The sequence below is a fragment of the Leptothoe sp. EHU-05/26/07-4 genome, from assembly GCF_043421015.1.
In the GTDB taxonomy this organism is placed as follows: Bacteria; Cyanobacteriota; Cyanobacteriia; order Phormidesmidales; family Phormidesmidaceae; genus Leptothoe; species Leptothoe turfae.
This window is the reverse complement of sequence record NZ_JAXSQV010000009.1, coordinates 57,672-115,342: the sequence shown is the minus strand read 5'-3', so window position 1 is coordinate 115,342 and position 57,671 is coordinate 57,672. Positions and strand designations below refer to the sequence as shown.

Genomic DNA, 57,671 nt, shown 5'->3' with positions numbered 1-57,671 from the left:
TCCAGGATTGCTGGATGCTTGTTTCCAGGCATTGGTTGCCGTTGGCATCGCTGAAGGTGCGGAGGAAACTATGCAAGGAACGTGGGTGCCATTTCAGATGGAGCGATTCTCCTATTTTGCCCGTCCCCAGGGAGAGCGGTTATGGTGTCATGGTCAGTTGGATCCGGAAAAAGAGATATCGGCTGATCAGCAGGTCTGGAATTTGCAGCTGTTGGATACCAGTGGGCAGGTGGTGGCTCGCATCAACGGATTTGAGGTGAGGCAAGCCAGCCGAGAGGTGATTCTGGGGACGTTACAAGACAATCTTCAGGACTGGCTCTATGAAATCGACTGGCAACCGTCAAAGATAGAGGAGATTACTGTTGACCAAGAGTCAGGGACCTGGCTAATGTTTGTGCCTGCAGGAACCTGGGGAGAACAGTTGACCGCTGTGATGGCGCAACAGCAACAGCACTGTATTTGTGTTTCACCAGGAGACGATTTTCAGCAGTTAGCAACAGACCACTATCAGGTATGCCCAACCCAGGCTAAGTCATTTCAACAGTTACTAAGGACGATTGCCCAGGCTACCCCTAATCTCAAAGGGGTTGTCCACCTGTGGAGTTTAGAGAGTGATTTAGAAAACCTTGAGGATTCAGAAGATGTATTTGCGAGTCTACAGTTGAGTTGTGAAAGTGCGCTGTATCTGGTGCAGGCGCTAGCATCTGAATTGATAGATGAGCCGCCCCCACTATGGCTAGTGACTCAAAATGCTCAAAGTTTGGGCAATACCCATCAAGTTCAGCAGACTCCACTGTGGGGATTGGGACAGGTTGTGGCGTTAGAGCAGCCCGAGTTGCAGTGTCGACTGCTGAATTTAGAAACGGCTTCGTTAAAAGAAGGCAATTGGTCTGTGCTGATTCAGGAATTGTTAAATGCTGACTCCGAAAACCGCATTGCCTATCACCAGGGACAGCGCCATGGGGCAAGACTGAGGCAAGTAAACGCGAAATCGCCTGACAGCGCAGTTCAGATTGTTCAACCCCAAGCCAGTTACTTAATTACAGGAGGCTTGGGAGCTCTGGGGTTGCAAGTGGCCCAGTGGTTGGCACAGCAGGGGGCAGAGTCGCTGGTGCTGATGGGGCGACGGTCTCCATCGGAGATGGCTCAAGCGATGATTGAGGATTTGGAAAAAACTGGCATTAAAGTATCTATTGTGCAGGGAGATATTGCTCAGAAAGAGTCTCTTGCGAATATTCTGGGTGAGATTGATCAACAGCTGCCACCTTTACGAGGTATTGTTCATGCCGCTGGAGTTTTGGACGATGGCTTGCTACAGAATCAAACCTGGTCACGTTTTGAACAGGTGATGGCGGCCAAGGTGAAAGGCAGCTGGCATCTCCATTGTTTAACTCAAGATAAGCCGCTGGACTTTTTTATTCTGTTCTCTTCGGCGGCGTCCCTCTTGGGTGCCCCTGGTCAGGGAAATTATGCAGCGGCAAATGCCTTTATGGATGGGTTGGCCCATTATCGCCATGGTCAAGGATTGCCTGCCTTAAGCCTGAATTGGGGACCCTGGGCGACGGGGGGCATGGCACAGCATCTGGAAAAACCTCAACTAGACCGTTTACAGCATTTAGGATTCCAGTCCATTGATATTGATCGGGGCATGGGAGCCATGGCGATAGCCCTCCAGTTGAATCAGCCTCAAGTTGGGGTGATCTCTGTGAACTGGTCCCAATGGTTCGGCCAAACCTCAATGGGAGCAACAGTGGGAACAACAATGCCCGTGCTTAAGGATGTAGCCCCGCTTAAGTCTCCAGGTCTCCAGGAAGGGTGGTTGATTCGGCAGTTGGAAGCGTTGCCTCGGGCCCAGCGTCGTCAGTTTTTGATTGAACGGGTGCGATCGCAATTAGCCCAGGTCCTCGGTATATCAGATCCCACCCAAATCGAACCACAGGCCGGCCTGTTTGATTTAGGCATCGATTCACTCATGATTGCCGAACTCAGACAATGGCTACAGACAGGCTTAAGCTATCGACTGTCCGCAACAGCCCTGTTTAACTACAACAATATTGAAGATTTAGTCGAATACCTGACCCAACAGCTACCGGTATTGGCGAAGGATGAGATACCCGACGATCCACCACCTGCTGCAGCGGGGCCAGATGACTTAGACAACTATGCTGAGGCGCTGGATGATCTTTCAGAAGACGAACTGGCGGCCATGCTCGGCCAAACACTCAGCGAAATTCAAGCGGAGGTATAGGGGATGAACCAACAACAATCGACAAATGACCATCGCTCCTTGCTCAAGAATTCTCTGCTTGAGTTGAAACGGATGCAAACCAAGCTACAGGTGGCAGAGCAGGCCAGGATAGAACCCATTGCCATTGTTGGTGTCGGGTGTCGTTTTCCCAAAGCTCCTAATTTAGAAGCCTTTTGGCAGTTACTTGAACAGGGTGTTGATGCCGCCACCGAGGTACCTAAGGAGCGATGGGATATTGATCAATATTATGATCCAGAGCCCGGTGTAGCTGGAAAAATGTATACCCGCCATGGCAGCTTCATCACCGATGTGGATCAGTTTGATCCTGAGTTTTTCAGAATCTCTCCTCGGGAAGCTAAAAACTTGGATCCCCAGCATCGTCTGTTGCTTGAAGTCTGTTGGGAGAGTCTTGAGTATGCAGGGTTGTCGCCCCTGGCGCTAAAAGGAAGTCAAACCGGTGTATTCATCGGCATGATGACCCATGACTATCAACAGCTGGTGGCCCATTCTACTGATTTGCAATCTGCCTTTGGTACCGGTGCTCCCCTTGCAGCTGGACGCATTGCCTATACCTTAGGTTTAAATGGACCCACGTTAACCCTGGAAACAGCCTGTTCTTCTTCTCTTGTGGCCTGTCATTTGGCCTGCCAGAGCTTACGCAACCAGGAATGTAACCTGGCCCTGGTGGGTGGGGTGAATCTGATGCTGACGCCCCAGGTCAGTGTGTTTGAGGCGCAAACCCGCATGAACTCCGTCGATGGTCGTTGTAAAACCTTTGACCAATCGGCTGATGGCTATGGTCGGGGAGAAGGGTGTGGTGTGGTAGTACTCAAGCGGTTATCAGATGCCCAGGCCAATGACGACCAAATTCTTGCCATTATCCGAGGATCAGCCGTTAACCATGACGGGGCCAGTAGTGGGTTGACGGTGCCCAATGGATTGGCCCAGGAATCTGTTATTCGTCAGGCCCTAGGCAGCGGCAAGCTAGAGGCATCCCAGGTGGATTATATCGAGTGCCATGGCACCGGCACCCCCCTGGGCGATCCGATTGAGGTGGAGGCCCTGGCCAATGTCTATGGTTCCCAGCGTCCTCAAGATTCTCCCCTGATGATTGGCTCGGTTAAAACCAATATCGGCCATACCGAAGGAGCTGCCGGGATTGCTGGGTTAATCAAAGTAATTCTGTCGTTGCAACAGGAGACAATCCCTCCCCATCTCCATCTTAAGCAGCCTAATCCACGGGTTGACTGGGAAGAAATGCCGGTGACCGTTCCTACGTCAGTAACGCCCTGGGTACGGGGAGACAAGCCTCGGCTAGCAGGGGTGAGTTCCTTTGGAGTAAGTGGCACCAATGCCCATGTGATTGTGGCAGAAGCTCCGGCTGTCCCCATCTCTGATCAAACATCTAATCAGCCAGAGCGGCCCTGGCATGTGCTGACCTTGTCAGCCAAAACTAGAGGAGGGTTGCGATCGCTGATCACCCACTACAGAAAATTCTTAGATCACCATCCAGAGCTAGCCATTGCCAATATTTGCCACACCACCAACCAAGGGCGCACCCACTTCAACGAGCGTATTGCGCTTGTAGGTAGGTCAGTGGATGACTTCAGTCAAACGCTCTATCAACTAGAAAACAACGAGATAACAATTAGGGATATTGAAGCATCACGGGATTCCCTTAACCCACCTGCAATTGTCTTCCTGTTTACCGGCCAGGGAGCACAGTACAGAGACATGGGCCGAGAGCTATACGAAACCCAGCCACTATTCCGGCAAATCCTCGACCACTGTAACAATATTCTCCGCCCCTACCTAGATCTAGATATTCTCAATATTCTCTACCCAGATATTGCGGAAGAAGGGCAGGCACAAGGCCAGCCCCTACAGTCTGATTACACCTCACCCCTTGACCAAACTGCCTACACCCAACCCGCCCTATTTGCCCTCGAATACGCCCTTGCGCAACTCTGGCAATCCTGGGGCATTAAGCCATCCATTGTTATAGGCCACAGCATCGGTGAATATGTCGCCGCCTGTGTTGCTGGAGTCTTCAGCCTGGAAGATGGCCTGAAACTTATTGCCATGCGAGGCAAGCTAATGCAGCAGTTGCCTTCAGGGGGAGCTATGGTGTCAGTGATGGCCTCAGCTAAGCAAGTTAAGGCTGTAATTGCAGATCAGGCCGACGTCACCATTGCCGCCATCAATGGGCCTGAAAGCACTGTGATTTCAGGTGACGCAACCGCCGTTCAAACCATTGCCCAACAGCTTGAAGACCAGGGGATCAAAACCAAACAGTTACCGGTTTCCCATGCCTTTCATTCTCCCTTAATGCAGCCTATGCTGGCCGACTTCAAACAAGTCGCGCAGCAAATCTCCTACTCCATCCCCAAACTCAAACTAATTTCCAATGTCACCGGGCAGGTGATTAACGAAGAAATTGCCACACCAGACTATTGGTGTCGGCATATTCTCGCCCCTGTCAACCTTGTAGCAGGGATAGAGTCTCTTCATCAACAGTGCTTACGACAACAAGACGGTATCTTTTTAGAATGCGGTCCTAAGCCGGTTCTGATGGGCATGGCGCGACAATGTTTTCCCGACAATAAAAGTAACCTGTGGCTACCTAGTCTGAGACCCAATCAAACGGATTGGCAACAGATGCTAAGCAGCCTGAGTGATCTGTATATCAGGGGTGTCGATATTGATTGGGAACGGTTTGATCAAGACTATCCCCAGCGGCGTAAGGTGGCGTTGCCCACATACCCTTTCCAACGACAACGCTACTGGGTAGAAGAGACTACAGAACCAACTCCCCAGGCTAGTTCCGTCCTAACGTCACAGGTAACAGAGCTACTGCATCAAGGCGATGTGGCTCAGCTGACTCAGCTATTGGCTGGCCAGCCAGATTCAGATACCGGGATCTTGGAACGCCTGGTGCAGGTCCATCAACAACAGCTGGCGGCTCAATCTGTTCAGGATTTAATGTATGAATTACAGTGGGTTGTCAAAGATTTAAATAGCCAGGACTTGCCCAATGATGGAATCTCACCCCGTCATTGGATCATTGTTAGCGATTCAACAGAGTCAGGCGCTGCCTTAGTGGAGCAATTGCAAACCTTGGGTCAAACCTGTAGTCGGGTTGTTTTAGACCACACCATTGCAAACCAGGACAACAACTCAGTCTACACCTTGCAGCCTGAGAATCCTGCTGACTTCGAATCGCTCTGGGATCAGGTGAAACAGATAGATTCTCATCCCATTGCAGGGGTTATCTGGCTTGGGGATACAACGGGAGAGACCCCAAATCTTACTGCATTGGAATCGGCCATCAATTCTCTCTGTCAGCCCCTGCTATTTTTAATGCAGAGCCTGACGCAGCAACCGGCGTTATCCAATGCCAAGCTTTGGGTGATTACCCAAAATGCGGTTTCTCTGGGAACAGAATTACCCACATTGGCCCAAGGCCCTGTGCGAGGGATGAGCCGAATTTTTGGTCTGGAGCATCCTCAACAGTGGGGGGGGATGGTGGATCTGGATGGTTCTATGACTGTGGCAAAGCAGGCTGATATTCTGATCTCAGAAGTCTTAGGGAATCAAACAGAAGAACAGGTTGCCTATCGCAGTGGGACTCGTTATGTGGCTCGTTTGAGTCAGAGTATCCCCGAGAAAACGACGCAACTCTCAATTTCATCTGAGGGTAGCTACCTGATTACAGGCGGACTGGGGGGATTGGGTCTTGTTGTTGCCCAATGGTTAGTAGAGCAGGGTGCCCGACACCTGATCCTGCTGAGTCGGCGGGGGGCGGATACACCCCAAAAACAAGTGGCAGTGGCCCAGTTGCAGTCGTCCGGGGCAAACGTTGTCACGCCTATCGCAGATGTGGGAGATGAAGCGGCTCTCACTTTAGCGTTACAGAAACTGCCTGAGTTCTCTTCAATAAAGGGTGTGATTCATATTGCCGGTATCGGGGGCGGAGCCCATCCCATCGCTGAGCTGCAACCCACCACACTGCGACAAACATTGCGCCCCAAGGTAGCCGGTACCTGGAACCTGCACCAGCTAAGCTTGAAGTGGGATCTAGACTTTTTTGTTAACTTTAGTTCCATTGCTTCGGTGTGGGGCTCAGCTCAACAGGCCCATTATGGGGCCGCTAATGAGTTTCAGAATTTGTTGGCCCATTACCGTCGGGTGCAGGGTTTGCCGATTCTGACGGTGAACTGGTCTGCGATCGCAGGAGCAGGCATGTTAACAGATGTGGAAGACCAGCTTATCCAGCGACTATCCCAGTTAGGGGTCACCCCCTTAACACTGCCACAGATGACCGCTGCCTTATCAGTATTGCTGGGCAGTAGCGGCACTCAGCGGGTGGTAGCCGCTGTGGATTGGTCGAAATTTGATGCCGTATATCAAGTTGGGCGACCCCGAAAATTGCTAGAGCAGCTGGTGGCGAAACCGGTTGCACAAAGTACACCCCAATCCCGTACACATTTAATCCAACACCTACGGGCCTTACCTGCAGCCCAGCGCGATGAATCCCTACAACAAAACTTGGCAGAGGGCATTGCCCAGGTGCTGGGTTTGCCGGATGGCAAAAAGCTAAAGCCTACCCAGGATTTATTTGAACTGGGTATGGATTCATTAATGGCTGTAGAGCTAAGAAATCGGCTCCAGCAACAACTTGGGGTGGAGATTCCGGTTTCTAAATTTATGGGTGGGGTGAACCTGGCCACTTTAGAAGATGTTATTCGTCAGCAGTGGGAAGACCTTGATTTACTTGATTTAAATGTGGATACGGCAGGACCACAGCCTGAGTTGGCGATTGCGGCCCGATCTGATGCCTCTGGTGAGACATTGACATCTGATGCCCTTACCCAGAAACAGTATCCCCTATCCTTCAATCAACAGGCGCTCTGGTTTATCTGGAACCTGGCCCCCGACAGTTATGCCTATAACGTGTCTTTTCCAGTGCGGCTAATGGATGCCAATAACATTTCCAGCTGGCGCAGTGCATTTCAACAGTTTCTGGAGCGCCATGCCATTCTCCGTAGTTGTTTTCCCAGCTTAGATGACCAGCCCCAGCAACAGATACTGGATGCAAATACCCTGGACTTCCAGGTGATGGATGCCACGGGTTGGGATCAACTAGAGCTGCGGCAACAGGTGACTGCCGCCCATCGCACCCCATTTGATCTAAAGGCGGGTCCTCTGTTCCGAGTCAGGTGCTTTCAGTTGGCGGAGCAGGAAATCCTTCTGCTGATCTCCATGCACCATATTGTCTATGACGGCTGGTCCCTCAGTCTGTTGCTCGATGAGTTGCCCATTCTTTATCGAGTTCAACAAACTCAGCAATCGCTTTCTCTAACTCCCCCCAGTCATACCTATCAAGACTTTGTGCAGTGGCAGCAACAGCTACTGGTCAGTGCTAAGGGAGAACAACTGTGGCACTACTGGCAAACTCAACTTCAGGGGCAACTGTCGGTGCTACAGCTGCCGTTGGATCGGCCCCGACCGCCAGTGCAAACCTACCGTGGCGGCTCATGTCCATTGCACTTGTCCGCAGAACTAACGGGCCAGCTAAAGGCCCTGGCGGAGACCCGAAAAGTTTCCCTGTATACGTTGCTGCTAACGGCCTATCAAGTCTTTCTTCACCGCTATACTCAGCAGGAGGACATTATTGTGGGCTCCCCAGTGGCCGGGCGCACACGTTCAGACTTTACGCAGATCTTTGGCTATTTTCTCAATCTGTTGCCCATTCGGACGGTGCTACAGGGAACGGCCAGTTTTACGGAAATGTTAACCCAGACCCAACGCACATTGGGGCAGGCGTTAGACCATCAAGATTTTCCGTTTGCGTTGATGGTGGAGCGATTACAGCCCCAGCGAGATCCTAGTTATTCTCCTATTTTTCAAACGATTTTTATCTTGCAAAATTTCCCCCAGGGACATGTGCTGGCCGCCCTGGATGGCGATAGTCTCCAAAACTGGGGCGGGATTAATGTGCTTCCCTATGATCTGCCGCAGTTTGAGGGACAGTTTGATTTGTCCCTGGAAATGGTGGAAAGCAGTGCGGGGTTAACGGGGGCATTTAAGTACAACAGTGATTTGTTTGAGGAAGATACAATCACGCGCATGTTGGGACAGTTTCAAACTATGTTGGCGGCGATCGCTACCAATCCCCAGCAGCCCATTCACCAGCTCCCTCTACTGACTGAGGTAGAACAACATCAACTGTTGGTGCAGTGGAATGATACGGCGGTGGACTATGACCAGCATACGTGCATTCATCAGCTGTTTGAGGACCAGGTAGAACGTACACCGGATGCGATCGCACTCGTCGTTGGCCCAGAACAACTGAGCTATCGGGACTTAAATACCCGCGCCGATCAACTGGCCCATCACCTGCAACGGTTAGGGGTGGGGCCGGAGGTATTGGTGGGCATTTGCGTAGAACGCTCCCTGGAGATGATGGTGGGGCTGCTGGGGATCCTCAAAGCGGGTGGCGCTTACGTGCCGCTAGATCCTGAATATCCGCAGCAACGCCTTGCTTTTATGCTGGACGATGCGCAAATATCGGTGCTCTTAACCCAGGAACGGCTGCTGTCTGTGTTACCCAACCAGGGGGCGCAAAATCCTGAAACACAGGTAATTTGCTTAGATCGAGATTGGGATACTATTCGACAGGCGACGGTTAATGCAGAAAATTCTGATGCAGAAAATTCCCTGCATGGTTCCGAACTGTCTAAGGCAACACCGGTAACCGCCAACAATTTAGCCTATGTGATTTACACCTCAGGCTCTACGGGGAAACCCAAAGGAGTGATGATTGAACATCGCCAGGTGATTAATTTCTTCACAGCGATGGATGATCTGGTGGAGTCAGGCGATCGCAAGATCTGGCTGGCATTGACCACCATTTCCTTCGATATTTCGGTGCTAGAAATTTTCTGGACCTTGACGGCGGGCTTTCAGGTCATCCTGCAAACCGATTCTAAATATATCTCAGCTGCCGCTAGCCCGAGTCTTCCGTCCCAGCCCCTGGACTTTAGTCTGTTTTACTTTGCCAACAACAGTCAGACCATTAATGCTGCAGACCAGTATCGACTGTTGCTGGAAGGGGCCAAGTATGCCGATAACAATGGATTTACCGCTATTTGGACCCCAGAACGCCACTTCCATGAATTTGGCGGGACTTACCCTAATCCGGCGGTGACCAGTGCGGCGATTGCTACGGCCACCCAACAGATTCAAATCCGGGCCGGGAGCGTGGTGCTGCCTCTCCATGATCCGTTGCGGGTGGCGGAAGAGTGGGCCTTTGTGGATAACCTATCCAACGGTAGGGTCGGTCTTTCGGTGGCTAGCGGCTGGCATCCCAATGACTTTGTGCTGGCTCCGGAGAATTATTGCGATCGCAAAGCCATTATGGCCGAGAGTATCACCACTCTACGACAACTTTGGCAAGGGGAGGCGATCCCTCGCCCCAACGGCACCGATGACACCATTCAGGTTCGCACCTATCCCCGACCCATCCAGCCAGAACTCCCCCTCTGGATTACCGCAGCAGGCAATCCAGAAACATTTCGCCTGGCCGGGGAATTGGGCACAAATCTCTTGACCCATCTGCTGGGCCAAACCATTGAAGACCTGGCCGAGAACATTAAAATTTATCGTCAGGCTTGGCAACAGCAGGGACATTCAGGCATTGGCCAGGTCACCCTGATGCTTCACACCTTTATCGGAGAGGATCTCGACACCGTACGGGAGCAGGTGCGTCAGCCCCTATGCGCCTATCTAAACAGTTCTCTGGAACTCATGCTCAAAGTTTTGCCAGAGGCTGAAGTGACGGTCCAGGCTGACTCGTTTGACGAGGCAGATCGAGATGCGTTATTGTCCGCTGCCTTTGATCGCTATTTTGAGACCAGTGGTTTGCTGGGTACCCCAGAGAAATGCCTGGAGATGCTTGATCGGCTGCAGATGACTGGAGTGAATGAAGTGGCCTGCCTGATTGATTTTGGGGTGGATGTGGATCCGGTGCTTGCTAGCCTGGAATATCTCAAAACCCTGAAAGATCGGAGTAACTTAGCCCAGCAATCTCGACAACCGGAGCAAACCGTTCTCAATCAGATCCAGACCCATCAAGTGTCCCATCTACAATGTACTCCCTCCTGGCTGCGGATGCTGATGGCAACACCCGATGGTTTAAATCACCTGAGTGGTCTGCAGCATCTGTTGGTGGGGGGAGAAGCCCTGCCTCCACCATTAGCTCAGCAAATTCGAGGGGCAATGCAGGGCAAAATCAACAATATGTATGGCCCCACTGAAACCACCATTTGGTCCGCCAGTTTTGGTATTGAGGTGATTGAGCAGGAGGCTGGCTCAACAGCCCCAGCAACTGCCATTGGTCGCCCCATTGCCAATACCCAAATTTATATTCTAGACACCCATCTTCAGCCGGTACCCATGGGTCTGCCAGGGGAGCTACACATCGGTGGAGATGGTTTATCCAGGGGCTACCGGAATCGACAGGAACTCACGGCAGCAAAATTTATTGACAATCCCTTTGGGGCAGGACGTCTTTATAAAACAGGGGACTTAGCCCGCTGGCGACCGGACGGCAATCTGGAGTTTATGGGCCGGATCGACCATCAGGTCAAGCTCAACGGTTTCCGAATGGAGTTAGGAGATATTGAAACAGCCCTTAGTCACCACCCTGGTGTACAGGAAGCAGTAGTGATGGTGGCTGCCCAACAACAACTGGTGGCCTATTTTGTGCCATCGCCCACCTTGCCCAGGATGCAGTTGCCCAATGGTCTCACAGTGGCCCACTTTAGTGCCCATCAAACCCGCGCCATTTATGACGAGATTTTTGAGCAACAGATTTACCTGCGCCACGGCATTACGATTCAGCCGGGGGACTGTGTGTTTGATGTGGGGGCTAACATTGGTCTGTTTACCCTATTTGTTCAACAAACCTGTCCTGAAACGACAGTCTATGCCTTTGAACCGATTCCCCCCACATTCGAGCGCCTACAGGCCAATGTGCAACCCTATGGCGATCAGGTGACTGTCATCCCCCAGGGCCTTTCTAATCAGGCGGAGACACTGGAGTTCACCTTCTACCCTGAAATGTCGGGTGTTTCGGGACGGTTTGCGGATCCAGACCAGGATAAGCAGGTGGCTGAAGCCGTGCTGATGAACTATGACATTGATCACGTGCGTCAGTTTGTAGACGAGCGATATCGGTCTGAAACCTATGCCTGTCAGCTGACCACCTTATCAGACCTAATTCAACACTATGAGGTAGACCAAATTGATTTGCTCAAGGTCGATGTGGAAAAGAGTGAACTGTTGGTGCTGGAAGGAATCCAACCTCAAGACTGGCCGAAGATTAAGCAACTGACCCTGGAGGTGGAAGGGGCCGAAATGCTACAACAGGTCTGTCAACTACTAGAGTCCCATGGTTATGGTCTGGAGATTGACAACTATATTGTCTCCTCGGATACACAATCTCCCATGGCTGGTCGTTATTTCAGTGATGAAAATAGCCAGGAGGACAATGGGAGTCATTCCCTAACAACCTTACAAACAACGAAATCAGAATCTGATTTGGAGGTGTATATGGTATACGCGGTACATCCATCGCGATCCCATGCCGCCCCCTCCCCCTCCCACCCATCAAAGAAACCGAAACAACAAGCGATAACGGATACCGCTACCACACCTGACGCACTGCGGCAATTCCTAAAAGCTCAGTTGCCAGCCTATATGGTACCCAGCCACTTTGCCTGCCTGGAGAAATTTCCCCTTACCCCCAATGGCAAAATAGATCGCCGGGCCTTACTCGCCCTGGATCTAAACCAGGAACAGTCCGCCACATCCGCCTTCTTTGTTGCCCCTCAAACCGAGCGACAAACATTGATTGCCACCCTCTTTGCTGGGGTGCTCTCCTTACCTCTGGAAAAGATTGGTATTTACGACAGCTTCTTTGAGTTGGGTGGCCATTCTCTATTGGCAACTCAGCTGGTGGCCCGCCTGCGCCAAACTTTTGAGGTGGAACTTCCCCTCCAGGCAATGTTTGAAGCTCCCACGGTGGCTGGAGTAGATGCTGTTCTTAATCAGAACCTGACAACCCATGGGATCGCTGCCATCACTCCAAGGTTACAGGATCATGCCCCCATCCCCCTCTCCTATGCCCAAGAACGGCTGTGGTTTCTCACCCAGCTAGAGGGTCTGTCTACCGCCTACTATGCCCATACAGCCCTGCGCATTCAGGGGAATCTAAATCTTACTGCCCTGACGGAGGCGATCCGTGAAATCGTCCGACGGCATGAAGCCCTGCGCACCACCTTTCCTTGGAAAGATGGCATGGCGGTACAACAGATTAATCCCGTTCCCCCAACACCGTTGCAAATTGTTCAGGCCGATGACCTGGAATTGTCCTTATCTGATTGGTTGGTGAAAGAGGCCCAGCAGCCGTTTGACTGGGTTGCAGGGCCCCTATTTAGGATTAAGCTAATCTGTTTTGATTCAACAGATATCAACAGATTAGGGAAGGCGGAAGGCGGAAGACGGAAGGCGGAAGGCGGAAGGCGGAATTCTGAGCCGACTGCAGTTCTTTCTATTACTACCCATTACCTGATCAGCGATGGCTGGTCCATGGGGGTGCTGATGCAGGAGTTGGCGGCGCTCTATACTGCTTATGACCAGGGGCACCCTTCACCGTTAACCGAACCGACAATTCAGTATGCTGACTATGCCCTGTGGCAGCGGCAATGGCTCCAGGGAGAGGTGCTACAGTCTCAGCTCAGCTACTGGAAACGGCAGTTGGCTGATAGTCCAGCCCGTTTAGAGCTACCCACCGATTATCCTCGACCTGCCGTACAAACCTTCCAGGGGCAGCGTCATCGCCTCACTCTACCCCTGGCGTTAAGTCAGCAGCTAAACCAGCTAGGACAACAGCAAGGGGTAACCCTGTTTATGGTCTTATTGACGGCCTTTCAGCTGCTGTTATCTCGCTACAGTAACCAGTCCGATATCGTGGTGGGCACACCCATCGCTAACCGTCAACAGCCAGAGTTAGAACCGCTGATTGGATTCTTTGTCAATACCCTGGCCCTGCGTACCCAAATTCATCCGGAAGACACGGTGGCCACATTACTGCATCAGGTGAGACAGGTTGCTCTAGAAGCCTATGCCCACCAGGATGTGCCCTTTGAGCAAATTGTTGAAGCCCTACAGCCTGAACGAAGTTTGGCCCACTCCCCCATTTTCCAGGTACTGTTTTCTCTCCAAAATGTCCCCGTTGCCTCTACCCAAATACCTGGATTAACCTTCACCCCCATGGCCACGGAAACAGTTACGGCCAAATTTGACTTGACCCTTTCAGTGGAAGAAACAGAACAAGGATTGATTACGGATTGGGAGTACAACAGCAATCTGTTTGAGATGGCTACGATTGAACGAATGGCTAGCTATTTTGAGATTTTGTTGACCGGATTTGTGTTGGATGAGTCTCAACGGGTGGTCACCCTGCCGTTGCTGAGTGAGGCAGAGCGGCATCAGCTGGTGGTGGAGTGGAACGATACGGCGATGCCCTATCCCGAACACCAGTGCATCCATGACTTATTTGAGGCCCAGGTGGAGCGTACGCCAGATGCGGTGGCGGTGTCCTATTTAGATAACCAGCTGAGTTACCGGGAATTAAATACCAGGGCCAATCAGCTGGCCCATCATTTGAGAACGTTGGGGGTGGGACCTGAGGTTTTAGTTGGTCTCTGTGTGGAACGCTCCCTGGATATGATGGTGGGTCTGTTGGGGATTTTGAAGGCAGGGGCAGCCTATGTGCCGTTGGATCCTGGCTACCCGCAACAGCGGCTGCAGTTTATGGTGGACCATGCCCAAATTGCTCTCTTGGTGACCCAGGCCGATTGTTTTAAGGCGTTAGGGTTAGAGATTGCGCCGGAACAGGTGGTGTGTTTGGACCGAGATGGGGAGACTATCGCCCAGGCCAGTGTCGATAGCTGCCCCACGGACGTGACGGCGGAGAATTTGGCCTATGTTATTTACACATCTGGATCCACGGGGACTCCTAAAGGGGTGCAAATTCAACATCAGTCTGTGGTGAATTTCCTCACTACGATGCAGGATGCGCCTGGGGTGAGGGAATGCGATCGCTTGGCCGCCGTCACCACCCTGGCCTTTGATATTGCTGCCCTGGAGCTTTACCTACCGTTGACCATCGGCGCAGAGGTGGTCATTCTGCCCACAGCGGTAACTCGGGATGGTCAGCAATTACAGCGCCAATTACAGCCTCTAAACCCAGCCTCACATCAGGAATCTGACCAACCAGTGACCATCATGCAGGCCACTCCAGCCACCTGGCAACTGTTGTTAGCGGCGGGCTGGTCTGGGGAGTCAGCACCCATGACCATGCTCTGTGGCGGTGAAGGATTGCCGACAACTATAGCGCAACAGCTGTCAGCGTCAGGAGCAGACCTATGGAACCTGTACGGCCCGACGGAGGCGACGATTTGGTCCACTCGTTTTCGGGTGGAGACTTTTGATCAGGTCAAATCTAATGGAGGCAACTCTCTAGTCTCCATCGGTCGTCCCATTGGCAACACCCAGGTTTATATTTTGGATGACCATCTCCAGCCTGTTCCCATCGGTGTGCCAGGGGAGTTACACATCGGTGGTGCTGGGCTGGCTCGGGGCTATTTGCATCAGCCGGATTTAACGGCAGAGAAATTTATCTCTAATCCCTTTGGTGAAGGCCGTCTCTATAAAACTGGAGACCTGGCTCGCTATGGTGCAGACGGCAATCTGGAGTATTTAGGACGTCTCGATCATCAGACTAAGGTGCGTGGCTTCCGCATTGAGCTAGGAGAGATTGAGGCGGTGCTGCGTCACCATGGGCAAGTGCAGCAGGCGGTGGTGGTTGTCCATGGTGATACCCCCAGTGATAAGCGCCTGGTGGCCTATATTGTGGGTGATGCACCGGAACTAGCCCTGAGTGACTTAAAAGCCTATCTAAATCAGCGGCTGCCAGCCTACATGGTACCCAGTACCTTTGTCCCCTTGGAAAAATTACCCTTAACTCCCAATGGCAAGGTAGATCGTCGCGCCTTGCCTGCACCGGGGCAACTGCGGGTGAGCGATGTGCAGTACGTTAAGCCCGAAAGTGAGATGGAGAAAAAACTGGTGGTTATCTGGCAGTCGGTGTTATCGATGGAACGGGTGGGCATCCACGACAATTTCTTTGATGTGGGGGGGAATTCTCTGCTGCTGATTCAGGCATACCATGCTCTGCAGACAGATTTACAGCTTTCTGTTCCCCTGGTGGATCTATTTGCCTATCCCACCATCAAGACTCTGGGAGATTATCTGACGAATCTATCTCAGGGCCAGCTGTCACCTCCTGAACGATTAAATTCTGATCAGCGAGATCAGGTAAAGACGGCGACCCGGCAACGACGACAGGCCCGACGGCGACATCGAGAACGTTAGACATTCACGCTCTCTACATGTGGATTAATGCAAGCAGAACAGGGGAAAAACAATGGTGCAACAGAATCACGACAATTTTAATCCTGACGCCAGAGATATTAGTGCGGATATTGCCATTGTGTCCATGGCTGGCCAGTTCCCTGGAGCACCGGATGTGGCATCATTCTGGCAAAATCTGCAGGCAGGGGTGGAATCCATTTCCCAATTCTCAGATCAGGAACTGTTGCAGGCAGGGGTGGATCCAGCGCTATTGGCCGACCCAAACTATGTCAAGGCCAAGGCTGTTTTAGATGATGTGGCTGGGTTTGATGCTCCATTTTTTGATATCTCTCCTCGGGAAGCAGAAATTCTCGATCCCCAGCACCGGTTGTTTCTGGAATGTGCATGGACGGCGGTTGAAGCAGCGGGCTATGACCCTCAACGCTATCAGGGACTGATGGGTGTTTACGCTGGGGTGGGGGTGAATGGGTATTTGCTGCATCATCTGGCCCAGCGTCAAGACCTGTTGCGGACGGTGGGTCTGTATCCCCTCTTTATTGCCAATGACAAGGACTTTTTGCCCAGTCGGGTGGCCTACAAGCTCAATTTGACCGGGGCGGCGGTGGCGGTACAAACGGCCTGTTCCACATCCCTGGTGGCGGTCCATCTGGCCTGCCAAAGTCTCCTGAATGGAGAAACCGATATGGCCCTGGCGGGCGGGGTGTCTATTGCGATTCCCCAGGGTACGGGCTATCTCTATCAAGAGGGCATGATTCTGGCCCCCGATGGCCATTGTCGGGCCTTTGATGCCCAGGCCAAAGGAACCGTTGGCGGTAGCGGTGTAGGGGTGGTGCTGCTGAAACGGTTGGAAGATGCGATCGCAGACGGTGACCCTTGCCATGCGGTAATTCGTGGCTCAGCCATTAACAACGACGGTTCCCTGAAGGTGGGCTACACGGCCCCCAGTGTCGCCGGTCAAGCAGCGGTGATCAATGAAGCCCTGGCAGTGGCCAATGTGGACGCCGATACCATTGGCTATATAGAAGCCCACGGCACCGGCACAGAACTGGGAGATCCCATCGAAATTGCCGCCCTCAATCGGGTATTTCGTTGCCACCCTGAGCAACCTGAGAAACCCACCTGCGCCATCGGTTCCCTTAAGACCAATGTGGGCCATTTAGATACGGCAGCGGGTGTGGCAGGTCTAATCAAAACTGTCCTGGCCTTGAAGCACCAGGCCATTCCCCCCAGCCTTAATTTTGAAACCCCCAATCCCAATATTGATTTTGGTACGGGGCCTTTCTACGTCAACACCAAACTGCAGGACTGGCCCCATGCTGATTCGCTCCAGCCTCGACGGGCGGGGGTGAGTTCCTTTGGCATTGGTGGCACCAACGCCCATGTGATTCTCGAAGAAGCACCCCCATTAAAACTATCGGGTTCTGCGCGTCCCTGGCAGTTGTTGTTACTGTCGGCCAAAACCCCATCGGCCTTGGCTCAGATGACCACCAACCTGGCTGATTTCTTCCAGGAACAATCGGCAACTGAATTAAATCTGGCCGATGTTGCTTATACCCTGAGCTGTGGACGGCAGGCATTTAATTATCGCCGTATCCTGGTTTGTCAGGACATTGATCAGGCCATCCAGGCATTACGGGCAGTTGCAGAGAACGCTGAGGAGATGCTAGCTCTGCCAAGCGGGCCTCAGGTTGTTACTGGATCGGGTAAACCACAGGGGAAATCTTTGACCTTTCTCTTTCCAGGCCAGGGCTCCCAACATGTCAACATGGGTCGAGACCTCTATCAAACCGAACCCATTTTTCGGGAACAGATAGATCGCTGTGCTGACCTGTTACAACCCCTGTTAAAACTCGATCTGCGCCAGATTCTTTATCCAGCTCCAGAACAGGAGGCCACCGCTGCGGCCCAGCTGCAACAGACGGCAATTGCCCAACCAGCTCTCTTTGTGATCGAGTATGCTCTGGCCCAACTCTGGTTAGCCTGGGGATTAAAACCCACAGCAATGGTGGGCCACAGCATTGGAGAATATGTGGCGGCCTGCCTTGCCGGAGTGTTTAGTCTGGAGGCGGGACTGGCCCTGGTGGCTAAGCGGGGGCAACTGATGCAACAATTGTCGCCAGGGGCAATGGTGGCGGTACCTCTGGCAGCAGAGGCGGTGCAATCTCTGTTGGATAAAGATTCTAGGTTTAAAGAGATTGCGATCGCAGCCCTGAATGAACCCAACCGCTGCGTAGTATCAGGCCCCAAGACAGCCATATCAGCTTTTGAACAATACATTACCAGTCAGGACACCGAAGGCCGTCGTCTACACACCTCCCATGCCTTCCATTCCCCCATGATGGAGCCCATCCTGGATGCGTTTCGCCAGCAGTGCCAGCAGGTTGATTTCCAGCCTCCCCAACGCCCCTACCTGTCCAACCTCACCGGCACCTGGATCACCACCGCCCAAGCAACGGATCCCAACTACTGGGTCCAACATCTGCGCCAACCTGTCCAATTTTCCCAGGCCCTAACCCAGCTTTGTCAGGATGCGGACCCACCACATACCCTATTGGAAGTAGGCCCTAGTCGTGCCCTTAGTTCCCTGGTCCAGAGGCATCCAGCCGGTCAGGGTCAGGCAGTGATTGCCACCCTGCGCCACCCTCGGGAAGATAAATCCGATATGGCTACGTTGTTATCTGCCCTGGGAAAGCTTTGGCTGCAAGGGACGGAGATTGATTGGCTTGCCGTCTATGGTCATGAACGTCGCCACCGTCTGGCCCTACCCACCTATCCCTTTGAACACCAACGCTACTGGATCGAGGCGTCTGATGCGCCCATGGGGACCTCTGGTTCTCTGGCTGCCCAATCAAATCAGTCTCAAGGCTTACATCGAAGAGAGTTTAAAGATTGGTTTTATGTCCCCTCTTGGAGCCGTCGTCCCATTCCCCCAGTTAAGCGAGAAACCCAGACTGTTACAGATACGATTCTTGTCTTTGTTGATGATCTCAATGTGGCGACTCCCCTGATTAAGCAGCTAGGGAGAAATGATCGCACGATTATCCAAGTCCAAATTGGCGAAACGTTTCAATCTCTAGGAGAGAATCATTACAGCCTTAATCCCCAGCAGCGAGAGGACTATGACCATCTACTCCAGGCGTTGCAACGTTTGGAACAACAGCCCGATAAAATCCTCCATCTTTGGACGTTAGTTCCACAGGTATCTGAACCAGTTCAATCTACGGATCAGTCTCTGGTCCTGGGCTTCTACGGTCTTCTCTTCTTAGCTCAAGCTTGGAACAAGCAGGAGTTTGACCATTCCTGTGATCTCGTTGTGATTACTCAGCATCTCCAGAGGGTCACTGGAGAAGAACATCTGCTTCCCAACCAGGCCACCCTGTGGGGAGCCATCCGGACTATCCCTCAAGAAATCGCTGGGTTAACCTGTCGCTGTGTGGATATCCTGTTGCCTGATTCAGCATCCCAGCCTGACCTTGATTTAGAGCCATCATCAAACCTTATCCATCAACTAGTTACAGAGATGGAAGCACCAGCAGGAGAACCCGAAAACCAGGCAATTGCCTATCGGGGTCCCTATCGCTGGGTCCAACAATTTCAGTCTTTTCCGATGGAATTAGAAAACCAGGGAGAGACGCTGTTGCGACCAGAGGGTGTCTATCTGATCACGGGAGGTTTAGGCGGGTTAGGACTGACCATAGCTCAACATCTGGCTCAACATTGGCAAGCCAGGCTGGTGTTGATGAGTCGGTCCTTCTTTCCTCAGGAGTCAGACTGGCAAGATTGGCTAGAAAACCACCCCTCAGATCATCCCATTAGCCTTAAAATTATTGCCCTACAGGCTTTAAAAGAAGCAGGAGCGGAGATTTTAGTGGTTACAGCGAATGTTTGCGATCGCACAGCTCTCCAGCAAGCGATAACCAAAGCCATTCAACAATTTGGTCCTATCCACGGCGTTATTCACGCAGCAGGTATTCCCGGTGGTGGGGTAATCGATCTGCGCACCCAGGCAGAGACAATAGCCGTCTTCCAACCCAAGCTACAAGGCACCCTAACTCTAGACCAAACATTGCAGGACTTAAACGATCGCCCACTAGATTTTATGGTGCTCTGTTCTTCTGTGACCGCCATTACGGGGGCCGTAGGACAAATCGACTACTGTGCCGCCAACGCCTTTCTCGATGCCTATGCCCAGGCTCGTAATGTAAACTCCCCCACCCGTTACCTGGCCATTAACTGGGAGAGTTTACAACAGGTGGGCATGGCAGCAAAGGCAATGGAAACCTTGTCTGAACGTCTCGCAGGCGATCCATCCAACCACTGGCTGCTGAACCAGATGCGCTCAGAGCTAGCCCTTGGTCTTTTCCCCACTGACTGTGGTCAAGTGCTAGAGCAGTTGTTGGGGCAACCGGAACCCCAGGTGATCGTTTCCACACGAGAGTTAACTTCCCGCCTGACGACCCAACGGCGGATGGGTGACCGTCCAGAACACCATCAGCCAGCCGCTACCCCCTCGATCAAATTTCCCGTGGTCAATGTGTCTGATGACCCAGTGGAAAATAAAATTATTGGAATTCTTCAAGCCCTGCTGGGTCGCGACACCATTGGCATCCACGACAACTTCTTTGAAATGGGGGGAGATTCTCTCATCGGCATGCAGTTTTTAGCCCACCTGCGGCAAACCTTTGCCATCGATCTATCCATTACCACCGTGTTTGAAGCCACCACCATTGCCCAGCTGGCCACTGTAGTTAAGGCTAAGCAGCCGTCTGCTATGGCTAGCTCCTCCACCGCCGACCTGGATCAGCTAGAAGACATTTTGAACCAGGTAGACACCCTAAGTGAGGAGGAACTCAATGCCTTAAGCCAACCCTAATACCCCCATCACCCCATCACCCATCCACCCCATCACCCATCCACCCATCCACCCATTCACCCTAACAGCCGGTGACCTAACACCCAAGAACACCAGCCGCGCAAGGAAAAGACCCATGCCAGAGCAAAGCCAACTGCAGCAACAAACCAAAATCAAAAGCCTGATCAAACGGCTCGCAAATTTGCCGCTGCAAAAGCGAGATGCTGTGCTTGCGCTGCTGCAAAAGCAAGGGATTGACCCGGCTAATTTGCCGATCTGGTCCTGCGATCGCACCACCAACCATTTCCCCCTCTCCTGGACCCAGGAACAGCTCTGGTTAGTGGATCAGTTAGCAGGCCCCAGCCCCACCTACAACTTTTTGGTGGTGATGCAGGTGAAGGGGCCATTAAAGATTGATGCACTGCAGCAGACACTCAATACGCTAGTGCAGCGCCATGAGATTTTGCGCACCACCTTTAAATCCATTGATGGTAAACCCAGACAGGTGATCCATGACAGCGGTTTCTGGCCCCTTTCTCTGGAAAACTGGCCCCATGGGGAAACAACTTCAGATTTTCAGAATGACAAGCCTGCCCCCCTAAACTCTGTTGCCGACCTTGCCCCAGGTCTGCAAACCTGGATTCAGCAAGAAGCTGCCAGGTGCTTCGATTTAGCCACGGGGCCACTGGTGCAGGCCAGCCTGATGCAGCGATCGCCCACCGACGCATTGTTGGTGTTAAATCTGCACCATATTATTTGGGACTGGTGGTCCATGGGCTGCTTTAGCCAGGAATTAGCCCACCTGTATCGCGCCCATAGCCAGGAACAATCCCCCCAGCTGCCACCGCTCTCCCTGCAGTATGTGGATTATGCCTGCTGGCAACGCCATTGGCTACAAACAGACAGGCTTAACCAGCATTTGGACTATTGGCAACAACAACTGGCCCAGGCTCCAGCCTTGTTGGAATTGCCCACCGATTATCCCCGTCCCCCAGTGCAAGCATTTAACGGGCGTACCCATAGGGTTCATCTATCTCCTGCTTTAAGTGCCCAGGTGAGAGACCTGGCCCAGCAGCAGGGGGTAACCCTGTTTATGTTGTTATTAACAGTCTTTCAGATTCTGCTCCATCGCTACAGCGGTCAGCCCGATATCCTGGTGGGCACCCCCATTGCCAATCGCCAGCATCCTGAGTTGGAGTCATTACTAGGGTTCTTTGTGAATACCCTGGTGCTACGCACACCCATTGATGGGACCGCCACAGGTGCCGAGCTGTTGCAAACGGTGAAAGCGATGGCATTAGAGGCCTATGCCCACCAGGATGTGCCCTTTGAACAGGTGGTGAAGGCGTTGCAGCCCCAACGCAGTTTGGCCTATTCCCCCATTTGCCAGGTGATGTTTGTGTTGCAAAATACTCCGCTAACAACATTGGCTTTGGATCAGGTGAGTCTGACACCGTTGTCTGTGGATGCTGCGATCGCAAAGTTTGATTTAACTCTCTCAATCCGTGAGACAGACCAGGGGCTGATGGCAACCTGGGAGTATAACCGTGATCTATTTGAAACTACCACCATTAAACAGATGGCCAGCCATTTTGAGCGCTTGTTGACTGGCCTGGTGGCAGATATATCCCAACCGGTGAGCGCTCTGCCCATGCTTAGTGAAACGGAGCGGCATCAATTGTTAGTGGACTGGAATCAGCCTGCGGTTGTGCCTCCAGAGATAGAAGCCTATCCCTGTATTCATCAGCTATTTGAAGCCCAGGTCACCCGCACACCCGATGCCACCGCACTGGTGTTTGAGGGAGAAGAACTCAGCTATCGCCAGTTAAACAATCGGGCTAATCAACTGGCCCATTATCTCCGCAGCCTGGGAGTTGGCCCTGAGTCATTAGTGGGTCTCTGTATGTCGCGCTCAATAGACCTGGTGGTAGGGCTGTTGGCAATTTTGAAGGCGGGTGGGGCCTATATTCCCCTGGACCCCACCTATCCGTCCCAACGTCTGCAGTTTATGCTTCAGGACTCACAGGTGAACGTTCTGGTGACTCAAAACCAGCATCTGGAGTTGTTCTCAGACTATAACGGCAAGATAGTCTGTTTGGATAACTGTGGGCAGGATGATACATCGAAAATTGCCCAGTATCCTGCAGAGAATCTTCCCAGAAATGGGACCGCCAATAATCTCGCCTATGTGATCTACACTTCGGGCTCCACTGGCAACCCCAAGGGAGTACTCATTCCCCATCGCAATGTTATTCGCTTATTACGGACTACCCAGGACCTTTATCACTTTAATCAACAAGACTGTTGGACCCTGTTCCATTCCTATGCCTTTGATTTCTCAGTGTGGGAAATCTGGGGGGCATTATGCCACGGTGGTCGCCTGGTGATTGTGCCCTATTGGGTGAGTCGCTCTCCCCAAGACTTTTATGATTTATTGGTGCATCATCAGGTCACAGTACTCAATCAAACCCCTTCAGCCTTTCAGCAATTGATGCAGGTTGATCAAGACCACGCTGTTGATTCCCTTGGGCTGCGCTACATCATTTTTGGCGGTGAGGCACTACAGGTGGAAAGTCTCCTACCCTGGTTTAATCGCCATGGTGAGGACCAGCCCCAATTAATCAACATGTATGGCATCACCGAAACAACGGTCCATGTTACCCATCAACCGTTAACGGCTGAGCACTCACAACAATCTTGCAATCCCATTGGTAAAGCCTTAGCTGACCTTCAAATTTATGTATTGGATCATGGTCTACAGCCAGTGCCCATTGGTGTAGCAGGGGAATTGCATATTGGTGGTGCTGGTCTTGCTCGTGGCTATCTCAATCGACCAGAGCTAACGGCAGAGAGATTTATTGCCAACCCTTTTGGGGCAGGGAGACTGTATAAAACAGGCGACCGGGTGCGGTATCGCACCGATGGCAGTCTTGAGTATCTGGGACGGCTGGACCATCAAGTAAAAATTCGCGGTTTTCGCATCGAGCTAGGTGAAATCGAAACGGTTCTCAGTCAGCACCCGCAAGTACAACAATGTATTGTTATTTCCCAGGCCAATGCCTCTAGCGATCCCTGTCTGGTGGCCTATATGGTGCCCAATAGCGATCTAAACTCTGGCGCAACAGAGACTGATGCAACAGAGACGGGCGATATAGATACCTATGCTCTGAAAGCCTATTTGAAGGAGCATTTGCCTGACTATATGGTGCCAACAGGGATCATGTCTCTTACCGCATTCCCCTTGACTGACAACGGCAAGATTGACCGTCAGGCCCTGCCTGTATTTGATGGAGCGAGTCCCGCAGCCACCTATATTGCCCCGATTACAGAGCGACAAAAACACCTGGCCAGTCTCTTTGCTGATGTGTTATCCCGACCCATTAATACCATTGGTCTCCACGATAGCTTTTTTGACCTGGGGGGTCATTCTCTCCTTGCGGCCCAGTTAGTTGCTCGTATTCGTAGCACATTAGATCTGGAAATGCCCCTGCGCACCCTGTTTGAATCTCCTACTATAGATGCCCTGGATGCTGCTCTGGATAAGGCTGCCTACCCTTCTCGGTCTGTCCCTCCCATTACGCCTCGATCCCAGAATGACTCTCCTATCCCCCTCTCCTTTGCCCAGGAACGATTATGGTTTTTAGCTCAGCTGGAGCAGCAGGAAAATCAGGTACAACAACAGGCGGAGCCATTGGCCATCTATAACATTTTTGCAGCCGTTCGCATCAGTGGCAGACCCAATGCCGCCGCTTTGCAACAGGCCCTGGATACCCTGGTGCATCGTCACGAGAGTCTGCGTACTCGATTTCCCGTTGTTGAGGGTGTGGCCAGGCAAGTGGTTAAGCCTACAGTGCAAATTCCGTTAGTGGTTATCCCAACGTTGGAGATTCCCCTGGAGGATTGGTTGTTGCAAAGGGCACAACAACCTTTTGACCTGGAACAAGGTCCCTTACTACGGATGGCGTTAGTCAATCTCGATGACGGGGCTGCGGTGCTAGCGGTAACAATACATCACATTATTAGCGATGGTTGGTCCATGCAGGTGCTGATTCAGGAACTGAGCACCCTCTACACAGCCTATGCCCAGGGCCAACCTGCGACCCTGCCGCCGTTAAAAATTCAATATGCTGACTATGCCCTCTGGCAGCGCCAGTGGTTACAGGGGGAAGATTTAGCCACCCAGTTAAGCTACTGGCAACAACAGTTGGCCAATCTACCACCGTTGTTAGAATTGCCCACCGATCGCCCCCGTCCTGCCGTCCAAACATTTCAGGGGCGGACCCATAGGATCAGCTTGCCGCCAGACTTAAGCCAGCAGGTGCGTGCTTTTGCCCAGCAGCAGGATGTCACCCTATTTATGCTGTTGCTAGGCACCTTCCAACTTCTGCTCCATCGCTACAGTGGGCAACGGGATATTGCAGTGGGTACCCCTGTGGCAAATCGTCAGCGGTTTGAACTGGAACCTTTGATCGGCTTTTTTGTAAATACGCTGGTGCTTCGCCTTGGTGTGGATGAAACAGATACGGTTGTTGCCTTTCTAACCAGGGTGAAACAGATGGCCCTGGAGGCTTACGACCATCAAACTGTGCCATTTGAACAAATCGTGGAAGCCCTACAGCCTGAGCGTAGCCTGGCCTATTCTCCCCTTTTCCAGGTGATGTTTGCCCTGGATGCTGAGCTTGCTCCCCTGGCTTCGTTGCCCGCTGGCCCATCGGAACTTACCCTGACGCCTCTGGCTGTGGATAGTGCGATCGCAAAATTTGACCTCACCCTGTCGATCACAGACACCACCCCTGCCCTGGTCACCCATTGGGAATACAACAGCGACCTATTTAACCCCGACAGCATTGAGCGCATGGCCCAGCAATTTATCACCCTGCTGCAGGGCATGGTGACCAGGGCATCCAGCCCCATCAGTGAGCTATCCCTCCTGACGGAGCCAGAACGACACCAGCTATTGATGGAATGGAGTGGTGCCCATGGTGAGTCTGCCAGTGGCGTCTCCGATGCTCAGAACCGAGAGGCCTGTATTCATCACCTGTTTGAGGCCCAGGTGCAACGCACACCAGATGCGATCGCCGTCAGCCTGGAATCGGAACACCTGAGCTATCAAGCCTTAAACCAGCGAGCTAACCAGCTAGCACATTATCTCCAAGACTTGGGCATAGGTCCCGAAACCCTTGTGGGCATTTGTATAGACCGCTCCCTCGACATGGTAGTGGGGCTATTGGGCATCCTCAAAGCTGGCGCAGCCTACGTTCCCATCGATCCCACCAATCCCCTAGCTCGCCTTGCCTTTATGCTACAGGATACTGGCCTATCTCTTCTGCTGACCCAGCACCATTTGCTGACGGCATTGCCAGACCACGGGGCAAAAACGGTGTGTTTAGATAGCGACTGGTCAACCATTGCCACCTGCCCCTCTACCAATCCCATCAGTCAGGTGGGTGCTGAGAATTTGGCCTATGTCATCTATACCTCCGGTTCCACTGGCCAACCTAAGGGCATTTTGATTGAGCACCAGGCCTTGATAGCCTTTACCCAAACGGCCATCACCACCTATGGGTTTTCCCCCACAGACCGGGTACTACAGTTTGCCTCCATTAGCTTTGATGCTGCTGTCGAAGAAATTTATCCCTGCTTGAGCGTCGGAGCCACCCTGGTGCTAAGAACTGAGGAAATGCTGGCTTTAGACCGATTCTGGTCCCAATGCCAGAACTGGCAAATTACCGTCCTCGATTTACCCACGGCCTACTGGCATCAACTGGTTTCCCAATTTATCCCCCAATCTTTGCAGCCTCTGCGGTTAGTCATTATTGGAGGAGAACGGGCAGACCCCAGGCAGGTTAACCATTGGCAGCAAAATGTCGGGCAGTTTCCCCAGCTGATCAATAGCTATGGCCCCACAGAAACCACCGTTGTGGCCACCACTTACAATTTTTCCACCAATAAGACTTCTGAAGGAACCCGGTTAGTCGAAGTACCCATAGGGCGACCCCTGGCCCATGTCCAAACCTATGTCCTGGACGCTCACCATCGACCGATGCCCATGGGCATTCCTGGTGAATTGTACATTGGCGGAGCCGGACTGGCCCGAGGTTATCTAAACCAGCCAGCATTAACAAAAGAGAACTTTATACCCCATCCCTTTGGCACAGGACGACTCTATAAAACAGGCGATCGTGTGCGGTATCGCCCTGATGGCAATATTGACTATTTGGGTCGTCTGGATGACCAGGTAAAAATTCGTGGCTTTCGTATTGAGCTAGGGGAAATTGAAGCGGTGCTCCATAGCCACCCCCAGGTGCAGCAATGTGTTGTTGTTACCCAGACTGATTCCCTGGGTCACTCGACATTGATCGCCTATGTTGTTGTCCAGGCTATCAGTAACGAGACAGACAATGAAGCAAAAAATGAAACAAATGGAGCGATTGAGACCAGTGCCTTAAAAGACTATCTGAAACAGTCCTTACCCCCCTATATGGTCCCTCAGTTGGTAGTCCCCTTGGATACCCTGCCACTCACCCCTAACGGAAAAGTAGATCGCCATGCCTTAAGGGCTCCTGATGGGGCTTTAGCACAGTCTCTCTCCTCCCAAACCTACATTGCACCCCGCACGCCGATTGAATTGCGGCTGGCCAAAATCTGGTCAGAAATCCTGGAGATTCGCCCCATAAGTGTGCAGAGTACATTCTTTGATTTGGGCGGGCACTCCCTCCTGGCAGTTCAGCTGATGGTCAGGCTACAGCAAGAATTTCAGGCCGATCTGCCCTTGGCTATCCTGTTCCAATCTCCCACGATTGAACAGTTGGCCATGTATCTTGAGCGGGATGGGGGGATTGATAACGTTTCAGATACGGTTCTAGTTCCGATTCAGGCACAAGGGAACAAAACACCGCTGTTCTGTATCCACCCCATCGGTGGAAATGTTTTTTGCTATGCCGCCCTGAGTCAGCAGCTAGGGGCAGACTATCCCCTGTACGGCCTCCAATCCCTGGGGCTGATGGGGCAACAGCAACCGTTGACCACCATTGAGGCCATGGCAGCAACGTACTGCCAAGAAATTAGAACGGTTCAGCCCCAGGGCCCCTATCATCTGGTGGGTTGGTCCATGGGGGGCGTTGTTGCTTATGAAATGGCGCAGCAGCTTAGCCAGCAAGGGGAAACGGTAGCGTTATTAGGTTTGATTGATAGTTACCTCTACTGTCCAAATATAGTCACTGGTGTGGAAAATGACCCAATGAATCACCCAGAATTCAATCAGGGGTGGTTGTTGATGGAGCTACTCAAAGACTTGGCTGGACAGATGGGGCAACCCTTACCCTCCCCATTACAAATCCTTCAAACTTCTCCCATGTCCCTTGCCCAGGCATTTGAGTTCAGCCAGCAGCACCAGCTTCTGCCTCCCGGTGTGACGTTTCACCGTTTAGAGCATCTCTGGCAAGTATTTCAGGCTAATGTGCTGGCCCTACACCAATATCGTCCCCAGTCCTATGGTGGATCAGCATTACTCATCAGTGCTGGCGAATCTGTGACACAGGCTTCAGATAAAATCTCGGAGCGAGTCCGAAATTCAGCTAGTCTGAGCTGGGAACAGATCCGTTGGGAGCAAATTATCCAAGGGGACTTCAAACAATTTACTATTTCTGGAGATCACTTTAGTCTCTTGAGAGAAGCCGATCAGATAACTCCAATCACCCATTATCTGAAGTCCTATATTTCGCTTTAACCCCCATGTCACAGCTCAATTTCTTGCAAATTAATTAGGGTTTGCTGTTGAAGTCCAGCTTTCATAGTTTGCAAGGGTTTCATTGTATTGAGATGTGCTTAAGTGCACGAAAAAGTGGCTAAAATGCTTAAAACCCTTGCACCTACTCAGGGAAATGTACCGACAATCATCACCTGGCCAGTTATCTTTCGAAGATTTTTATCTACCGTTTGGGGGCAAATTATCGTCGGAGAATCGCTGGGTGAAACTGGCCGAGATGATCCCATGGGATGAGTTCGAATCAACCTATGCTAGCCAGTTTAGCGAGGATATGGGAGCGCCAGCGAAGGGCTTTCGGATGGCTCTGGGCGCATTGATTATCAAAGAGAAATTGGGTACCAGCGACCGAGAGACGATAGACCAAATACGAGAGAACCCGTATCTGCAATATTTTCTTGGACTGCATGAGTACAGCGACACGCCCCCGTTTGATGCGTCGATGCTGGTTCATTTTCGCAAACGAATCCGTGTCGACCTGGTGTCAGCGGTCAATGAGTCGGTGGTTGAAGCAGGCATGGCCCCCGCCTCCGCCTCATCTGAGGACAGTGCATCCGAGAGCGATGATGACTCAGATCCACCAGCCCCGCCATCGAGTGGCAATCAAGGTCAATTGATTGTGGATGCGAGTTGTGCGCCTGCCGATATTCACTATCCGACTGACCTCGATTTACTCAACCAAGCGAGAGAGCACAGTGAACGGCTCATTGATGAGTTGTATCAACAGGTAGCAGGCTGTCTTCCAAAGAAGCCTCGAACGTATCGACAAACCGCCCGCAGAGACTACCTCAGGATTGTGAAACGGCGCAAGAAGTCACGCAAGTTGATTCGTAAAGGCCTCCGACAACAACTCAACTATGTGCGACGAAACCTAGGGTACATTGACCGGTTAATCAAAGCAGGCGCAACGCTTGCAGCGCTGAATCCACGAGAGTACAAGACCCTGTTGGTGATTTATGAGGTCTATCGCCAACAACAGCACATGTATCAACACAAGCAGCGACGGATTAATGACCGCATTGTGAGTATTTCACAGCCCCATGTACGACCCATTGTGCGCGGTAAAGCCGGAACCCCCGTTGAATTTGGAGCCAAATTCGCCATGAGTTGTGTGGCGGGCTATGTGTTTCTCGACCGTCTCAGTTGGGATAACTTTAATGAATCCGAAGACTTGATACCCCAGATAGAACGCTTTCGCGCCCGCACCGGACACTATCCCGCCTCAGTGCATGCCGACCAGATTTATCGGACACGCGATAACTTGAGGTGGTGTAAACAGCATGGCATCCGTCTAAGTGGTCCGCCCTTGGGTCGACCGTCACTCGATGAAGCTCAACACGCCTTCCTCCGACAACAAGCCCGAGACGATGAGAGTATTCGAGTCACTGTCGAAGGTAAGTTTGGTCAGGCCAAACGACGATTTGGACTCGGACACGTCATGGCCAAACTCGCCCAAACTGCTGAAACCATGATTGCCATCACTTGTTTGGTGATGAACTTGGAGAAACGGCTACGCCGTTTTATTGGCTTGTTTTTGATGGGGGTGATCCGCTTACTCCGCCGCTCTCAGGCAGATGTGAGACCCTTTACAGACACCTTAAGCAAGGACTGGCTGAAAAGGCTCGACCCTGGGAAAGGGGCTACTGACCCTGGCTGGGCTGCTGGATAATCCCTGAGATTTCTATTGAGTTTTTCAGCAAACCCTAATTATGAGGTCTGAATCGTGAATCTTCCCTGTAATCCGTGCCTAAAATTTAAGACGTTTGGCATACGTATATCTAGCAAATACAAGTACCCCTAGGTTAACAATATGAGCAGGCCAAGGCATGGGACGCAGAATGTCCAAAATCAGAACAATTCGGCTTTCGGAGGCATTGTTATGAACCTGATGTACATGGGTATCATCGAAGAGAATACTGTTGCCCTTTTGCCAGGTGTGGGGCTGATCTTTGATGTAAATTGTTGGCGGATTTATATCGGGAACGATTAAAGGCAGATGATAACGTAAATATCCTCGGGAAGGGCCTTCGTGGGCGGGAATACTTTTCCCTGGATCCAAAATGGAGAACATAGCCTGTACTAGCCCCGGCACTTGATGGATTACTTCCACGGTTTTAGGACATCGTTGTCGATTTTTCAGTGGCTTTTCTCCTAAGGAGAATAACATAAAGGTCCGCCAACTTTTTTGAGGATCACTCCCTTGGGAGATGGTGGTTTGATATTGATCAACCTCATGATATTTAGGTATTTGGCTCTGATCTGGCAACAAATCTAAAAGCTCTGCATAAATCTCATTAAGCGCATTATCTACAATTCTTAATTCGGGGCAGGTTTGATCAATATTAAAGAAAACAGGACGACTGTCTCCCCCTATAAATAAATCGAAATATCGATTTACCAGCTCAGTTAATCTCAGTCGAGAGAGAGTCGTGTGCACAGTATAATAAAATCTTTTCATTTGATAAATCCTTGTTAGGAAAACATTAGAGACAACCCATGGGCATATCAATGGTTCAAACGATTCAAAAGGGAAACGAAACTAAGATTTTGGTAGTCCTACTGGCCAGTATCTTAATGGACTTTTTGGGCTTTGGCATCGTGCTTCCCCTGTTGCCTTTCTATGCCCAATCCCTGGATGCGTCTCCATTGGAAATCAGCATTTTGCTGGGGTTATTTCCTATGATGTTGACCTTTGCACCCACCTTATGGGGCAGTTTGAGCGATCGCATCGGTCGTCGTCCGGCATTTCTTTTCAACATTGCGGGGACAACTTTATCCTTTTTGTGGCTTAGCTTTGCTAACACTCTATGGATGTTGTTTATGGCCCGTATTCTAGGGGGCTTGAGCAGTGCCAGCATGGTGATTGCTCAAGCCTATGTTTCAGACCTGACCACATCTGAAGAGCGCACTAAGAAATTAGGATTTCTAGGCGCTGCAGCTGGGATTGGTTTTGTGATTGGCCCTGTGATTGCCGGACTTTTGATCGGTGGTGACTCAACCAGCCCAAATTTTCGTTTACCGGCTTTAGCCGCCACCATTGCTTCCGGGGTAACATTTTGTGCGGCCTTTGGCGCGTTGCCCGAAGTGAAGCCCATAAGATTCAAGCCAGCAGTTCAGCACCGGCATCCCCTGGCTCAATTGCTCCCTGAGCTTAAGCAAGTTCTCCAACGTCCATTGGTTGGCATGCTGATCACGTTGACCTTTATCACCTTTTTCGGTGGCATTGGCATTCAAGCTATTTTTGCCCTGTGGTGTGAATGGCGTTTTGGTTGGGGAGCCCAGGAATTTGGTTATTTGCTGATTTTCTATTGTTTAACCATTGCCATCATTCAACTGAGTTTGCTCGGTCGACTCACCCGTTGGGTGGGAGAGATTAAGTTACTCCTATGGAGTTCTGCGATGGCCGCCCTGGGGCTTGTGCTGATTCCCTTTGCAAACAATGTTCCTCAGTTACTGGCAGCGCTGTTATTGACAATTTTTGCCCAAGCATTAGGAAATCCAGTGCTGGCCAGTTTACTCAGTCAGTTAGCTGGGGCGAAACAACAGGGTAAGACCCTGGGCTTGATGCAGTCTGTGATTGGCTTAGCTACCTTTTTAGGATCCGTTTGGGCCGGTTTTTTGTTTGGAAGCCTGGGAGAAAATTGGCCCTACTGGACTGGTGCAGCCTTAATTGCCATTGCGGTCATTCTTTGTTGGCAGCAAGTTACCCATTCCCGTTTCTCGGCGATCATGCGTCGTCGTCGTCAACAGAAGTTAATACATTTGTTTGAACTGTTGGATCTTGATAACAGTGGCACCATTGAACTCCAAGATTTTCGACAAGCGGGGCAGGCCTTGGCCAAACTTCGTGGTTGGTCTCCAGGAACATCGGAATATGAGGTTTTGCAGGCTTCCTTAGTGGGGTTTGGTGAAATGTTGCAACAGTTGGCTGATCGTGATGGCAATCAATGTATTGATCGGGCTGAATGGCTACATTGGTTGGAGCAAGAGGTGGATTATGACTTTGCCAATCTCTTTCTTCAGGTCATTGACACTAACCAAGATGGCCGGGTGGCTATAGATGAGTTGCGCACGTTCTACCAGGCCTATGGCATTCGGACAGAAGCATTGGAAGAAGCATTTCATACTCTAGATCTCAACCAGGATGGCCATCTTTGCCAGAAAGAATTTGAAACCATCTTTGCTCAGTTTCTCTATAGCAATGATGTTCAAGCACCAGGTAACTGGATTTTTGGTGTGAGTTTACCGCAGCGGCTTTAGGAAAATTTTGTTCTCCCTATGGTTTCATGCCAAAGCCCATGCGAACTAAGGGCCAGGGTTTAATTAGAAACTCATAGGTTAGGAAGGTGAATAGGGTAGTCAAAATGGTCAACACTAAGAATTCGGGAAAGATGCTGAGTCCTAGTTTAGGAATATAGAGCCCCAAAATCACGATCAGAGGATGGTGCACGATATAAATCGGTAATGAAGCCTGGCCCATGTATTTCAGGAAAGGATTGGTTATGGTGGCCAGATGACGGCGGGTAAGAATCAGGATTGATGCGATCGCGCTCCAGGTATGAACCCCCGTTATAGCAGAACGCAGCAGGTATAGCCCCAGATCAGACGTATCTCCATAAAAGTTTTCCTGGTATTGGCTCAACAGCAATAAGCGTGCCAGTAAACTGACCAGGAATAGACTATAAAACAAACCAGCTTTGGCTTGGATAGCCTTGCCCAGACGGGAGTCTACATACATCAGATAGCCAATCACAAACGCCCATAGGTTATAGACAAAATGTCCCCAGTCCTGAAACAGAGTTTGGCAGTCAAACAAGGGCCACACATATCCTAAAGTTGCCATAGCACCACCAAAACCGAGCATCGGTAGCCAAATAATATGGCGATACAGCAAGTTTGCCATCGCCATGATAGTTGCCCTAGACAATCGAATTAAGACGACTAGAACAGTGAAGCTCATCACCAAGAGATAGGCAAGAAACCACAGATGTTCCCACCGAGGCCCCAACCGTGAACCACAAGGCCCCAGCAAAATTGTCCCCATGTGCAAGGGCAAGTAATGTATGAAAAAATCAGTGAGATTACGAGGGACTAGATGGTTAGGCCAAAGATACCGTTGTATCGGTCCCAACGTTACCATAAATATAACGAGGGGAATTAAAAGTCGCTGAATCCGTTCTCTGTAAAAATCACGAATTGATCGTTTGCTTAAGGAGACCGCTGCGCTATAGCCTGCAATCAAAAATAGAAGAGGCATATGCCACGATGACACTAAGGCAATGTAAAGTTTCAAGAGCAAGGCTGTCATACTTGCTGTCTCTACTTGTGAAAACCCTGGGATAAACAACATCAACCAGACCACGTGTAGAGGAATGAGATTAAGAATAACAACCGTTCTGATCCAGTCAAAGTCGTAGTGTCGCATTGCCCATTGATGCTAAGCGTCAGTCAAATTAATATCATTTCAAAACTGACATAAAAATATATTTCTGCCATTATGCAAGATTATTAACGTTAAAGAAAGTACGGTAATAACGGACTAAAAGCCCCGTCAGTTGCTAGCGTAGATTTTGTAGCTTCCGACGCGTGTAGATATAGACCAACTGACATCATGCAGCTTAATTCACTGGTGATATTGCGAAAATATAAATGGGCCATTGTGCTAATCGTTTTCACGGTACTTGCCTGGCCTATTTATAATCAGGTAATATCTCGAACCTCTCAGGCACAGGAAACGGAGTTGGAGACCATTGAAACTCCTGACACTCCATCTCCCACCATTGCCGCATTAGGACGAATTGTTCCTAAGGATGGTGTTATTAACATTTCTGGTGCAGGCCAGTTAGCTGATGTTCGAGTAATTGAGCTCCAGGTTCAAGAAGGGGAAACTGTCATTCAAGGGCAAGTGCTAGCTCTTCTTGACCCTTTCTATGCGCAACAGGCCAGTCTAACTCGGGCCGAAAAGAGAATGGCTGTAGCTCAGGCTCAGCTAGAGGGAATATTAGCGGGAGACGCGAAATTGGGGGATCTAGCCGCTCAAGAGGCTCAGATTGCCAATCTAGAAGCTCAAGTACGTACCGAAGTAATTGAGCAACAGGCGCTGATTACTCGTATGCAAGCTGAGTTAGTAAATGCAGAAAGCTCCTATCAACGATTTCAAACCCTCTACAATGAAGGAGCTATCAGTATTGCTGACCTGGAAGATAAACAAGAAGCATTCGAAATTGCCCAAGCCCGACTCGATGAAGTCGAGGCCCAGCTAGAAAATATCCAATCCACCCGCGCCCAACAAATTCGCCGTGAAAGCGCCACCTTAGACAAATTGACCGAGGTGCGCCCCGTTGATGTGACCATAGCCCAAGCCGAGCTGGAGGAAGCGACAGCCGCCGTGGCAGAAGCAGAAGCCACTGTGGAGCTTGCTAGGGTCCGAGCGCCAGTCGCTGGACGTGTCTTGAAAATCCATACCCAGGCCGGTGAGCGAGTGAAATTTGACGATGGCATCCTGGAGTTAGGGCAAACTCAAGCCATGTACGTTCTGGCGGAGGTTTACGAGACCGATATTTCCAGGCTCAAACCTGGACAAACCGCAACGGTTAAAATTAGTGCCCTGATGGAAGCCCTACAAGGAACAGTGGAACAAATTTCACCTCAAATTGACCAGAAAGGAATCTTTAATAATGATCCCGCCTTAGGAATTGACGCCAGGGTTTTTGAAGTGAAGATTCGCTTGGACCCATCTGATAGCCAAAAAGTAGAACAATTTATTCATATGGAGGCTGACGTTACCATCCAAACCCCATAGTGACTATATTGTTGTTCACTCTTTATCAGTAATTGAGTCGCTCAATCCATGATGAATATTTTCGACTCAGAGGCATGGCTACAATTAACCCACAAAAAGTCTCGCCTGTTTATCAGTCTGCTTAGTGTCACTCTTTCTGTTGTCCTGATGTTTGTGGCTACGGCACTAAGGGATGGTATTTTTGAAGATGCAGTAACAATTCATAAAGCATTGCAGGCGGATCTATTTATTCAATCTGATCAAGCAGAAAACTTTTGGGCACTCAGAGCAGAGAATTTTTCCAAAAGGGTCTTGTCTCAGATTTCCGCTATCCAGGGAGTAGCGTCAAGTCGTCCACTTTATTTCAAGTCTGCTGGCCTCAGAAATCCCCAGACACTAGCTAAAAAAGTAATTCTTATATTCGCCTTTGATCCTAATCAGTCTGCGTTTAATTTGTCTGAAATCAATCAGCAATTGAATGTCATTACCCAGGCCAATACCTACCTGTATGATCAGCTTTCCCAGTCTGGATATGGGCCAATTATTCAGAACCTCGAAGATCAGGGATCTTTCATCACAGAAGCGGCAGATAAGAAAATTAAGATTGCCGGTCTCTTTTCTCTGGGTGGCGGCATTTTATCTGCCAATGGCATTATGGTGACCAGTGATCTGAACTTTTCGCACCTATTTAATCATCCTATCTCTCAAGTCAACATTGGTCTTGTTATCTTAGAAACAGGAAGTGATCCCCAGGAAGTCAAACAAAAAATTGCTGAAATCTTACCTAACGGTTTAACAGTTTTGACTAAAGAAGAAGCCATGGCGAGTGAGAAGCAATATTGGCATACAGGGTCTCCTATTGGCTTTATTTTTAATACTGTGGCAATGATGAGTTCTTTATTTGGTGGGGTGATTATCTACCAGATTTTATTTACCCAAATCTCTGAATATATTTCGGTATACGCTACTTTCAAGGCCATTGGATATACCAATCGGTATTTAATGAATACGGTTCTTCAGGAAAGTGTGATGATGGCAGTTCTAGGATTTATTCCTGGCGTTATTATCTGTCTATATTTATTCGGATTTATTCAAAACCAAACTCGCCTGCCTATGGATATGAGTGTGGCAAGAATATGCACTATTTTTATCTTGACTGTGATTACCTGTTCTTTAGCTAGCATTATTGCCCTGGTAAAACTCAAGGATGCTGATCCAGCCGATTTGTTTAGATAAGTTTTAGATCAACCAAGGGATTGATTCAAAACAATACATAAGGAGCCTAGGAGCCTATAAGGTGTAGAGGTGTTCCATGCATGGGACACCTCTACATTCTAAAGGGGGGAGCATGATTCAGCTCATTGGTTTCATGGTATTGCTCTATGGCATTCAAGCGGCTTGTAGTAATCCAGGACTAGCCTTTCTACCCCTTGTAACTTATCTGACCGATACGCTAGGTTTTTCTGCCACTCAGCTGGCTAGTTTTCAGCTAGTAGTCGTTCTACCTTGGTTTATCAAACCTCTTTGGGGTCTTTTAGTCGATGGGGTGCCCCTGTTTGGTCATACCTTCAAAAGTTATTTACTCATTTGTTATGGCGGCATCATTGTGAGCTTTGTGATGATCACAAGTTGGTCTGAACCCTCAACTATAAGTTGAGTTGCCTTGGGCCTGGTGATTTCCACTGGTGTGGCATTTTCTGATGTAGTAGCAGATAAATTAATGGTGGTAGAAGGTCAGAAACAAGGCAACGCCAATATCCTGCAAGCTTCTCAGTGGGCGGGATTAGGATTTACTGCGATCGCAATGTACGGTCTAGGTGGGTGGTTAGCCGAGCACACCCCTCTTTCAACTGTGTTCCTACTGAGCACAATTTTCCCAGGAATTGGCTTTATCGCTGTTCTAAGTTTCTTTCCTGAACAACCCAATAAAACGTTTACTCTAGGCCGAAGTTGGCAACAATTTTGGCAGGTAGCCAAGCAACCCAACCTAAAATTGATGCTTGGCTTGATCCTGTTGCTGGACATTAGCCCAACTCCAGTGGACTATGTTTACCAGCGGCAGATCTTGGACTTTAGCAACACGCTAATCGGTAATCTTAAAGCGGTGGAGTGTTTGGGATTAGGGTTGGGGGCAATTGCCTTTGGAATTCTAACGCAACGCTTTCCAAAACTACCCCTTTTAAGATTAGTCATCATCAGTGGTGCAATTTCCCTGCTGAGCTTATCCTTTATGCAGGATGTTTCCAGCGCCTATGGCGTTTACCTTGTTCGCGGGTTTACGGTCACATTAAGAACTCTAGGACTTTTTGGGCTAGTGGTACAAATCTGCCCCCAAGGAGCAGAGGGGTTTACCTATGCCCTGATGGTTTCTGTTGCAAACTTGGCAACCAATATAGGGCTGTTGTGGGGGGGACAACTTTATGATTGGGGTATCTCATTTGCAATGGTTGCGATAATTGGCTCGTTATATATTCTGTTGTGTGGCGGGGGAATTTCATTGATAGCCGTATACTCAGATAAATTGCGGGGGTTTTAGGTGTGTTTTATCGATTTATGATGTAGGTTATGTTAGTCATGTAGATCTGCCGTATTGATGTCAAAAGTTCAGAAGTGTTTAAACTATACCGTTATCGCTGGTAGCTATTATGTCGTAGTACTAATAAACAGCTACTGAATGTTGGGTTTAGGTGGAATGACACATATACCAGAGAATAGCGCTGACTGGCTGATACCCTTAGGTGAGCAGCGATCTCAGGCTCGACTGAATGTATTTTGTTTCCCTCCTGCTGGATCTGGTAGTGTGTTTTTTCGCCATTGGCCAGCAGCCATGCCTGGATGGATAAATCTTTGGGCATTACGATTGCCAGGTCGTGAAACTCGGTTTCGTGAGCCGCTGTTGACCCAGTGGCCGAAGTTAGTTGAACCCTTGGTACAGGCGCTTACCCCCCATTGTGATCAGCCATTTGTTTTGTTTGGCCATAGCTTCGGAGCTTTAGTGAGTTTTGAAGTAGCCCATCAACTGCGGGATCGTTTTGGATATGCTCCTGTAGCTTTGGCTGTTTCGGCACGTCAGCCACCTCATACTTTTGCAGCTCAGCGCGATGACCAGCAGGATGATGCAACATTAATTGCCGAGCTACGGGCCGATGAGGGGACACCGGAGGTGGTTTTGCAAGATACTAAGATGATGGAACTGTTATTGCGAATTTATCGGGCAGACTTATATCTGAATCGAACCTATAGTTATTATCCTAGAGGCCCTTTATCCTGTCCCATTTTAGCGTTAGGGGGGGAGAATGATAAAGGGGTAAACACTCAAGATCTGATGCGATGGCAGGAGCAGACCGATCAGACATTCCAATTGAAGTTGTTCCCTGGAGGGCATATGTATTTGGTAGAGGAGCAGAATAAAGTTGCTATGATTCAAGCCTTGACGGAGTTTGTAGCTGATTTTTGATTAGATCTGGGTCTAGTTGAAAAAACTTAAGCAATTGTTGCAAAGATGTTGATACAGCTGTGGGTGTAGTTTTTTCAACTATCCTGAGAGTCTCTTCATTTAAATAGGGAAACGCGTCTCTAACCAAGGCGTCAATGACGTCATCAGAAAAAAACATTAATTCTTGAATCGTTCTGCTCAATCGGGAACGGGCAAAGCTAAGTTGCCAGCGGGCTCGCTTGAGTAAGCGCTGTCTAAAACTTTCAGCAAGTTCGGGATGTTCTGCTGATAACAGTTCTATTTTCTGTTCTTGAATGTAGGGAATAATATCTGGATTCTCTTCTAAAAAGATTAGACTCCCTTCCCGATTATAAACTGTAACACCATCCATCCCCAGGGATGAAATATCGGCTAGAGCAAGGATACGAGTGATAATATGGGGTGGATTTTCGGAATCATATAAAGCAGGTTGATAAATAGATTCTTCTAAAGGACTATAGGTGCAAATTGTGCCTAGAATTGCCAATTGGAGTAACTCAATATCTTTCTCAGAAAACTGCGCTTGAAATTTCCCAGCTAATGCCAGGTTCTGATTAAGCTGGCAAATATAGGTCAACAACTTGTCACATGTTGCCTTTTCACTCTCTCCACTGGCTCGCCGACGAGTAATATGGGGATGACTTTGAGGCAAGAAGATTTGTACCATATCGTGGGTTGCTACACACAAATCAAGTAGGCTGTGTATGCGACTTAGATCAGGGTTTTTCTGGGTGTCCTGATTAGACTTTTGCCAATGGGGGGCAACGATAGAAAAGATTTGATTGGCTCGTCGTTGGACAGTCTTGATATGCCAGCGATTGTGATAGTAAAGCTGTTGATTTTGAATTGTTTTATCAAATTCTGCTAATACAAACTGTTTTGTTAAGGCAACAGTTTCAGAGAAAGTATTGGGGAGCATAATGGAACCTGCAGCTTGAACCCTGACAATGAGAGTAGAAAGTTATAAATGAGTAAATGTAATTCAATTTATTAACCGTTATTTTTGAGTAAAGCTCCAAATGCCTTGCCAACCATTAGGAAGGCTCCGTTGGCTTAATTGTTGAATCCGTTCTAAGTAAAATTGTACTGTTTTATCTATTGGGTTGATCTTTAGAACCTGTTCAAAATACCTCTGTGCCTGAACCCAGTTGCCCTCTTGATAGAATTTTCTTGCCTGTTGATACAGGGCAAGAGTCTTCTTTTTTAGAAAATGAGAGGTTTCAAGGTCAGCTTCTAAGACTTCATAAATGGTAATGGGTTCTTGACGCCCCTTGACGATAACGCGATCTAACAATCGAAAAGTGTACTGTTCAGGCTGACTTAACTGCCCCAAAACTTCCTCTGAAATGAGGAGCGATGCGCCATAGTATTTGGTTAACCCTTCTAGCCGAGCAGTCAAGTTGACATTGTCTGAGAAGGCATCGCCCTGCATACGATTAGCTTCACCAACCATGCCTACCATCATATGCCCCACATGAATACCAATACCCACTTCCAATGGTTGGTACCCCGCAGACAAACGGTGCTGATTATATTCTGTCACTCGCTTAGCTTTGGCAATGCCCGCCTGCAGTGCATCATCAACGCTTTCGGGAAAAACTGCCATCATGCCATCCCCTAGATATTTAACGATGAAGCCATTGTGATTACGAATTTCTGGGCTAACCCGTCGTAGGTAAGCATTAATGAAGTTAAAGTTTTCCTGGGGGGTCATGTGTTCCGACAGGGTTGTAAATGAGCGGATATCAGAAAACATAACGGCCATCTCTTTACTAACGTGATCCCCCAGTTGAATATTGATAATACTATCTTGCTTAAGAAAAATCAGGTATTCTTCAGGGACAAATCGACTGTAGGCCTCTAAAAGATCGGAAAGGTGTTTATTGGCATCAATTAGCTGCTGCTCATGATGTTTAACGGATTGTACCGTTTCTGAAAAAACTTGAGCTAAGTTGCCTAGCTCATCGGTTCGGGCAGAGATAGATTTTAGACTATTAGGATTAAAGGTATTGTTTTGAACTGTAATAGCTGCCGCCGTAATTGTATTGACTTGTTCAATGTAATCTACCATGGTTTGATTCTGTTCTTTGAGATTATTTTCCAGGGTTGTTGAGTGATCTGTAATAATTTCAACGATAGTTTCTAATTCGCTATTTTTTAGCGTTAAGTCTTCAACTAATTTACGTAAGCGTATGATCTCTGTTTCCAGGGAAGAATGCCCATTGGGATCTGGAATAGATGTTTCAGAATTCATCTTGGATAATGGCAAGCTTTACTTCATAAAATGGCCAAGGTTATTGTGATTTGATGCGTTATGGTTACCCACGAATTAACCGCATGATACGTCACTATTGGCTGAGCTTCCAGCTTGCCCCATAATCGATTGGGATCGTCTTCAAAAAATAATTGTGTCGGCCCACACTACGACACCGGTATGGCGCAAATTATTAACGTTGTAAAGCACTTCAGCAATATCCCCTTCTCGGTCAAAGATATGAATAATGTGGGTGGAGGAAACGATCATTTGCAACAGCTCTGTTGTGTTCGAAAGACCCATTGGAGCTAGTGCAATGCTATACCGAGACTACTTTAAATATTGCCTGTAATCTCGGTGCAACGCTACACCGAGATTATGATCTTGTAGTATAGGTAATTATTGTTGCATGGATTGTTTGGTAAAGCATTGTTTCATTTGCTAAGAAAAATTGAAATGTCTCGAAATGTCTGGCGGTATTTTCTTCCCTTGTCTATGATAGGTCTACTGGTTTAAGTTGGTGATGTACCCAGAAGCCTTTTGTTTTTTGAGCTAAGTAGCACTAGATCTGTTTGACAGATGTTTCTTTGCGTGTTGTAGCTAATAAAATAAGAGAGCCTATAGTATGGGTTTTAGCTTTTTGGTAGCATGCTTTTCTTGAGGCTAAAATCTTGCTACTCTTTGTTTGAAGATAGAAGATATGGTCCAAGAAGACGTTTGATTGTCTGTCGTGATGCTGTCACGATGCCTGATTTTAGGCGTTATTCCCTGCTTGTATGGTTTTTGATAAAAAGTTTTTTGGTGAGCTGTTATAGCCATCCAGAAAATTAGAGTTTCTGCACCCTGTAAACCTATGTCAAGTGAATTCAGAGAAGAATGTCTGCTCTGAATGGGTGGCTGAACGTGATCGAAGTAAATAGTATCTGTTTTAGAGAATATGGTTAAGAAATCACGCTCAACAGCAAATTGGACAGCGATTAGCCAAGGGTTTGGACTGGCCAGTTCAGTGAATTCTGCAAATGGGGAAACAACATCGACAATTGTAGAAGAGCCAGCTGTTACTAATACAACACCAATTTTGCTGTCTTCGTTTTTGAACTATGGTCAGTTATCAGTTGTTGCCAATGCCAATGAAGGTGAACTGTTTACGAATCCCACTGATTTTAAGGTGAAAGTAACCTTTGTCCCTGATGTTAAAGGGACATGGTCAGTCGAGGTTCCAGATGAGCTATTGCCAGGTGAGCTAGAAAATCCATTGTCGCTCACTTCCCTTGGCCAGACAGTTGATCCAGCCGAATCAATTCTAGTTCCCTCACATGTTCTCAAGCCCACATTTCCAGTGGGTGCCCTATTAATTAAGCAAGCAGAGCACTATGAAGAGGTGGGAGAGCAGACTACCATTAGCCTGGATCCAAAAGAAAGCGTCTCCTTGCTTTGTAATTATTATTCTCAAAGTAGCGATTTGTATGATCTATCTGCTACAGATAGTATTACTGTTTGGTGGTTCCTTGAAGTTAATAGAGAGACTCCTACTAACGGTAGATTTAAGGTTGAGGCCGCATCGGGATACCTGTTTAAGAATAACTTTGAGCATACCCTAACATTTTATTTCTCAGCTGAAGGGACCTGGAAAATTTTTGCAGAGGGTAAATCCATTGACTATGTTGGCTATACTTCTGTGTATACAGAGGCATTTGATTCATACCTTCTACCCGGTTCACCGGCTGGCTGCTTACTAGTCGGGCGAGGAGAAACAATCAAAATAGGCGATGAAGACTCAGGACTGGGAGCAGACGAGCTAGTCCCCCTTAAAGATCAGAATGCTTGGTCGTTGGAGCCAGGCGAAACAATTCTTTTCGTTTCCAATGGCAATATTGAGGAGAATTTCACAAAGAGTGACAATGGCCAAAACGGAGGTATTGATTGGATATTTAACAATCATTCTGACGAGATTACGGTCAAATGGGCTGTGGTAGGGGCGAGTTAACCCTAACGCTCCGTTTTGGCAACAAAACACGCTGATATCTGATGGATAACTGTTCGGAAGAAAAAACGCTGTTCAGGCTGACGGTGGAATCGCTATGAAACCTCATATTCTATTGACCCTAGTTAAAGATATTGCCCCTGGTCAGATTCCCTACTGGGAGGATGTTGCTCAGCGTAAAGCAACAGCACCCATATATCTCACGCCAACAGTGGATAGGGTGACTGAAAACTATGGGTGCTCGTTTCAGATGACGCGGGAGTATAGGCCTGCCAGAGAAACTCATTGGGATCACGATGAGAGAGAAAGTAAGTTTGATCGGACATATCGTCTGATTTTGCAACAGAATAAAAATATTCCACCAGGGTTAATTGACGATATTGCTGTTATTCCTAATGTCGAAACGGTCACGGCTGGGAGAGTGGCGACAGCTGAGCTACCTCAGGTAATTGCTAAGGGGTTTAGTCTCACTACGGGTATGCGATCGCGTCAAGCCATCTACCTACCAGAAGCCCATGATTACAGCCAGGGAGATTCTCAAATCACCATTGCTGTTCTCGATACGGGGGTTGATCTCGATCACCCTGAATTAACAAATGTGTTACTTCCCGGCGCAGATTTTGTTGATATTATTGATGGTGCCGGTAAGTTTCTCGGTGATTATTTAGGCTATGACGAAGACCCAGACGATGAAGTAGGCCATGGTACCCATGTGGCTGGAATCGTTTCTGGTCAGGGGATAAAGATGCCTTTGGGTGTGGTGCCCAAGTGCAAGATTTTGCCAGTACGGGTGTTAGGAGCACTAAAGAGAGGGTCTAAAAAAGTTGGTGCGGGCTTAGTGGACAATATTAATACCGGTATTAAATGGGCTATTGACAATGGAGCAAATGTGATTAATATGAGTTTAGGGATAGAACATACCGGTGGTGGTTTACCCCATGAAGACGTTGTAAACTACGCCCGCCGAAAAGGAGTTTCCATTGTTGCCGCCTCAGGTAATGATGGTAAAGAACAACTTTATTATCCAGGTGCATTGCCCCATGTGATTGCGGTAGGGGCGCTGGATGAATCAGGTAACGTTGCACCCTTTTCCACCTATGGTAAACAGGTAGATTTTGTTGCTCCTGGCACTGATATTTACAGTACTTACATTGGTAATGATTATGGTTTCTCCACGGGGACATCCCATGCTTCGCCTTTTGTTGCAGGTGCGATCGCTCTACTCAAATCCTATGCACGACAACACCATAAGGCTAATTTGTCCGACCAACAGGTTAAATACCTGCTGAAACACACTGCTGACAAGCTCGATAAACGGTTTAAACATCCCAAGGCAGGTTTTGGCAAACTGAATTTGCTGGATGCTCTACGTTTATTAGATTACAAGTTTGCAGCCTGACTAGACATTACTGAGATCAGGCCGCTGTAATAGTTGTATTTTTTTGAGAGATTAATGATGATTTTCGATGAATTTGTTCTACATAATTCCCTCACCCTAAGCGCCAACCTTGAGCTTGTTGAAGTGTCAACAACGTCAGTTCTCCCGTTGGCAGACTCACAAATTACTGAACTTAGAGCACAGCTTGCATTAAGAAACTATCTAATTAGCACAGGGACACTGGGGAACGCAATTACGAACTCAATAGATAATGATTTATTGCAAGCTGCCTACCAAGCTTTGATAGATGTCTATTTAGCCTATGACAATGCTATCCGTGTATCAGAGGCTGGGTCTGAGTTGGTAGACGACCCGCTAATCGAGCCACAATTACAGACCACTTTGTCAACGGCAATTGAGGCAGTAAAAGGATCTGCTAGTTTTGGTAGTAGTCTTACATCGACAGGTGCTTGTTATGATCTCTTTGTGGATGCTGAGAGTGCTTTGACGGCAGCTAACACAGAAAATGCAACCACAATCACCCTTGCAGCGCTTACAGACACCCTTAAAACTGCAATTAGTGATATGGGTACAGCACTGGATAACCTAACAGAGGCCATAACAGGTGGCGAAGTTGATAATTGGTCAGTAATTAAGTCCCAGTTTGATCTCGCGACAGCATAAGAGCGATAGCGTAAATGCTGCAATGGTAACGCCTCGTTTTCAGTATTATTCCATTACTAAGACGAGGCTTAGGGCCATTGCAATTGGTCGATAACTCTCTTTGGCTAAGGGTAGGGTTGCATAAAGGTGAGTGACTGAAAACTGGTTTAAAGAATATTTGGTTTCTGGAGTTAGCTGATGGCTGTTGATATCTTCTCTAGACTTTATGAATTATTCCCACTTACTTCATCAAGTGAGGTGGATAATGCTATCTCGGCTTCAGTTTTAGCTGGCACAACATGGAGTATTGAGAACTTTGTTAAAGCATTTGTTACTGAGTCCAAGATTCCGCTCTCTGAGGTAGTACCTGACTTGGCGACTGAGAGCTTAGATTTCTATCAGAGATTAGATCTCTCTCGCTGGACCCCAGATAGGTTCAGTGATGATAGCTTACCAGAAACAGTACTCTCACTTTATTCCTATTTGGCTAAGAGTGAATTTGTGTCCCTAAAAGATACGATTATTACTACAGCCTATGCAGCCCAGATAGTTCTGAATTTAGCCCTTACTGCTCAAACGATAGCGAGCAATGCTCGAACGATAGCGAGCAATGCTCAAACAACAGCGAGCAATGCTCAAACGATAGCGAGCAATGCTCAAACAACAGCCAATGCTGCTCCTACTATGAGCCAAGTTCAAACGGCTATTGACGATTCTATTACTGATATTATTAATACGACTATTGCTGACTTTGTGAACACAGCCCTTGACAGTACTTCCTTTGCTGCAAATGTTCATACAGCTGTCAACAATTATCCGGTTGATGAGAAGCTTGATGATTTTCTGGCTGAGGCCATGAACAGTGCTTCCTTGGATAAAATTATTCCTGATGCTGTCAACAATTATCCGGTTGATGAGAAGCTTGATGATTTTCTGGCTGAGGCCATGAACAGTGCTTCCTTGGATAAAATTATTCCTGATGCTGTCAACAATTATCCGGTTGATGAGAAGCTTAATGATTTCTTGATGGATGCTATTAACAGTATTTCCTTAGATACAACTATTGTTAACGCTGTCAACAATTATTCGGTTGATGACGGACTGAGTATTTACCTGAATGATGCCATCGTCAACGCATCTTTGGATACAACGATTAATAATTTTGTATCCACTTATTCGGTTGATGACGAGCTTAGAAATTACCTGAGTAATACTATTACCAATGCGTCTTTGGATATCACTATTGATACAGCTATTAACAATTATTCAGTTGATAACGGGCTGAGTACATACCTGAATGAGGCCATTGCCAATGCAGGCTTAGACACAACAGTCACTAACGCTATTAACAATTATTCGGTCGAAGACGATATTAGAGATACCGTGAGCACAGCTATTGCCAATGCGGGCTTAGACACAACAGCCACTAACGCTATCAACAGTTATTCGGTCGAAGATGATATTAGAGATACTGTAAACACAACGATTACCAATGCGGGCTTAGACACAACGGTCACTAACGCCATTAACAGTTATTCGGTCGAAGACGATATTAGAGATACCGTAAGCACAGCGATTACCAATACGGGCTTAGACACAACGGCCACTAACGCTATTAACAGTTATTCGGTCGAAGACGATATTAGAGATACCGTAAGCACAACGATTACCAATTCCTCCTTAGATACAACGGTCACTAACGCTATTAACAGTTATTCGGTCGAAGACGATATTAGAGATACCGTAAGCACAACGATTACCAATTCCTCCTTAGATACAACGGTCACTAACGCTATTAACAGTTATTCGGTCGAAGACGATATTAGAGATACCGTAAGCACAACGATTACCAATGCAGGCTTAACCACAACAGTCACTAACGCTATTAACAGTTATTCGGTCGAAGACGATATTAGAGATACCGTAAACACAACGATTACCAATGCAGGCTTAACCACAACAGTCACTAACGCTATTAACAGTTATTCGGTCGAAGACGATATTAGAGATACCGTAAACACAACGATTACCAATGCAGGCTTAACCACAACAGTCACTAACGCTATTAACAGTTATTCGGTCGAAGACGATATTAGAGATACCGTAAACACAACGATTACCAATTCCTCCTTAGATACAACGGTCACTAACGCTATTAACAGTTATTCGGTCGAAGACGATATTAGAGATACCGTAAACACAACGATTACCAATGCGGGCTTAGCCACAACAGTCACTGACACTATCAACAGTTATTCGGTCGAAGACGATATTAGAGATGCTGTGAGCGCAACGATTACCAGTTCCTCCTTAGATACAATGGTCACTGACACTATTAACAGTTACTTGATTGAAGACGATATTAGAGATGCTGTGAACGCAGCTATTAGCTCCTCATCTCTCAATACAACATCGTTGGCCGACATAATAGCTCAAATAATAGGAGAGGAAGGGGAAGAGGAAACTGTTGTCAGCGATATCGACAATTGGGATCTGGTTTGGAGCCTGTTTACTAGTTCAACTTAATAACTCAATCCTTACAACCTTTGCCATATGACTCTATTAAGGGTTTCAATCTATCTCTATCTCTACCACTCCAACTATGACATTACTGAAAGTTCCGGTCTATCTCCGCCAACCTAAATTAGAAAGGCTCTCATGGATTATTTTCAACATTTACCCAACGGGAAATATCGGGAATAGACAGAATAAAGACCAACCCGATATACCCTGACCAAAGTCTTCAAGACGTCGTTTCAATCTGTTCATTCTATTGATTTTTGGGAGAATTATCATGACTGATACCGTAGATCTAGTACTACAAATTACTGAACCATCTGTTACTTTAGATTCCTACGCTACAACTGCATTAGAAAAAACTAGACTCTATTACCAAGATAAAGACGATAACCTGGCAAGTAGCGATCAGGCTAAAACCTATCTTGCCACCGAAGGGATGCTAGGTACTATCTCCGTCATAACTGAACGGTTAAATAAGTCTGGATTAGATAATGTTTTACGATTATTGCTCTCTGAGCCAATAATCTACGCAACGCTGCTCAGGAAATCTATTTATGTTGGAGATATTACTTATTATGATAATACAATAAGTAGCGGTGATGGCATAGATAAAGACGATACTGAAGGTATATATAATTCGGTATTGCGCCATGTGAGCGATATCCCCAAACGATATTTTTTAGCCCGGATGATTGCCTTGGTCCTGGACGATAAGCATATTCAGGTCCAAGCCGGTGACAAACGTTGGGAGCAGCTAGAGGATTTACTCTTAGAACAGGGGCTGCCCATTACTGTTGGTAAGGTTGAGCCTGCAGTTAATGAGCTACTCTCAACCATCTATACTGAGGGAGATATTCCCCATTATGTAGAACAGTTTGTTGAAAATCTAGAAACGAAAGAGGCAAACGGAGAGAGCACAATTCTTCCCAGCTCTGTTTTTACCACCGCAATTAAGCAGGGGATGACCGATTATTTGGTCAAACTGGGTGTTCAAATTACGTCCGAAAGCGATTTTACAAATGGTGTCTACAACGAATACTTCTTCCTGGCCTATAATGAAGCGCTAAAAATCGCCAACGTTGCTGAGGATCCGATTGATACGGCCCGTATCAAAGGAGGAGAAACCACCTGGGACTTTTCCGTTGATACCTTTGAGAGTATCGAAGAGCAGGGCGTTAGTCCGGACAACATTTTAGCAGCAGGGGCCCTAGACTACATCTACTGCATTGGTGAACGGATGCATGTATTTGATGTGGCCAATGCCCTGGTACTACGCTGGGCTGGAGGCGTTCTCGATGTCCCCGATGGCACAACGGCTGCCGCCCTTTACCGCTACCATAAACTGCGCAGTGAGCGCTCCACTCCCCAAGAGCGGGCTATGCTGTATCGTCGTGTATTAAATCGAGGTGGAGGGCAGCTACTCTCCAATATGGTGGCCAATGAAGACTTTCCTCGACTATGGCACCAGCTTATGTCTGAAGTAGCCGAGTATATCCGCAAAGCAGAGGGCAGCTACTCAGCCGAGAGTTGGGTCTCCAAGGCTCCGATTTATCAAGCTACTAAGAACCTACAGTACAACCTGAGTGAAACCATGACCGGTATGGCTCACCTGCAGGTCACTGAAGACTATGCCCATTTACAAGAGGCATTAGACATTATCAAGGCTGACTATGTACTCACATCCTATGGTGGGCGACGTGAAAGTATTTGGACAGTGATTGAACAGGTTGCAAAAGAAGACTTGGGGATAATGGTCTCCAGCGCCCCTATTCGCACCTCTGCGGTAGAAGGAAACAAAGTCTTTCAGTGGGTTTCAAACTTTAACGAAGGATCTGTTCAAGACAGTTCATTCCAGAGTTTTCTCTCGTCGGCAGAAGCCTGGATTATTGCCCAAGCCTCCATGGAGGAAGATGATGGCTCTTTTGGACGAGACGGCGATGGTATGGATGACATGGACGGTATGGATGATGATTTTGATGATTGGGATTAGGCAGAGGAGAGAGATGTTGCATGCAATGTCTGTACATTTGGGTTTTGTTGATAGTTTTGTTGGGCATATAGAGGCTGACGTACCATGTCACAATTAGTACACGATGATCGAATGCATAGAGCTCGACAGCGGGCACGGGAGTTGTTGCAGGAATCACCTACATTCCGCAACATGAATCGAGATGAACAGATGGCCATGTATAAAGACATGGTGCAGAATCAATACAATGATTTAGCTGAGGGCAATGGTGGTCAGTTAGCGGCACAAAGAGGCCTATCAACTGGACTGGCGGCCAGTGATCAAATCAATGACAAGCGTCACCTGAATGAGCGAATTGGCTCGGAAACAGGTGATATGGCCTCTGACTTTATTAGTGATGTGGATTTTCCTGAATTTGTGGAAGATCTGCTGACAGGGGTTTTTGACGCCAACCTGAACGTCACTGTTACCCAGATGCAGGAATATCAGCAACTGCTGAAGTCTGCAACTAAATCCCTGAGCCACTTTGTCAAAAATGTCAGTGACGAAGATGCCTTTGGTTACCTGGCGGATAATATGGGTGACCAGTTCAGCTTTATGGAAGATGAACAGGGTGAACCCACTCTAGGGAATGCCAGTGGGCAACAGCTGGATCTTGGTGACAACCAAGTGAAAGCTAAAATCATGGATGCCAAACTGGCATTGGCAAAGGAACAACGGGCCTTATTGCGAGAGACTATTTTAATGGGTATCTCTCGACTGGTGGTCGAACGAGGTACGGTAAAAGCAGCCGTTGTTTTTGATGTCAAGGCTACTGAAAAGATTAACAAGACTGACAAGGCGGCTCAAACAACGACTACGAAGACCGGTGGTACCCATGGAGGGGGACTCTTTGGCTTTATTGGTCGACGCAGTTCCCGTGCTAGAAAGCGCAGCAAAATTAGTGTGTCTTCTGCTAAGAGTACGGCGACAACAGATTTAGCAGCCCAGATCACGGGATCGGTGGAGCTAGTATTTAAGTCAGATTACTTTAAGCTAGACAACTTTGCTTCCATGTATGGTGGCGAAGTACCACAAAACCAGGCAGGGGCTCAACCGCAACAGCCAGGACAGTTGCCAGGGGGATAATCAATGGTTAGCGTCCAGACTCTCGTTTGGTTTTTGACAACATCGAGCAAACACCATGGCCCTGGCAATTTTAAGATGGCAAGACACTGATGATAATTATGCCCATTTTGATATTGATATTGGCATTACCAATCGGTACTACCGCTATCACATCGGCGATGGGGACATCTATCGGGTTAACGGTCTCAAACAGCTAGAGGGTCCAAACGTTGTGTCACCCTTGATGGGACCGTTGCCGCCGGAAAGTTTAGGTCGTAAGACCCTAGCTATTCCCAAAGAACAGTTTGGTCGCAACCATCGTCATATTCAACTCTTTAGTTTTCGTTCAGCTCAACAAGAAGGCCTCGCCCTCTCTGAGATTGTTGAGCTTCCCATTATCGGGTTGCCCCGTGAGCATCATTCTTCCCAAGGGGGTGTTCACCCTAACCCGCGTTCTTCCGTTTCCCTAAGTTTGGAGGTCCCTATGCCATCACAACCAATCGCCCAGCCGCCGGTTGAGGTGGTTGCCTTTGCGTATAAAGAAACACCCCCGCTGGATATGGCGCTGGCTATGGGAGGATTCTCCTCCTTTATTAGCAAGCTGATTCCGGCTGCCAAGAAAGTGGCCACGGCTGTTGTTACCAATCCCCAGGCCCAGACTGCCCTTAAACAGGCGGGTACCTTTCTGCAAAATCCTCAGAATCAGCAACTGCTGATGAATGCAGGCACGGCTCTGCTGTCCCCTAAGGGCGAACAAGGCCAACAGGCTTTGAATAACCAGGCCTTGATGCAACTGTTGATGAATTTTCTTGCTCAAAGTGGCATGGTGGCGGGAGCATCGGCAACTGGCGCTAAACTGGCTGCGACTCAGCCTGTTATGGCGGTGGCCGCTGGCCGCTCCCATGGCAGTACAAACGGCTTTTCAACCGCCGCATCTGCTAGCGGCTATTCCCAAACACTGTTTCTGCCAGCCCTGGCAGCCTTGCTGGGAGAGGGTGGGGCGGCTGCCGGAGCGGCTGGCGGGGCGTCGTCCTTGTTAGGGTCGGCTGGCGGGGCGGCCAATCTTAGCGGGTTGATGACCTCCCTGATGCCGTTGCTACAGCAGGTGCTGACCCCAGAAACTGTACAGATGATGCTGCAAAATATATCCCCCACCAAACTGTTGGGGGCGGTTACCGACAGTGTTACCCAGGTGGCTAAGGTCAGTATGGAGGATAAAAAACAAGATCAGCAGCACATTGAGAAACTGATAGAGAATGTAGATGATACGGCTATGGAGAAGTGGGCCTATAGCTCGGCGATGGTCAATGCTCTGACCTGGTCGCCTCAGGAAATTGACTATCGACGGGTGGCTCGGGTACGGCTGGACTTTATGCAGGTCACTCCCCTAATGCTCCACGGTCGTACTCGGGTGCTCTACCATCAGGGGCATGATATTGCCTTTCCTCTTAAGTTAGATACTCCGCGACCGATTGCCAGGGGGATTCTCCAGATCCTGGTAAAAAATCCGGAAACCTTGGAAGTTTTAATTGAGAAGACATATCGGGTGGAGGATCTCACCCATGGTCCTTTGACTGTCGTGCCAACGCTGTCCCAAGAGCAGTTGGCTATGCTCGAACCCAACGAGGATTATTTGGTGATGGCGGTGCTGGCCTGGGGCGGTCGCTCCCAACGGACCATGGGGAAAAAGCGCATGGGCACCAGTATGACCCAGATGATTACCCTGGTGCGGGACTATTGCTTTGACCGCATTGAAGGTCAGGGGGAGACGGTGGCGCTTAACGATGTGGATCGCTACCGGTCTTACTGGCATAAGGTGTGGCAGGGGCAACTGTCGAAGCAGCGACGTCAGCTGACCCTGGACTGCAAGTACTACTACTCATTGGAACGCGATCGCACTACCCTGGCCCGCATGGAAACCCTTACCCGGATTGAACAAACCAGCCATAGTCACCAGGAAGGCAAACTCAAGGCCGGCATGATGCTTAATCCCGAGCGGCTCAATGAGCTGCTGGGACAAATCTCTCACCATGCCCCCCTCAACGATGAACAGTTAAACGCCCTATTTAATCGCGACAATATTGATTTGTTTAATGCCCTGGCCCGCAGTTCAGTCAAATTTAGGGGCCGCAGAGGTAGCACGGTGGCCCTATGGGTATATCCAGAGTTCAAACTGCAGCGTATCCTGCTCAAGCGAGTCTCAGACATTGATGAAAACGGCCATGTGACAGAGCTAAGCGAAGCGCCAGTATATTTCCCCATGCCCACTAAAGCCCACTTTATAGGCGTTAGCGATGAATAACCATACAGAACCTCCTACAAATTCTCCTAATCCCAGCCAGCCAGTCCCACCGCTGCCTGGCAGGAGTGACGTCACACCGTCAGAGATGATCGAGTTAGAAGTTACCTCTCCAGACCCTATTGTCACAGCTGCCACCAGCAGTGAACAGTTTGAAGAGCTAGATCCGCTGCTCCCCCTAGCGGACCTGATACCTACCCTGGCGGACTACGAAAAACAGCGAGTGGATCCGGACACAGGGCAGGTCTTAACGGTGGAAGAAATCAAGCTGGATATGCCCGTTGAACTGCGGGTAATAGTGGATGAAGCGGGTCAGGTTACCCTCAAGGGAGCCCCGCCCACCCAGCGGACGGCCACCACCGTATTGCCAATGTTCCATCAAATGCAGATGCACATTGTGGAGGCTCGCTATGGCGACTAAAGGAAACAAATCTTGGAATTTAGAATCCTTTCTTGACTCCTTGATCCTTGAGTTAGACAAGGCCCAAGACACATTGTCGGTCAAAGGTTTAAACCGCCGATTGACTTACATGGTGCAGGATATGAATCTAGAACTCCAGTTGTTTCCAGAGTTTGATGGCGACAACGTACGCTTTACCACGGCCAAGCCAGGGGAAAAGGGTGCGTCCAAAATCTCCTTCCAGCTCGGGTCCATTAGCGACAGCCAAATTCGAGAAGTGACTCGCCCGCCAATTCAACATGGGGAAACGTCCATTGATGAGGTGGACATACCTGACCACGAACGTAAGGAGCTAAAAAAACTTGGTATTCAATCCACCGAAGATTTACGTCGCACCGTCGAAGATCGCAATGTGGACCTGGGTAAGGTGACCAAAAAGAAAGTGAGCTATAGCAGCCTGGCTAATCTTATTAACCAGGCCCGCCGTCAGGAGCATCCACCCAGTGTGGCCAAGGCCAGCCTTTCTAAAGCCCAGGGCGATACGGTTTTAACCTTGGAAGGTAACAACTTAGCCAGTGCCCAGTCGTTGGATCAGTTTCCGGCAGCGGTGATCAACGATCAGCCAGTGGAGATTCTTTCCGCAAATAACAAACAGCTCAAGATCAAGGTTAATCAAACTCACCTAACAGGCCACGACAATCAGCTTAAGGTAGCGTTGGATCCCTATGCCGTATTTACGATGAATTTGGAATCTTAGACGAAGCCGCCATAGGGAGCGAATTGGGGAATCGGTTAGTAGCGTTAGTGGTTAACCCACCTCGCCTTTCAGGTGCCCCTCCCGAGAGGGGATTTAAGGGAATTAAATTAGTCACCTTACGAGAATCTTGTTACTTAAACTTTGAACTTTGAATTTTCACCTTTGAACTCACCATGTCTGCTTACACGCCACTTAGCCACAATCGTCTATTAGCCCTGGAGCACCATATCCGAGGGCATCAGCCTCGGGTCAGGTCTGTACGCCAGCAACCGTTGCAGCAACCAGTGCGACGAAGACGACGGGCAAAAGAAACACAGCAGGCATCCATGAAAAAACAGGAAGCACCCCCATCTATGGACTATAAGGCACTGATGCAACGGCTAGGTGAGCCTCCTACTCCCCGATTAAAACAGCCCCAACATGCTCCAGCGTCAGTCCCCCCTAATCCAGCCCTACAAAACCCGCAACCACAGCCAACTCAGCAGTCTGCCGGAGCCTATCGCCAGCTAGCCGCCCAGCTGGGCCAACGATATCATAGCTTCCCAAAAACTCGTACACCTAATGTCGATCTTCCCACCGTTCCCACCCCCATTAATCCCAATATTGTCGAAACATTTTCGGTCACTCCCACACCAGACACCATTGCAAAAAAACAACGCCGACAAACCCTTAATTCCCTCCTAGAATCTTCTTCTGCACCTCCTTGGGCTAAGCATCCGTCAAAGCCTACCCCATCTGCTCCTCCTGCATATCGCTCTACCCAAACCTCTAACCCACAACCAACTGCCCCCCTAACCAGCTATAAATCCCTGGCCACCACCATTCGCCAGGCCAGACTTGGTCTCTCTTTCGAGCTTCCAGAGCCAGCAACTGTTGCCACTAAGTTCTATCCACCTGCAACCAATGGAGCCATTGACGAGGTTTTTACGACAGACGCTGATGCCTCATCAGTTGAGTTAACCAGCGTTATACAACAAGATGTTACAGAAGTGGAGATTGCACAACCACCTATTACACAGGAGCAGATAAGATTAACAGATAATTTGCAAATCACTGACGGAAATTTGCAATTAGAGAACTATCCTAAGGTTAATTTTAACTACGAGCGGGAAACACAATCAAATGTTCCGTCGCTTGAGAGCCAAGTCGTCAAAGCCTTCTCTAATAGTCAAATACAGTCACCAGAGAAGACTATATTCTCTGAAGAGACTCCGACCAAAGATATCCCAGCTTCGGCAGCTACGATTGATGTAGTGCCAATAGTTGACACTGACGATACCAGTGGTGATAGTACACTCCCATCAACCTTTGATATAGAAGGACTACGTAACAACGTATTGCTGTTGACCTATCAGCTGGCCTGTCCGCCCCAATTGGTAAACCATATGGCGCAGCTACAACGCAAACGCCATAGACGAAAACAGTCCAATAAACAGTCTACGTTAAGCGCGCAAAATACAACTCAGTCCTCTCCAAAAGCATCATGACTTCATAGTCAATCTCTACTTTTTACTTATAATTCGTTACTTTTTTCTTTCCTCTGCCTCCTATGAAAAATCGACTCCTCACGTTAGAACATAACCTCTGTAGCTCTTCTGACAAACCCAAAAAATATCGAAGAAAACGATACCATGGCCCACCTAAACAACAGTCGCACCAGGTTTACACTCAGGCACAATCCTTTGACTGGGATGAGCCCATTGAGCTGACCTATAACAGCGAGAGTAATTCCTACATAGCTAACACAGCCTATGCAGCTGCCTATGGGGACGAAGATTATGGCGAGGATGACCATGCAGCCAATGCCTTCAGCATGGACGACGGTTATGACGAGGATGACCATGTGGCCACCACCTTTGAGTGGCTTGAGGATAAGGACGATGAGGGTGCCTACAGGGTCAGCACCTTTGGCATGGACGACGACTATGACGAGGATGACCATGCAGCCACCACCTTTAAGTGGAAGGATAATAGAAGGACTGCAGCCTTTGAAGTCGAGTCCTTTGACTTAGAGGATGGCGAGCAAGGTTATCAGCAAGGGACTATTGGACAGTCATTTGGGCAGTCATTTTCAGTCGCTGATCTTGACGAGGATACGTTGGCGGAGGATTTGGACTTTAGCGATCTCGATACGGCATCAGAAAAGGCTCAGAGTGACCAGGCGATGAGCGATCGTGCCTTTGCTGCAGATCTTCAGGCGATTCTCAGTGGCAAGAAAACCTATGACCAAGGTCGCAGTGACAGGGTTAAGGCCAACAAAGATGCTCACCAGTTATCGACAGCTGCATCAACAGAGACAACCCCAGCATTACCCGATGACATCCGAGAAGCGGTGGCTGATCCCCACGATGTGTTTGATCAAATGTCGTCCCATATGCCCCACAATCAAATGGATGATACGCCGGTAATACCGGTGCGTAGTCAACCGGTTGAGGTTAAAGAAGATATGACTGGGTCACGAGCCCATGATGTGTTTGACCGCATGGGACATAATATGAGCCATGCAACCTCGTTTAACTTAGGCACCATTTCCCTAGAACAGCGGTTTGATGAGTTTGATCAGGAGTTACAACAGACAACAGAGAAACAAAATCAGCCCCATAAGGCACGAACTGGAAACCGCCCAATATCCTCAGATCACAGTGCGTCATTGACATTAGATGAGGCAGCGTTAGCAGCGGATCTAGCCCAGATGCAGTCGTTAAGTGAGGCAGAGGGGAGAGTTGAGATGAGTGAAAAAGAACAACAAGAGCATGAAGCTGAAATGCCTCAAGAAACTGAGACTAGAGAGTCCAATGAAGTAATAGAAAACGTGTAGGAAAAAGATCAACCACATGAAACTTTCGCTAGCCGTTAAAAACTGCTTAGCTAAAGATTTTTTCCTGCATCATCAAACCACCTTTCGCTTGATGCACCACGACCTTCGGATGACATGATGCCCAATATCTATGGATTTTAATCAACATTGTGAAGATAATTATGGACGAAATATTGGCGGCATGTAGCTAGTATGACGTTGCTAAGAGATTTATCTAGAGCACAACAAAGAGAGGATAGAGAAAGTCGTTCAACCAGAAAATCAAATAGATTTTATCTGAGTGAAACCTCTGATCATTTGAGCAGAAGAAGAGAAAGTACTTCGATTGATCACCATTACCTAACCACAACGAGAAGAAGCCATGAATCGGTTAATAGCACTTCAACAAGCCCTCAATGCAAGACAGTCAGTATCTGTACAATCCCAGCAGAAAACACAAGAAAACAGAATAATTAGACCGTATCGGTCAATTCCGATGCAACCACATCCGTCACATCACCATGCCACCTACAGCATGGGACAGGCATACCAAAGCTGGTCAGATGTGGAAAATGCAGCGAAAAAAGACAATGTGGATTATGCAAACCGTTTAAATGCCATTATCACCGATCCCGGAGTATTAAATCAGAATGACGAGGGCAATTGTGGCATCACATCAGCGATAATGGCGTTACTCCACCTTGTCAGTGTCAATAAGCAGAGTAGCTCGGAGAAACGAGACGCACGGAGGGAAGAGATAAACAAGCTGATCTATGCAATCCACAAATCTGAACAAATCCCCCAACAGCTTATGTGGCGTTCAACATACAAGCATATGACAGCAACTAGCAAAACTAACCCAGCCACAGCTAGTAAGTCAATTATCTGGAATAGACTTAACAAGAGGTTCGACCAATAT

General features: G+C 48.8%; 25 protein-coding genes and 2 pseudogenes (2 of these 27 cut by a window edge). 22 read left to right on the top strand and 5 right to left on the bottom strand.

From position 1 onward, the window contains the following. From U2F10_RS35085 to U2F10_RS35065, 5 genes are all read left to right on the top strand, one after another. Nucleotides 1–2,248 carry the 3' portion of an SDR family NAD(P)-dependent oxidoreductase gene (locus U2F10_RS35085; RefSeq protein WP_499874780.1) on the top strand. It extends 15,635 nt beyond the left edge of the window, so only the last 2,248 of its 17,883 coding nucleotides appear in the window; its start codon lies beyond the left edge, outside the window; its stop codon occupies nucleotides 2,246–2,248. Nucleotides 2,249–2,251: 3 nt separating this feature from the next. After that, nucleotides 2,252–15,751 (top strand): amino acid adenylation domain-containing protein, encoded by a 13,500-nt coding sequence (locus U2F10_RS35080; protein WP_499874779.1) that lies wholly within the window; start codon nucleotides 2,252–2,254, stop codon nucleotides 15,749–15,751. 52 nt (nucleotides 15,752–15,803) lie between these two features. Further along, the gene (locus tag U2F10_RS35075; RefSeq protein WP_499874778.1) at nucleotides 15,804–20,624 is read left to right on the top strand and encodes a type I polyketide synthase; all 4,821 of its coding nucleotides are present in this window, start codon (nucleotides 15,804–15,806) and stop codon (nucleotides 20,622–20,624) included. A 115-nt stretch (nucleotides 20,625–20,739) separates the two neighbouring features. Beyond that, nucleotides 20,740–28,332: an amino acid adenylation domain-containing protein gene (locus U2F10_RS35070; RefSeq protein ID WP_499874777.1), complete on the top strand. Its 7,593-nt coding sequence runs from the start codon at nucleotides 20,740–20,742 to the stop codon at nucleotides 28,330–28,332. Between the two features lie 154 nt (nucleotides 28,333–28,486). Next, nucleotides 28,487–30,037 carry an IS5 family transposase gene (locus tag U2F10_RS35065; RefSeq protein WP_499871961.1) on the top strand — a complete coding sequence of 517 codons (1,551 nt, stop codon included), beginning with the start codon at nucleotides 28,487–28,489 and terminating at the stop codon, nucleotides 30,035–30,037. A 78-nt stretch (nucleotides 30,038–30,115) separates the two neighbouring features. Here U2F10_RS35065 and U2F10_RS35060 read toward each other — a convergent pair whose 3' ends face one another. Next, complete coding sequence (locus tag U2F10_RS35060) at nucleotides 30,116–30,826, bottom strand: aspartyl/asparaginyl beta-hydroxylase domain-containing protein (RefSeq protein ID WP_163665647.1); 711 nt, start codon at nucleotides 30,824–30,826, stop codon at nucleotides 30,116–30,118. Nucleotides 30,827–30,864: 38 nt separating this feature from the next. Between U2F10_RS35060 and U2F10_RS35055 the strand changes: the two genes are divergently transcribed. Continuing rightward, complete coding sequence (locus tag U2F10_RS35055) at nucleotides 30,865–32,628, top strand: MFS transporter (RefSeq protein WP_499874776.1); 1,764 nt, start codon at nucleotides 30,865–30,867, stop codon at nucleotides 32,626–32,628. A 16-nt stretch (nucleotides 32,629–32,644) separates the two neighbouring features. On the opposite strand, the gene U2F10_RS35050 is transcribed toward U2F10_RS35055, so the two are convergent. Beyond that, entirely contained in the window at nucleotides 32,645–33,793 is a 1,149-nt protein-coding gene (locus tag U2F10_RS35050; RefSeq protein WP_499874775.1) for an acyltransferase family protein, read from the bottom strand. Between the two features lie 186 nt (nucleotides 33,794–33,979). Here U2F10_RS35050 and U2F10_RS35045 point away from each other — a divergent pair, with 186 nt between their 5' ends. The 4 genes and pseudogenes from U2F10_RS35045 to U2F10_RS35030 all read left to right on the top strand — a co-directional run bounded on the left by U2F10_RS35045 (nucleotide 33,980) and on the right by U2F10_RS35030 (nucleotide 38,606). Beyond that, a complete protein-coding gene (locus U2F10_RS35045) occupies nucleotides 33,980–35,170 on the top strand; it encodes an HlyD family efflux transporter periplasmic adaptor subunit (protein WP_163665641.1) in 1,191 nt (396 codons plus the stop codon). 48 nt (nucleotides 35,171–35,218) lie between these two features. Beyond that, on the top strand, nucleotides 35,219–36,385 hold the full coding sequence (devC, locus tag U2F10_RS35040) for an ABC transporter permease DevC (RefSeq protein WP_163665639.1): 1,167 nt from the start codon (nucleotides 35,219–35,221) through the stop codon (nucleotides 36,383–36,385). Nucleotides 36,386–36,461: 76 nt separating this feature from the next. Continuing rightward, nucleotides 36,462–37,685: pseudogene (locus tag U2F10_RS35035) on the top strand (MFS transporter). A gap of 156 nt (nucleotides 37,686–37,841) precedes the next feature. Then, nucleotides 37,842–38,606, top strand: a complete 765-nt coding sequence (locus U2F10_RS35030) for a thioesterase II family protein (RefSeq protein ID WP_163665635.1) — start codon at nucleotides 37,842–37,844, stop codon at nucleotides 38,604–38,606. Here the strand turns inward: U2F10_RS35030 and U2F10_RS35025 are convergent. The 3 genes and pseudogenes from U2F10_RS35025 to U2F10_RS35015 form a co-directional block, all read right to left on the bottom strand. Beyond that, nucleotides 38,566–39,543 (bottom strand): hypothetical protein, encoded by a 978-nt coding sequence (locus tag U2F10_RS35025; protein WP_163665634.1) that lies wholly within the window; start codon nucleotides 39,541–39,543, stop codon nucleotides 38,566–38,568. The two genes, U2F10_RS35030 and U2F10_RS35025, sit on opposite strands and share 41 nt — an antisense overlap. A gap of 78 nt (nucleotides 39,544–39,621) precedes the next feature. Then, the gene (locus U2F10_RS35020; protein WP_163665632.1) at nucleotides 39,622–40,878 is read right to left on the bottom strand and encodes an adenylate/guanylate cyclase domain-containing protein; all 1,257 of its coding nucleotides are present in this window, start codon (nucleotides 40,876–40,878) and stop codon (nucleotides 39,622–39,624) included. 95 nt (nucleotides 40,879–40,973) lie between these two features. Further along, nucleotides 40,974–41,160: pseudogene (locus U2F10_RS35015) on the bottom strand (IS4 family transposase); the annotation flags it as partial. Nucleotides 41,161–41,815: 655 nt separating this feature from the next. Between U2F10_RS35015 and U2F10_RS35010 the strand changes: the two are divergent. The 12 genes from U2F10_RS35010 to U2F10_RS34955 form a co-directional block, all read left to right on the top strand. Beyond that, nucleotides 41,816–42,865: a hypothetical protein gene (locus U2F10_RS35010; RefSeq protein WP_163665628.1), complete on the top strand. Its 1,050-nt coding sequence runs from the start codon at nucleotides 41,816–41,818 to the stop codon at nucleotides 42,863–42,865. 94 nt (nucleotides 42,866–42,959) lie between these two features. Then, on the top strand, nucleotides 42,960–44,261 hold the full coding sequence (locus U2F10_RS35005) for a S8 family peptidase (RefSeq protein WP_163702648.1): 1,302 nt from the start codon (nucleotides 42,960–42,962) through the stop codon (nucleotides 44,259–44,261). Nucleotides 44,262–44,315: 54 nt separating this feature from the next. Beyond that, the gene (locus U2F10_RS35000) at nucleotides 44,316–44,924 is read left to right on the top strand and encodes a hypothetical protein (protein WP_499874774.1); all 609 of its coding nucleotides are present in this window, start codon (nucleotides 44,316–44,318) and stop codon (nucleotides 44,922–44,924) included. Between the two features lie 177 nt (nucleotides 44,925–45,101). Continuing rightward, a complete protein-coding gene (locus U2F10_RS34995) occupies nucleotides 45,102–47,429 on the top strand; it encodes a beta strand repeat-containing protein (protein ID WP_499874773.1) in 2,328 nt (775 codons plus the stop codon). A 268-nt stretch (nucleotides 47,430–47,697) separates the two neighbouring features. Further along, nucleotides 47,698–49,413 (top strand): hypothetical protein, encoded by a 1,716-nt coding sequence (locus U2F10_RS34990; RefSeq protein WP_499056789.1) that lies wholly within the window; start codon nucleotides 47,698–47,700, stop codon nucleotides 49,411–49,413. Between the two features lie 84 nt (nucleotides 49,414–49,497). Then, nucleotides 49,498–50,520, top strand: coding sequence for a hypothetical protein (locus U2F10_RS34985; RefSeq protein WP_499056790.1), 1,023 nt, complete (start codon nucleotides 49,498–49,500; stop codon nucleotides 50,518–50,520). A 55-nt stretch (nucleotides 50,521–50,575) separates the two neighbouring features. Beyond that, a complete protein-coding gene (locus tag U2F10_RS34980; protein ID WP_499874772.1) occupies nucleotides 50,576–52,801 on the top strand; it encodes a hypothetical protein in 2,226 nt (741 codons plus the stop codon). After that, nucleotides 52,794–53,219, top strand: a complete 426-nt coding sequence (locus tag U2F10_RS34975) for a hypothetical protein (protein WP_163701067.1) — start codon at nucleotides 52,794–52,796, stop codon at nucleotides 53,217–53,219. The genes U2F10_RS34980 and U2F10_RS34975 overlap by 8 nt, the downstream gene beginning before the upstream one ends. Further along, a complete protein-coding gene (locus U2F10_RS34970) occupies nucleotides 53,209–53,955 on the top strand; it encodes a hypothetical protein (RefSeq protein WP_163701065.1) in 747 nt (248 codons plus the stop codon). Before U2F10_RS34975 ends, U2F10_RS34970 begins: the two co-directional genes overlap by 11 nt. Before the next feature lie 173 nt (nucleotides 53,956–54,128). After that, nucleotides 54,129–55,442, top strand: coding sequence for a hypothetical protein (locus U2F10_RS34965; protein WP_499874771.1), 1,314 nt, complete (start codon nucleotides 54,129–54,131; stop codon nucleotides 55,440–55,442). A gap of 62 nt (nucleotides 55,443–55,504) precedes the next feature. Continuing rightward, nucleotides 55,505–56,773, top strand: coding sequence for a hypothetical protein (locus U2F10_RS34960; protein ID WP_499874770.1), 1,269 nt, complete (start codon nucleotides 55,505–55,507; stop codon nucleotides 56,771–56,773). A 361-nt stretch (nucleotides 56,774–57,134) separates the two neighbouring features. Next, nucleotides 57,135–57,671, top strand: partial view of a hypothetical protein gene (locus U2F10_RS34955; protein ID WP_163701056.1) — the start only. It continues 744 nt past the right edge of the window; 537 of the gene's 1,281 nt are visible here — the first part of the coding sequence; its start codon is at nucleotides 57,135–57,137; the stop codon falls past the right edge of the window.

What these genes read in the sequence shown, in the direction of transcription:
- U2F10_RS34990 (WP_499056789.1), top strand. Translation starts at nt 47,698, where the DNA reads ATGACTGATACCGTAGATCTAGTACTACAAATTACTGAACCATCTGTT.
- U2F10_RS35065 (WP_499871961.1), top strand. Translation starts at nt 28,487, where the DNA reads ATGTACCGACAATCATCACCTGGCCAGTTATCTTTCGAAGATTTTTAT.
- U2F10_RS35045 (WP_163665641.1), top strand. Translation starts at nt 33,980, where the DNA reads ATGCAGCTTAATTCACTGGTGATATTGCGAAAATATAAATGGGCCATT.
- U2F10_RS35080 (WP_499874779.1), top strand. Translation starts at nt 2,252, where the DNA reads ATGAACCAACAACAATCGACAAATGACCATCGCTCCTTGCTCAAGAAT.
- devC (WP_163665639.1), top strand. Translation starts at nt 35,219, where the DNA reads ATGATGAATATTTTCGACTCAGAGGCATGGCTACAATTAACCCACAAA.
- U2F10_RS35000 (WP_499874774.1), top strand. Translation starts at nt 44,316, where the DNA reads ATGATGATTTTCGATGAATTTGTTCTACATAATTCCCTCACCCTAAGC.
- U2F10_RS35075 (WP_499874778.1), top strand. Translation starts at nt 15,804, where the DNA reads ATGGTGCAACAGAATCACGACAATTTTAATCCTGACGCCAGAGATATT.
- U2F10_RS34960 (WP_499874770.1), top strand. Translation starts at nt 55,505, where the DNA reads ATGAAAAATCGACTCCTCACGTTAGAACATAACCTCTGTAGCTCTTCT.
- U2F10_RS34980 (WP_499874772.1), top strand. Translation starts at nt 50,576, where the DNA reads ATGGCCCTGGCAATTTTAAGATGGCAAGACACTGATGATAATTATGCC.
- U2F10_RS34965 (WP_499874771.1), top strand. Translation starts at nt 54,129, where the DNA reads ATGTCTGCTTACACGCCACTTAGCCACAATCGTCTATTAGCCCTGGAG.
- U2F10_RS34995 (WP_499874773.1), top strand. Translation starts at nt 45,102, where the DNA reads ATGGCTGTTGATATCTTCTCTAGACTTTATGAATTATTCCCACTTACT.
- U2F10_RS35005 (WP_163702648.1), top strand. Translation starts at nt 42,960, where the DNA reads ATGAAACCTCATATTCTATTGACCCTAGTTAAAGATATTGCCCCTGGT.
- U2F10_RS35070 (WP_499874777.1), top strand. Translation starts at nt 20,740, where the DNA reads ATGCCAGAGCAAAGCCAACTGCAGCAACAAACCAAAATCAAAAGCCTG.
- U2F10_RS34975 (WP_163701067.1), top strand. Translation starts at nt 52,794, where the DNA reads ATGAATAACCATACAGAACCTCCTACAAATTCTCCTAATCCCAGCCAG.
- U2F10_RS35060 (WP_163665647.1), bottom strand. Translation starts at nt 30,826, where the DNA reads ATGAAAAGATTTTATTATACTGTGCACACGACTCTCTCTCGACTGAGA.
- U2F10_RS35050 (WP_499874775.1), bottom strand. Translation starts at nt 33,793, where the DNA reads ATGCGACACTACGACTTTGACTGGATCAGAACGGTTGTTATTCTTAAT.
- U2F10_RS35030 (WP_163665635.1), top strand. Translation starts at nt 37,842, where the DNA reads ATGACACATATACCAGAGAATAGCGCTGACTGGCTGATACCCTTAGGT.
- U2F10_RS35020 (WP_163665632.1), bottom strand. Translation starts at nt 40,878, where the DNA reads ATGAATTCTGAAACATCTATTCCAGATCCCAATGGGCATTCTTCCCTG.
- U2F10_RS34970 (WP_163701065.1), top strand. Translation starts at nt 53,209, where the DNA reads ATGGCGACTAAAGGAAACAAATCTTGGAATTTAGAATCCTTTCTTGAC.
- U2F10_RS34985 (WP_499056790.1), top strand. Translation starts at nt 49,498, where the DNA reads ATGTCACAATTAGTACACGATGATCGAATGCATAGAGCTCGACAGCGG.
- U2F10_RS35055 (WP_499874776.1), top strand. Translation starts at nt 30,865, where the DNA reads ATGGGCATATCAATGGTTCAAACGATTCAAAAGGGAAACGAAACTAAG.
- U2F10_RS35010 (WP_163665628.1), top strand. Translation starts at nt 41,816, where the DNA reads ATGGTTAAGAAATCACGCTCAACAGCAAATTGGACAGCGATTAGCCAA.
- U2F10_RS35025 (WP_163665634.1), bottom strand. Translation starts at nt 39,543, where the DNA reads ATGCTCCCCAATACTTTCTCTGAAACTGTTGCCTTAACAAAACAGTTT.